This is a genomic window from Streptomyces endophyticus, assembly GCF_035798155.1.
Taxonomy (GTDB): Bacteria; Actinomycetota; Actinomycetes; order Streptomycetales; family Streptomycetaceae; genus Streptomyces; species Streptomyces endophyticus.
This window is the reverse complement of the sequence record NZ_JAOZYC010000154.1, coordinates 1-57671: the sequence shown is the minus strand read 5'-3', so window position 1 is coordinate 57671 and position 57671 is coordinate 1. Positions and strand designations below refer to the sequence as shown.

The following is a 57671-nucleotide window of genomic DNA, read 5'->3' as shown; positions in this document are numbered from 1 at the left end:
CGGATCGCGGCGGACGGCCCGACCGGTACGTACGTCTCCGCGGAGGGGCCGCTGCCCTGGTGAACCCCTACGGCCGCAGCGCGATCTTCCCGTGGGTGTGCCGCCGCTCCAACTCACGGAAGGCGTCCCGCACTTGCTCCAGCGGGTACGTGCGGGCGATCGGCACCTCCAGCTCTCCGCGCGCGGCCAGCCGGGCCAGTTCGCCGAGGACGACCGCGCTGGCCGCCGCGCCCTCCCCGTAGGTCCGGGCGCCGACCCTGCCCGCGACCGCCCAGTCGCGGATGGTGTTGATCCGCTCGGGCCGCACTCCCAACTCCACGGCCAGCTCGACATATCCCGTGCCGTACGTGTCGATGAACGCGTCGACGCCGCGGCCGCCCGCGGCTTCCCGGATCCGCTCCCGCACCCCGTCCCCGTACGCGACCGGGACCACGCCCTGCTCCTTCAGCCAGCCGTGGTTCGGCTCGCTCGCGAGCCCGATGACGGTGCCGCCCTGGCGCCGAGCGAGCTGAACCGCGAACGACCCGACGCCGCCCGCCGCGCCGGATACCACGACCGTGTCGCCGGGGCGGAGGTCCACGGTCCATACGCACGCGTACGCGGTGGACCCGGCGACGTACAGGGATCCGGCCACGTCCCAGGAGAGCCCGGCGGGACGGTGCACGAGGTGCACGTCGTCGACGACGACGTACTCGGCGTGGCTGGCCCGCCGGTGCGTGAACCCGACGACCTCGTCGCCGACCCCGAAGTCCCTTACGTGCGAGCCGACTTCGACGACGACCCCGGCCAGATCGCTGCCCTGCCCCGACGGGAACGTGGCAGGCCACCGCTCGTGCAGGAACCCCGTCCGAATGCTCACCTCACCGGGCTGGATCCCGGCCGCCCGCACCTCGACCAGCACCTGGTCAGCGGCCGGTACGGGTCGCGGCACCTCCTCGACCCGCAGCACATCGATCCCGCCGTACTCGTGAAACCGCACCGCTCGCATCCCACGCCCACCCGTCCGTCTCGGCTCAACTGTGACGTGGGGCGCAACACTTGGGGCGCCAGGTCTCTTCCCGGGGTTCGCTCACCCCGCCGATTCCGCGGCATGCGGACTGAGTACGCCGATGCTCACGAGGATGAACAGGGCGATGCCGAGGATGATCCGGTAGTACACGAACGGCATGAAGCTGCGGGTCGAAATGAACCGCATGAGCCAGGCGATCACCGCGTAGCCGACGCCGAAGGCGATCAGTGTGGCGAAGACCGTCGGCCCCCAGGAGACATGGCCGCCCTCGCTCGCGTCCTTCAGCTCGAAGACGCCGGAGGCCAGGACCGCGGGGATCGCCAGGAGGAAGGAGTAGCGGGCCGCGGACTCGCGGGTGTAGCCGAGGAAGAGGCCGCCGCTGATCGTGGCGCCGGAGCGGGAGACGCCGGGGACGAGGGCCAGTGCCTGGCACAGACCGTAGATCAGGCCGTCCTTGACCGAGAGGTCCTTGAGCTCCTTGCGGGCGTGGGCCGCCCGATGCCGGCCGCCTGCCTCGGCGCGGGCCGCGAGCCGGTCGGCGATGCCGAGGACCACGCCCATCACGATCAGCGTCGTCGCGGTGAGCCGCAGATCGCGGAACGGGCCCTCGATCTGGTCCTTGAACGTCACGCCGAGGACCCCGATCGGGATCGAGCCGACGATCACGAGCCAGCCCATCTGCGCGTCGTGGTCGCCCCGCATCGTCTTGTCGGTGAGGGACCTGAACCACGCCGAGATGATCCGCGCGATGTCCTTGCGGAAGTAGATGACGACCGCGGTCTCGGTGCCGAGCTGGGTGATCGCCGTGAAGGCGGCTCCGGGATCGTGCCAGCCCGCGAACGCGGCCGTGAGGCGGAGATGGGCGCTCGACGAGATCGGCAGGAACTCCGTGAGCCCCTGGACGAGCCCGAGGATGAATGATTCGAACCAGGACATGAGGTGGGTACGCGATCCAGGTGCTCGGCGGAACCGGCCGCGAACGCGGGCCAGACAGGGCGGTGCGAACTCCCGGCACACCGGGCCCGGGGGTCGCGTGGGGCAGAGTAGCGTTCGAAAGTGACGGGAGCACCACAGGGGAGTGTGCGGTGCCTTTACACGCCTGGCCGCTACACGCCCGCCCGCTACAGGACCGGCCGCTACACGCCCGGCCGTTGTGCCCGAAGGAGCGTGTCCCCCGTCGGCGTACGGAAGTAGAGCACCGAGCGGCCCGCCCTGCGCCGCTGTACGAGGCCGGCCCCGTCCAGCACCTTCAGGTGGCGGCCCACCGAGCCGAGGCCCTGGCCGGTGAGGGCCACCAACTGGCTGGTCGTCAGCGGCTGTTCGAGGAGGACGAGGACCTGGGCGCGGGCCGTGCCGAGCAGCGCCGCGAGGCCGCCGGGCGGCGCCGCCCGGTCCGTGTCCGCGAGGGCGCCCGCGCACGGGTAGACCACGGCGTACCGGTCGACCGGGTCCCGTTCCGGCCATGACACCCAGCCCTGCTTCGGTGTGACCGGGACGAACAGCAGTTGAGCGCCGGCGATGTTCCGGGGCGGGTAGTCGTGGGCGTTGATCCGCAGTCGTCCTTCGCCGAGCCAGCCCATCGTGGGACGCATCCCGCCGAAGGCCGCCGCCCAGCCGCCCCGCGTCAACTCCCTTGTCCTGGCGAGGACATCGGCCTCGATGACCCGACGGCGGCGCGGCCACTGAGGCAGCACCGTCTCCCGCCACACCCACGCGAGCAGCGCCGCCGCGCGTTCCGCCAGGTCGTCGGCGTGGGCGAGCGTGTCGGGCAGCGGGCCCGGCGAGGAGACCGTGAGGTCGGCGCGGACGGCCGACGGGGGCGTGGCGCGGATCCGCGCGAGGCCGTCCGCCAGATCGTCCTCGTGGGCGCCGTCCGGCGTGGGCGTCATGAAGTCGGCGATCCACCGTGCCCCGAACGCGGCGTCCAGCAGCAGCGCCGTCGTCGGCTCGGCGGCGAGCCGCGCGCGGTAGGCGGGCAGATGGGTGTCCAGCCAGCGCCGTTCGCCGGGGTGCGCGGCGACGGGGTTCGCCAGCTTCTTCAGGCTCGCGGTCGCCTCGGCGAGCCGCGACACGATGAACCGGCTGCCCGCGAGCGTGTCCGCGTCGACCTGCCAGACACCCACCCGCACACCCCCTCCGTGCCCGCATGGTTCGCGACGTTTCGCGAGTGCGCGAAACATTAACGCCCCTCGTCCCGCACCCCGCAGCCTCCCCTCATGGACACCTACCGGGACCTGTTCCGCACGCCCGAATACTCCTCGCTCTTCGCCACCGTCTCGCTCCAGGTCGCCGGGCGGACGGTCAGCGGGATCGCTCTCGGCTCGCTCGTCTACGCCTCGACCGGATCGGCGCTGCTGTCCGCGCTCGCCATGTTCGGGCCCTCGCTCGCCCAGGTCGTGGGCGCGCTCACACTGCTCTCTGCGGCGGACCGGGTGCCGCCGCGCGCGGCCCTCGTCGCTCTCGCGCTCTTCCTCGGTCTCGCCACGGCGGCGCAGGCGACGCCCGGCCTTCCGACGGCGGCGGCCCTCGCGCTCGTCCTCGTCCAGGGCGTGCCGTCGGCGCTCGGCGGCGGGGTCCGCTACGGCATGCTCACCGACATCCTCGCCCGCGACGGCTATCTGCTCGGCCGCTCCGTCCTCAACATGAGCACGGGCGTCTGCCAGATCCTCGGGTACACGATGGGCGGGCTGCTGGTCGCCGTCCTGTCGGCGCGCGGCACGCTCCTCGTCGCCGCGGGTCTCTACGGGCTCGCCGCGGTGGTCGCGCGGTGCGGACTGTCCCGGCACCCGGCGCGCGCCGCCGGGCGCCCGTCCCCGCGCGAGACGATGCGCGGCAACGCGGCCCTGTGGTCCTCGGTGCCGCGCCGGTACGTCTATCTCGCGCTGTGGGTGCCCAACGGGCTGATCGTCGGCTGCGAGGCACTGTTCGTCCCGTACGACACCCGGCACGCGGGAGTGCTGCTCGCGAGCGCCGCCCTGGGCATGCTCGCCGGGGACATCCTCACCGGACGCTTCCTGCCGCCCCGGTGGCGGGCCCGGCTCGCCGCGCCGCTGCGGCTGCTGCTCGCCGTCCCGTACCTGGTGTTCGCCCTGCGCCCCGCCCTGCCGTTCGCCGTGGCGGCGGTCGCCCTCGCCTCGGTCGGCTTCTCCGCGAGCCTGCTGCTGCAGGAGCGGCTGATGGCGCTGACCCCGGAGCGGCTGAGCGGGCACGCCCTCGGCCTGCACACCGCGGGCATGCTGACCATGCAGGGAGTGGGCGCGGTGCTCGCGGGCGCGCTGGCCCAGGCGACCTCGCCCGCCACCGCGATGACGGCGCTCGCCGTGGTCTCCGTCGCGGTGACGCTGTGCCTCGGGCGGGGACTCAAGGGGGAGCCGGTCAGCCCGACTGCTCCGGTCAGCCCGCCTGCTCCGGTCAGTCCGACTGCTCCGGTCGGTCCGACGGCTGCGTCCCCAGCTGATGACGCTTGCACCACGCCACGACCGCGCCCGCGCACCCCGTGACGACGATGAAGCCCATCGCGATCAGGAAGATGGGAGACGTCGGCGTCGAGGCGCGGGCGCCCGCCACCACGTACGCCGCCGTGTTCGGGATCGAGCCGAGCGCCGTGGCGAGGAGAAACGGGACGATGCTCATCTTCGAGATCGACGCGCAGTAGTTCGCCGCCCAGAACGGGACGCCGGGGAAGAGCCGCGCCGCGAGCATCGACCGGAAGGCGTGCTCGCTGAGCTGCCCGTCCGCCGCCTTCAGCCAGCGCCCGCGGACCAGCGGCCGCAGCGCGTCCTGGCCGAGCAGCCGGCCGAGCAGGAAGGCGAGCCCGGCGCCGAGCACCGTCCCGCCGAGCGCGCCGAGCAGCCCCAGCTGGGAGCCGAACAGGGCGCCCGCCGCCAGGTTGAGCAGCGGTCTCGGGACGAACGCGACCGTGCACACCCCGTACGCCACCGCGAACAGGACGACCGCCGCCGCCCCGTTCACCTGCGGCGGCCAGCCCTGCGTGATCAGCTGCTGCGGCTCGAAGAGCAGCACGCACGTCGCGCCCGCGGCCAGCAGCAGCACCAGCAGCGAAAGCCGCGACCAGGGCGACAGCAGCGCCTGGCCGCAGCGGGCGGCGAGCCCGGCGGGACGGGCGGGGACGGTCTCGAACATCCGGGGAGACTAACCGACCCCCACATAAGATCGCCGTAGGTTGTGTCTCACTTTCCTGGTTCTTGCCCTACTTGCGAGGAGCGTCACATGACCGTCGCCGCGCCCCCGCCGAGCGCCCTCGCCGACACCCTGCTCGCCCGGCTCCCCGAGGTGTACGGCGCCGCGGCCGACCCCGGGCGGGCCGCGCAGATGCGCGCGTACATGAAGGACGTGGCCCCCTTTCTCGGCCTCACGTCCCCCGTGCGCCGGGAGCTGACCAAGGCCGTGCTCGACGGGACGCCGCGACCCGACGAGGGCGATCTCACCGCCGTCGCGCTGCGCTGCTGGGCGCTGCCCGAGCGCGAGTACGCCTACTTCGCGATCGACTACCTGCGCCGCCATGTGCGACACCTCACGTCCGGCTTCCTGCCCGTCGCGCGCGAGCTGATCACGACCGTGCCGTGGTGGGACACGGTGGACCACCTGGCGGCGCACATCGTCGGTGGCCTCGTCGCCGCCGACCCGAAGCTGCGCGCCGACATGGACGCGTGGATCGGGGACGAGGACCTCTGGATCGCCAGGACCGCGCTCCTCCACCAGCTCCGTCACAAGGACGCCACCGACCAGTACCGGCTCTTCGCGTACTGCCTGCGGCAGTCCGGACACCCCGACTTCTTCATCCGCAAGGCGATCGGCTGGGCCCTGCGCGAATACGCCAAGACCGATCCCGACGCCGTACGGTCCTTCGTCGCCGCGCACCGGGACACCCTCGCACCGCTCTCCGCGCGCGAGGCCCTGAAGAAGGTAGGCGGGTAACTCCCGCTCGGGGCGCGGAAAATCGGTCGACGCGGGGGCCTGCGTCGGAGAAGATCTGCCACATGTTCCGGCACGCCTTTCCCGCAGCTCCGTCCGCAGTCGCGGACGCAGCTCTGGCTGCCGTTTCCCTGACTGCCGCCGCAGCTGACGGCGCGCGAAGCTGACCCTCTCCGGACATTCCGGCGGACCCCGCAGGGGGAGGGTCGGTCCGGTTCAGGGGTCCCCGCCTCCCGCTCGGAGGCCAGTGCTTTTCTGAAGTTCCCGAAGGGACCTCATCGCCATGCCCAAGACGGCATACGTGCGCACCAAGCCGCACCTCAACATCGGCACGATGGGTCACGTCGACCACGGCAAGACCACGCTCACCGCCGCCATCACCAAGGTCCTCGCCGAGCGCGGCGCCGGCACGTTCGTACCGTTCGACCGGATCGACAAGGCGCCCGAGGAGGCGCAGCGCGGCATCACCATCAACATCGCGCACGTCGAGTACGAGACCGACACCCGGCACTACGCGCACGTGGACATGCCGGGCCACGCCGACTACGTCAAGAACATGGTCACGGGCGCCGCCCAGCTCGACGGGGCGATCCTTGTCGTCTCGGCGCTCGACGGGATCATGCCGCAGACCGCCGAGCACGTACTCCTCGCCCGGCAGGTGGGCGTCGACCACATCGTCGTGGCGATCAACAAGGCGGACGCGGGTGACGAGGAGCTCACCGACCTGGTCGAGCTCGAAGTGCGCGAGCTGCTGTCCGCGCACGGCTACGGCGGCGACTCCGTGCCCGTCGTACGGGTCTCCGGACTCAAGGCCCTTGAGGGGGAGCCGCGGTGGACGGCGTCGATCGAGGCGCTGCTCGACGCGGTGGACACGTACGTTCCGATGCCGGAGCGGTACGTGGACGCGCCGTTCCTGCTGTCCGTCGAGAACGTGATGACCATCAGCGGGCGCGGCACGGTGGTGACCGGCGCGGTCGAGCGCGGCCGTGTGCGGGTCGGCGACCGGGTGCGGGTCTACGGGGCCGAGTCCCTCAAGGAAGGGGAGACCGTCGTCACCGGCGTCGAGACCTTCGGCAAGCCGATGGAGGAGGCGCAGGCGGGGGACAACGTGGCGCTGCTGCTCCGCGGTGTGCCGCGCGACGCGGTGCGGCGCGGGCACATCGTCGCCGAGCCCGGCACGGTCAGGCCCGCGCGGCGCTTCACCGCGCAGGTGTACGTGCTGTCGGCGGCGGAGGGCGGGCGTTCCACGCCGGTCGCCACCGGGTACCGGCCGCAGTTCTACCTGCGTACGGCGGATGTCGTCGGGGACGTCGACCTCGGTGAGGTGGCTGTCGCGCGGCCCGGCGACACCGTCGCGATGACGGTCGAGCTGGGGCGGGACGTTCCCCTCGAAGCGGGTCTCGGGTTCGCGATCCGTGAGGGTGGGCGGACCGTGGGGGCGGGGACGGTGACGGTGGTGTTGTGAGGGTGCGGGGTCCGGGGCGGGGCCAGAGATCGGGGCTCTGCCCCGGACCCCGCTGGCTCTCGTCCCAGAGCGGGGCTTGATTCGCCCGGACCCCGCTGCTCAATCGCCGCAGGGGCTCGATGTGTTCACCGGCACAATGGAGAGCGTGAACGCAACCTCGCCCGAACCCGAACCCGAGAACGAGCCGATACCCGTCACCCGCGACGTCGACCACGGCACCGCCAAGCTGCTGCCCGACGTGGACCGGCGGCGGGCCTGGCTGCTCACGGTGGACGGGGCGCCCCAGTCGTACGTCGACCTGGACGAGCCCGCCCACCTGGAGTTCGAGTACGCGCGCCGGCTCGGCCACGTCCTCGACTGCCTCGGCGACGAGGGCGCGCCGCTCGACGTGCTGCACCTGGGCGGCGGCGCGCTCACTATGCCCCGGTACGTCGCCGCCACCCGGCCCGGCTCGCGGCAGGACGTCGTCGAGGCGGACCGGGGGCTGCTCGCGCTGGTCGCCGAACATCTGCCGGTGCCGGAGGACGCGGGCGTCGTGGTGCACGGCGGCGACGCGCGGGCCTGGCTGGAGGCGGCGCCCGACGCCTGCGTGGACGTGCTCGTGGGGGACGTGTTCGGCGGCTCCCGGGTGCCCGCGCACCTGACGACCCTGGCGTACGCGCGTCAGGCGGCGCGGGTGCTGCGGCCCGGCGGGACGTACGCGGCGAATCTGGCGGACGGCGCGCCCTTCGCGTTCCTGCGGTCCCAACTGGCCACGTTCGCCGCCGTGTTCCCGAACGTCGCGCTGGTCGCCGAACCGGCGGTGCTGCGGGGGCGGCGGTTCGGCAACGCCGTGCTGCTCGCCTCGCGCGAGGAGCTGGAGGTGTCGGAGCTGGCGCGGCGCACCGCCCGCGACGCGTTCCCCGCGCGAGTGGAGCACGGCGCCGCGCTGCGCCGTTTCGTCGGCGACGCGAAGCCGGTGGCGGACGCGGACGCGGTGCCCTCGCCGGAGCCGCCGGGCGGCGCGTTCAGCGTGGGGTGACTTCACGGGCGGTGACCTCGGCCTGGGGTGTCGTACCGCCCTCGGCGACCTTGGCCCCGCCCGGCTCGCGCCGCCGCAGGTGTCGTACGTCCGGCACGAACAGCACCGCGGATGTCGCCACGACGACGAGCGCCGCGCACCCCCACAGCGAGGCCGTCCGCCCGAAGGCCGTCTCCGCGGGACCCGCGAGCGCCGTGGCCAGCGGCACCATCGCCACCGAGCCGAACCAGTCGTAGGCCGAGACGCGGGAGAGCTTCTCCTCCGGGATCTCCTGGTGCAGCGCGGTGATCCAGGAGACGCCGAAGATCTCGATGGTGACGCCGCTGACGAACATCACGGCGATCAGCACCCCGAGCGGTACCGGGACCGCGAGCGCGGCCGACGGCAGGGCGAGGGAGAACACGGAGAGCGTCGCCGCGAACAGCAGTCGCCGCGGTTTCCAGCGCATCATCAGCAGTCCGCCGAGGATCGTGCCCACGCCGAACGCGCCGAGCGCGATGCCCCACGGCCCCGCCCCGCCCAGTTCGTCGCGCGCCACCAGCGGCCCGAACACCGACTCGGCCGCGCCCACCACCGCGACGACGACCGCGAACTGGGCGACGATCGTCCACAGCCACGGCCGGCCGATGACCTCGCGCCACCCGTCCCGCATGTCGGCGAGCAGTCCGCCGCCCGGCTCCCGCGGCGCGATGTGCCGCACGTCGAGGAACATCCGCAGCGCGCCCGCGACCAGGAACGCCACCGCGTCCACGGCGAGCACCCAGCCGGGTCCGAACGCCGCGACCATCGCCCCGCCGAGCGCGGCGCCGCCCACCCCCGCCCCGGACATCCCCATCCGGAACAGGGCGAAGGCGCGGCTGGCCTGCTCCCCGGAGACGGAGGCCATCAGCATGCCCTCGGCCGCCGGGTTGAAGAACGCCTGGCCGGTGCCGCCGAGCGCGCTGAGCGCCATCATCTGCCACAGCTTCGGATCGCCCTGGAGGACGAGCAGCGCGAAGGCGCCCTGGGAGAGGAAGTTGAGGGCGTTCGCCGCGACCATCACGTGGTGCCGCGGCAGTCGGTCGGCGACCGCGCCGCCGACGAGCAGGAAGACCACCAGGAACAGCGTGCGGGCCGCGGCCACCAGGCCCACGTCGCCGCCGTCGCCGCCCGCGTCGAGCACGGCGAACGCCGAGGCGATCAGTGCGCCGTGCGCCCCCAGTGTCGTGACGATCGCCGAGACGGAGAGCAGCGTGTAGTTCCGTCCGGCCCACGTGGGGCGCAGGCGTGGACGCTTCGGGTCGGGGGCGGCGGCAGAGGTCACGGAGGGACTATCGCCGCCATGCCGCCGAATCGACAAACCGTTTCCCCGGACACCGGGTGATTGATCGGTCGATGCCTGATAAGTCCCGGTTGTTCGTGCGTGCGTGAGGGGATGGTCAAGCTTGCTACCGACGGGTAACATTCGGGCATGAGCGCAGATCAGATGTCCATCGGCGAGATGCTCGCCGCCACGGTGCCGATGGCCCGCACCCTGAACCTCGAGTTCCACGAGACCACGCCCGAGAAGGCGGTCGTCGCACTGCCCGACCAGGCCGACTACCACAATCACGTCGGCGGACCGCACGCCGGAGCGATGTTCACGCTCGGCGAGTCCGCGAGCGGCGCCATCGTGCTCGCCGCCTTCGGCGACCAGCTCTCGCGCGCCGTGCCGCTCGCCGTGAGCGCCGACATCGCGTACAAGAAGCTGGCGATGGGACCGGTCACCGCCACCGCGACGCTCGGCCGCCCGGCCGCCGACGTGGTCGCCGAGCTGGACGCGGGCGGGCGCCCCGAGTTCCCGGTGAGCATCGCGATCACGCGCGAGGACGGCGCCGTGACCGGCGAGATGACGGTCGTCTGGACGCTGCGCCCCAACGGCTGAGCGGGGTCTGTACGGCGAGGAAGGCACTGCCCGGCGGGGTGGTGTCTTCCTCGTTTTTTGTTCACCTCGTTGACACGAGTCACCACCGGTCGTAGTTTCCGCTTCGGTTTTGCGGTGTCTAACGATGCGTCAAGTCTGATTTGTCGCACAGTGCGTTTAGTGCTCGAACGCAACGAGGAGTGACAGCCCATGCCCCACAGCGGAATCAGTACGGACGGAGTCTCCAGACGGGCGGCCCTGCGCCGGATGGGTGGGGCGATCATGGTCGCCGCAGCCGTCACCACGGGCCTGCCGGGCCTCGCGCAGGCGGCGCCGCGACGGCCCGAGAGCGGCGCCGGACGCAGGGTCGAGGCACTGCTCGGCAGGCTCACGCTCGACGAGAAACTCACCTTCCTGCACGGCGCCGAGGACCCGCACGACCTCGGCCAGGCCGGCTACATCCCCGGCGTCCCCCGCCTCGGCATCCCGCCGCTGCGCCTCGCCGACGGCCCCGCGGGCGTCCGGGTCACGAAGCACGCCACCGCGCTGCCCGCCCCCGTCCTCCTCGCCTCCTCCTTCGACCCGGCGCTCGCCCGCCGCTACGGCGAGGTCATCGGCCGCGAGGGCCGGGCGCTCGGCCAGGACGTGCTGCTCTCGCCGATGGTCAACCTGATCCGCACGCCGTACGCGGGCCGCAACTTCGAGACGTTCTCCGAGGACCCGCTGCTCTCCGGCGACATGGTCACCGAGGAGATCGGCGGCATCCAGGACAAGGGGCTGATCGCCACCGTCAAGCACTTCGCGCTCAACAACCAGGAAAAGGACCGCACTTCGGTCGACGTACGGGCCGACGAGCAGACCATGCGGGAGCTGGAGCTGCGCGGGTTCGAGGCGGCCGTCGGGGCCGGCGCGGGCTCCGTCATGGGCTCGTACAACAAGGTCAACGGCGTCTATGCCTGCGACAACAAGGAACTGCTCGACGACATCCTGCGCGGGCAGTGGCACTTCGCGGGCTGGGTGATGACCGACTGGTACGCCACGCACACCACCGTCGCCGGGATGGCCGCGGGCCTCGACATGGAGATGCCGGGCGAGCTCGCGTTCGGCGCCGCGCTGAAGAAGGCCGTCCAGGACGGCACGGTGCCCGAGGCGCAGGTGGACGGGGCGGTCCGCCGGATCCTGTCGGTGATGGACCGCTTCGGCCTGTTGGGCGGGAAGGTGCCGCCACGGCCCGGCCGGGACGCGGCGGCGGGCGCGGCCGTCGCCCTCGACGTCGCCAAGGCGGGCGCGACCCTGCTGCACAACAGGGGCCGCACCCTGCCACTGCCCGAGGGCGGCTCCGTCGCCGTCCTCGGGCCCACCGGCTACGTCCCGTTCGTCAGCGGCGGCGGCAGCGCGCACGTCGTCCCCGACCATGCCGACAGCCCCTACGAGGCCATCAAGTCCCGTGCGGGCAAGGGTGGTTCGGCCTCCTACGCGCTCGGCAGCGACATCTACGGCAAGGCCCTTCCCGGCGGCGCGCTCTCTCCCGCGGCCGACCTGGAGGAGCAGGCGGTCGCGGCCGGGAAGACCTGGTCGTACGAGGGCACACTCACCACCGACGAGGCCGACGACTGGACCTTCGTCATCCACTACTCGGGCGAGCGGCCCAAGGTGACGCTCGACGGCACCGAACTGTTCCCCAAACTGCCCGGCAGCGCCGAGTACTTCAGCGGCGGCCTCGTCTCCCTCGCGCCCGACGGCCTCTCGGTGCGCCGCAAGTCCCTTGACCTGACCGCCGGTTCGCACCGGCTGAAGATCTCCGCGAAGGGCGGCGACAAGGGGCAGACCTTCCGGCTGCGCCGGGTGACCGGGTCGACGCGGGCGGACGATGTCGCCGAGGCCGTGCGGGCCGCGCGCGGAGCGGACAGCGTGGTGCTCTTCGCGTACGAGGACGCGACCGAGGGCTCGGACCGCACCTCGCTGGCGCTGCCCGACTTCCAGGAGGCGCTGATCGCGGCGGTGGCACGGGCCAACCCCCGTACGACGGTCGTGCTCAACAGCTCCTCAGCGATCACCATGCCGTGGCTCGACCAGGTGGGCGCCGTGCTGCAGATGTACTACCCGGGCCAGGAGGGCGCGGCCGCCACCGCCGCCGTCCTGTACGGGGACTGCGACGCCGGCGGCCGGCTCACCCAGTCCTTCCCGACCTCCGAGGCCACCCACCCGATGTCGGGGGACCCGCGCCGCTACCCCGGCGTGAACGGCGTCGAGGAGTACTCGGAGGGCATCCACCTCGGCTACCGCTGGTACGACGCGCAGCAGGTGGAGCCGCTCTTCCCGTTCGGACACGGCCTGTCGTACACCTCGTTCGCGTACGAGGACCTGACCGCGCGCTGGACGTCCGGGCGCGGCCTCGAAGTGGGCTTCACCGTGCGCAACACGGGGTGGCGGGCGGGCGTCGCCGTGCCCCAGGTGTATGTCGGCCCGTCGCCGGATCTCGAAGTCGACCAGGCCGTACGGGTGTTGGGCGGGTACCGCCGGGCCGTGCTGGAGGCGGGGGAGCGGCGGCGGGTCACCGTGCGCGTCGCGCCCCGCACGCTCTCCTCGTGGGACAGCGGGCGCCACGGCTGGGTGCTCGGCACCGGCAGGCGCACCGTGTGGCTCGGCGCCTCGGCCGGTGACCTGCTGCTGCGTACGGACACGTTGATCGAGCGGAAGAAGGGGAAGTGACATGAGGAACGGTCGAATACGCGTGGTGCTCGCGGCCGTGGTGGCGCTGGCCGCCACGGCCCTTGTACCGGCGCACGCCACCGAACGGTCCGACGGCCCCCTGGCGCACACCGCGTCGGGCTGGGTACGCGGCCAGCACACCGACGAGGGGCGGCAGTTCCTCGGCATCCCGTACGCCGAACAGCCCGTCGGCAAGCTGCGCTGGCGGGAGCCGCGCCCGGCGCAGTCCTGGCGCGGCGTGCGCGACGCCACCGGCTTCTCCAACAGATGTGTCCAGACGTCGAGTTGGGACCCCGGATACGAGGATCCGACCTACACGGAGGACTGCCTCGACCTGAACGTGTACGCGCCGGACGGTTCGGCGGGGCGGCCCGTCATGGTGTGGCTGCACGGCGGCGGGCTCACCGCGGGCGCGGGCGCCGACATCGTCCCCGACACCTTCGCCCGCCGCACGGGCACGGTCGTCGTCACCGTCAACTACCGCCTGGGAGCGATGGGTTTCCTCGCCGCGACGGGCCTCGACAAGCAGGCCTCCGACGGTGTCTCCGGCAACTTCGGCCTCCAGGACCAGCAGCAGGCGCTGCGCTGGGTGCGCGCCAACATCGACCGCTTCGGCGGTGACCGGGACCGCGTGACGATCGCCGGCGAGTCGGCGGGCGGCCGCTCGGTGTGCACCCAGCTCGCGTCGCCGGGCGGGCGCGGCCTCTTCCGGGCCGGGATCATCGAGTCAGGGGCGTACGGGGACTGCGCGGCCCGCGAACACAGTGCGGCCGTCGCCGAGGGCGCGCGGTTCGCGGAGAAGGCCGGGTGCGGCGCCGCGACGGACACGGTGGCGTGCCTGCGCGGCAGGTCAGCCAAGGAGATCCTGGACGCGCAGGCCGGTTTCGACTGGGCGCCCGTGACCGGCGGCGACTTCCTGCCCGAGCAGCCGGCCGCCGCGATCACCGCGGGCCGCTCGGCACATGTGCCCGTCCTCAACGGTGCCAACAAGGACGAGGGACGCCTCTTCGCGTACGGCGCGTACGACGGCCAGGGCAAGCCGCTGACGGCCGAGGCCTACCCGAAGGCGCTCACGGACACGTACGGGAAGGCGACGGGGGAGAAGGCCCTGGCCGCGTACCCCCTGTCCGACTACGCGTCGCCCACCTACGCGTACGCCGCGGCCCAGGGAGACATGCTCATGGCGTGCCCGGCGCTCCGGCTCGACAAGCGGCTCGCGGCGAGCGGGCCTCCCGCCTACGCGTACGAGTTCGCGGACCGCACCTCGCCGCCGTTCGCGTCGATCAGGGAGGCGGGCAAGAAGTTCGACTTCGGGGCCACCCACGTCAACGAGGTCCAGTACCTGTTCAAGCACTTCGGGCTCGACTCCCCGCTCAACACCGAGCAGCGGGCGCTCGCCGACCGGATGGTGCAGTACTGGGGCTCCTTCATCACAGGCGGCGCCCCGCGGGCCGACGGCGCGCCTGCCATGCCCGACCAGCGGCGGGCACCCGGACAGGTGTTGTCCCTGAAGACGTCCGGTGTGGGCGGGATCACCCTCTCCACGGACGTTCATCGCGAGCATCACTGCACCTTGTGGGACGCGGCGGCGTCATAGGGAGCAGGTAGGCTGCCCGGCGTGCGCGTACCGGAGGGGAGCGCGCGCCGGGCACAGGAAATTTTTGGTGGGTACGGGAGGCGACGTCGATGCACGTCCAGGCATGGCTCGACACGATTCCGGCGGTCGCCGTGTACGCCCTGGTGGCCGGGGTGATCGGCGTCGAAAGCCTTGGTATCCCGCTGCCCGGCGAGATCGTGCTCATCTCCGCGGCCCTGCTCTCCTCGCAGCACGGCGATGTCAACCCGGTGATCCTCGGGGCCTGCGCCAGCGCGGGCGCCGTCGTCGGTGACTCCATCGGGTACGCCATCGGCCGCAAGGGCGGGCGCCCACTGCTCGCCAAGATGGGACGCAAGTTCCCCAAGCACTTCGGTCCAGGACATGTCGCCACCGCCGAGCGGTCCTTCGAGAAGTGGGGCATGTGGGCCGTCTTCTTCGGCCGATTCATCGCCCTGCTCCGCATCTTCGCCGGACCGCTCGCGGGCGTCCTGCACATGCCGTACTGGAAGTTCCTCATCGCGAACGTCCTGGGCGGCGTGGTCTGGGCCGGCGGCACGACCGCCGTCATCTACTACGTGGGCGTGGTCGCGGAGGACTGGCTCAAGAGGTTCTCGTACCTGGGCCTCGGCGTGGCCGTCCTGATCGGCCTGGGATCCATGCTGCTGGTGAAGCGGCGGGCGGCGAAGATGGTGGCGGAACATGAGGCGGAGGCGGAGCCCCAATCAAGCCCCTCCGGCGTTTGAGGAGCGGGGTCCGGGGCAGAGCCCCGCGACCGCACCCCCGTCGCAGGTGAGCGCCTACTCGTGCGCCCCCCGATGCACCTTCGCCAGCTCCACATAATGCGTTCCGTTGAGCGTCACCATCTCCCGCTCCTCCGCGGAAAGCTCCCTCCGCACCTTCGCCGGGACGCCCGCGACCAGTGACCCGGGTGGAACCACCATCCCCTGCGGCACCAGCGCCTGCGCCGCGACCAGCGAACCCGCCCCGATCACCGCGCCGTTGAGCACGGTCGCCCCCATCCCGATCAGGCAGTCGTCCTCCACGGTGCAGCCGTGCAGCACCGCGTTGTGGCCGACGGAGACGCGCTCGCCGATCGTCGCGGGGAACCCGAGGTCGACGTGCACCGTGCAGTTGTCCTGGATGTTGCTGTCGGCGCCAAGCGTGATCGGCTCGACCTCGGACCGCAGCACCGCGCCGTACCAGACGCTCGCGCCCGCGTGCAGCGTGACGTCGCCGATCACCACGGACGTCGGGGCGACGAACGCCTCCGGGTCCACCTTCGGTTCCTTGTCGCCGATGCCGGTGACGAGTGCCTCGTGGGACATGAGGTCTGTGCTCCCTACGTGTCGTACGTGTCATGCATGCGTCGCGCCAAGGGAAAGGTACCTGTGGGGCGAAGATCACAGGTCGGCGAGGTGGGGGTGGAAGTTACGCGTGGGTACCGTGACGCCGTGCCGAAGAAGCGGAACGACAAGGGTGGGCCGGGACACCGGCTCGTACAGGCCGGATGGCGCTGGGTGCAGCGCAAGGGCGCGGTCACCGCGAGGCAGCCCGGCGGGCACCGGTTCGGCGCGATCGGGCACGGCACGAAGCTCGCGTTCCCCCAGGGCACGGTGTTCGGTGAGCCGTGGATCCGGCTCGGCGCGCACTGCATCATCGGGGAGCAAGTGACCCTGACCGCGGGCCTGATGCCGGATCTGGACCTCGGCCAGGACCCGATCCTGACCCTCGGCGACGGCGTGGTGATCGGCCGCGGCAGCCATGTCATCGCCGATACGACGGTGCGCATCGGTAGCGACGTCTACATGGGCCCGTACGTCTACATCACGTCCACGAACCACTCGTACGACGACCCGCACGAGCCCATCGGCAAGCAGTGGCCCCGGATGGAGCCGGTCGAGATCGGCCCCGGCTGCTGGATCGGCACCGGCGCCGTGATCCTGCCGGGCGCCCACATCGGCCGGAACGTGGTGGTCGCGGCGGGGGCCGTGGTGCGCGGCGACGTACCCGACCACGCCGTGGTCGCGGGCGCGCCCGCACGCGTCGTCCGGAGCTGGGACGCGGAGTCCGGCTGGCAGCCGCCGCTCAGGACGCCGGCGCCGCGGGCGATACCCGAGGGGGTCACTCCGGACCAGCTGCTCGCTCTGTCCGAACTCGACGACGACGCCTGGGACACTGAACCCCGGACCAGATAGATGTAGCGAGCAACCAGGGAAGCCGTGGACACGAGCGAGACGAGCAAGACCGGGAGCGACGAAGCCCCGGACGCATCGGAAGCGTCGGACATCAAGCCGCGCGGCTGGCGCCGCTGGGCGATGGACACCCGGCCCCTGCGCATCCCCGCCTACCGCCGCCTGTGGTCCTCGACCATCGTCACGGCCGTCGGCAGTCAGCTCACCGCGGTCGCCGTGCCCAAGCAGATCTTCGACATCACCGGGTCCTCGGCCTGGGTCGGCGCCGCGAGCATGGCGGGGCTGGTGCCGCTCGTGGTGTTCGCGCTGTGGGGCGGCGCGATCGCCGACCACATGGACCGGCGCAAGCTGCTTCTGGTCACCAACAGCGGCATCGCCGTGACCTCGGTCCTGTTCTGGGTGCAGGCGATATCCGGGCTCGACTCGGTGGCCGTGCTGATGGTGCTGCTCGCGGTGCAGCAGGCGTTCTGGGGCCTCAACGCGCCGGCCCGCAACGCGTCCATCGCGCGGCTCGTGCCCGAGAGCCAACTGGCCGCGGCCAACGCGCTCGGCTCGACGGTGATGCAGACCGGTCAGGTCGTCGGCCCGCTCCTCGCGGGTGTGCTCATCCCGGTGATCGGGCTGCCGGAGCTGTACCTGATCGACGCCGTCGCCCTGTGCGTCACCGTGTGGGCGGTGTACCGGCTGCCGTCGCTGCCGCCGCTCGTCGCGGCGGCGAAGAAGCGGGCGGGTGTGCGGGAGATCGTCGACGGCTTCCGTTACATGTCCACGCACAAGGTGCTGTTGCTGTCCTTCCTCGCGGACATCATCGCGATGGTGTTCGGCATGCCGCGCGCGCTGTTCCCGCAGCTCGCCGCGGAGACGTACGCGCCGTACGGGGAAGGGCTCGCGCTCGGGCTGCTGTTCGCGGCGATTCCGATCGGGGCGGTGCTCGGGGGGCTGTTCTCCGGGACGTTCTCGCGGGCGAAGCGGCACGGGTGGATGGTGATCGGGGCGATCGTGGCGTGGGGCCTCGCCATCACCGGGTTCGGGCTGAGCGGCAGTCTCTGGCTCGCGGTCGTCTTCCTCGCGGTGGCCGGAATCGCCGACATGGTGTCCATGGTGTTCCGCGGGGCGATCCTGCTGTCGGCCGCGACGGACGAGATGCGGGGCCGTATGCAGGGCGTGTTCACGGTGGTCGTCGCGGGCGGCCCCCGCCTGGCGGATGTGCTGCACGGTTCGGCGGGCTCCGCCTTCGGCGCGCGTCCGGCGGTCGCCGGGGGTGGCCTGCTGGTGGTCCTGGCGATGCTGACCCTGACCCTGGCGGCCCCAGCGCTCCGCCGCTACCGCATCTGACCCGAGCCCCGTTCCCTGTTACGCGGCACCGTGGCGCCGCCTTGCCCACCCTGCCGCCCAAGGCGGCAGATTGCCCAAGGCGGCGACGGCACCGGGCACTTCAAGCCTCGGCGGCGGCTGGGCATTTCAAGCCTCTGCGGCGATTGAGCAGCGGGGTCCGGGGCGGAGCCCCGAGGCCGCAACCACGGTCGACCGAAATCAACCCGTGGCCAGCAGCACCGTCCCCACCAACGCAAGCCCCGCGCCAGCGGCTTGCACCCCACGAAGACGCTCACTCAGCACACCCCGCGCCGCCAGCGCCGTCACAACCGGATACAAGGACGCCAGCACCGCCGCCACGGTAACCGGCCCCTCCCGCGCGGCCAGCGCATACGTTCCGTTGGCCGCCACATCCGCAAGCCCCACGAACGCCAGCGCCGGCAGCGACGCGCGGATGAGCCGCCAGCCACCCTCCTCCGGCAGCACCCGCCCACCCCGCTTCGCGGACACGTACAACGCGGCCCCGCCCGCCACGACATTCGTCACCCGCTGCACGAACAGCGCCAGGAAGAGCCCCGTCAACGTCGTCGACGCCTCCGCGATCAACGCCATCACCGCGCCGAAACCGAACGCCGCCAGCAGTGTGAGCAGCACCGCCTGCCGCTGCACCGGCGCGCCCCTGAACTGCGGCCCACCCGCGAGGACCACGCCCACGACGGCGACCAGGATCCCCGCGAACTGCAACATCCCCGGCCGCTCGCCGAGCACGAGCCCGACGCCGACCGGCACGGCGACCCCGATCGAGCCGAGCGGCGAGACGACCCCCATCGGACCGAGGGCGAGCGCCTTGTAGAAGGCGAGCATGGCGACGGGCCCGACAAGACCCGCGGCGACGGCGAACCACAACCGCGGTCCCGCTTCCGAGAAACCGCCCGTGGCGACCACGATCACGCCGAGCACGACCACGGCGATCGTCTGCGAGACGACCACTACGGTGAGCGCCGGGGTCCGTCGCGTCAGCAGCCCGCCGCCGAAGTCGGCCAAGCCCCACATGAGGCTCGTGGCCAGGGCGAAGAGTGCTGTCATGCCGAACCTCGCAGTACAGTTTGCTGGACGCTGTGGTGCACCACACCGTAGTCCACTGAACTGAACGCTGTCCTCTAAAATATTGAACTCTGGCCCCTATCCTGGATGGAACGTGGCGGATCTCGATCTCCTGAACCAGGCGCTCGCGCGCAACGTCAAGCACTGGCGTTCCGAGCGCGGCTTCACCCTCGACGCGCTCGCGGCCCGCGCGGCCGTCAGTCGCGGCATGCTCATCCAGATCGAGCAGGCCCGCACGAACCCCAGCATCGGCACCGTCGTCAAGATCGGCGACGCGCTCGGCGTCAGCATCACCACCCTGCTCGACTACGAACAGGGCCCCAACGTCCGCATCGTGACCGAGGACCAGGCGGTGCGCCTGTGGCACACCGAAGCCGGCAGCTACAACCGGCTGCTCGCCGGAACCGAGTCCGAGGGCCCGCTGGAGATGTGGGACTGGCGGCTCGTGCCCGGCGACGGCAGCGACTCCGACCCGCACCCGCAGGGCACCGTCGAACTGGTCCATGTCACGGCAGGCGAACTGACGCTCGTCGTCGACGGCGCCCCGCACGCGGTGCCCGCGGGGGCGAGCGTCTCGTTCGAGGCGAGCACCGCGCACTCCTACCGCAACGACGGGACCGAGGACGTCGAGATGATCATGGCCGTGTCGGTGCCTTTCGTACGCTGAGACACCCGGTTGCCGCCCGGGCGGCGGCTGTTAGCGTGCCGCCATGCGCGCACCCATCGGCACCTTCGATCACGTACTCGCCGCCCCCGAGGCCCTGGACCTGCTCACCCGGCCCGTGGCCGACGCCGTCCGCGACTGGCGCGGCACCGTGCCCGCGCAGGACCTGATCCACGTCGACACCGACCCCGAGTGGGCCGACACGGCGACGTTCGTCGAGCACTACGGCCCCGACCTGCTCGACACGTCCGCGAACTGTGTCGTCGTCGCGGGCAAGCGCGGCGGCGAGACCACCCTCGCGGCCTGCGTCGTCCTGTCCGCGACGAAGCTCGACGTGAACGGCGCGGTGCGCCGCCAACTCGGCGCCCGCAAGGCCTCGTTCGCCCCGATGGACACCGCGACCGGCGAGTCCGGCATGGAGTACGGCGGCATCACCCCGATCGGCCTGCCCGCCGACTGGCCGGTCCTCGTGGACGCGGCCGTCGTCGACCTCCCGCACGTCCTCATCGGCAGCGGTACGCGCCGCGGCAAGCTGATCGTGCCGGGCAAGGCGCTCTCCGAACTCCCGGGCGCCGTCGTGGTGGAAGGGCTCGGCGTCACGGTCTGATGTCACGGCCTGACGCGCCGCCCCGCGCCGGTCACCCCCGACGCGGGGCCGCCCGCCCCGTGCTCTCCCGCACCACGAGGCGCGTCGGCACCAGCGTCGTCCCGTGCTCCGGCTCGCTCTCCCGTACCTGGCGCAGCGCACTCTGCACGCAGCGGCGGCCGACCTCGGCGAAGTCCTGGTGGACCGTGGTGAGCGGCGGCGGATACGAGCCCGAGTCGGGGATGTCGTCGAAGCCGATGACCGAGACGTCCTCGGGAACCCTGCGGCCGCGCTCGTCCAGGGCCCGCAGCAGGCCGAGCGCCATCTGGTCGTTCGCCGCGAACACCGCGGTGCAGTCGGCCTGTTCGGCGAGGCGCAGGCCCGCGCGGTAGCCCGACTCGGCCGACCAGTCGCCCCGCACCAGCGGCGGGACGGCGCGGCCCGCGGCCTCAAGTGCCGTACGCCAGGCGTCCGTTCGGCGCTGGGCCGCGTACGACTCGGAGGGTCCTGCCAGGTGCCAGACCGTGCGGTGGCCCAGTTCGAGGAGGTGGCGCACCGCGTCGCGGGTGCCGCCCGCCTGGTCCGTGTCCACCACCGCGTAACGGTCGCCGGCGTCGGAGTCGGCGACCACGACCTTCACGTGCGGCGGCAGCGACAGGCGCGCCGAGTCGAGCAGATGGACCTCCATGATGACGATGACCGCGTCCACCGCCAGTTCGCCGAGGCGGGAGAACGCGCCGCGCACCTCGTCCTGCGTGGGCACCGCGACCGGCAGCAGCGTGACCGCGTAGCCCTCCTGTGCGGCGGAGGTGGCGATGGCTTCGAGCGTGCGCATGTTGCCCGTCGTGGACAGCGTGAACGTGATCACGCCGATCGTGCGGAAGTCGCCCCGCTTCAGGGCCCGCGCCGCGCTGTTGGGGCGGTAGCCGAGCTCCTTCATCGCGGCGAGGACCCGCTCGCGCGTCTCGTCGTTGACGCCGGGGAAGCCGTTCGAGACGCGGGAGACGGTCTGGGACGAGACGCCCGCGACCCGCGCGACGTCCGCCATCGAGGCGTTCTGTGTGCGGCGCCCGCCGTGCTGCGGGGCGCCCTCCTTGGTTGTCACCGTGTCCCTCACCGACTCTTGACCGTCGTCCTCGGGGCAGTGTAGACATGCCGCCACCGAATGTTTACGCAAACATAACAGTTGTCGGGACCCTCATACCCAGGGATGTTTACGCAAACATCAGGCCTGTGACGCATCGACCCATGACGCATGGACGAGTGAGGGGCGCGAGATGACCACGCTGCAACCGCCGGTCGCCTTGAGGCGGCGCCGCTCGTGGACGGGATGGGGGTTCATCGGCCCCTTCGTGCTCGTCTTCGCCCTGGTCTTCCTGGCGCCGCTCGCCTACTCGGTCTACCTGAGCCTGTTCCGTACACAACTCATCGGCGGCACCACCTTCGTCGGCCTCGACAACTACCAACAGGCCCTCCAGGACGGCCAGTTCTGGGAGGGAGTCGCCCGCGTCGGCCTGTTCCTGCTGATCCAGGTGCCGATCATGCTGGGCATCGCCCTGCTCGTCGCCCTCGCGATCGACAGCGGCCGCCTCTACGGCAAGGACTTCTTCCGGATCACCGTCTTCCTGCCCTACGCGGTCCCCGCCGTCGTCGCGACCCTCATGTGGGGCTTCATGTACGGCACCCGCTACGGCCTGGTCGGTGACCTGGGCGACGCGTTCGGCACGAAGCTGCCCGACCCGCTCTCCGCCGACCTCGTCCTCGCGTCCCTCGGCAACATCGTGACCTGGGAGTTCGTCGGCTACAACATGCTGATCTTCTTCGCCGCGCTGCGCGTCGTACCGCACTCCCTGTACGAGGCCGCCGAGATCGACGGCGCCGGACAGTGGCGCGTCATCACGGCCATCAAGCTCCCCGCGATCCGCGGCGCCCTCGTCATCGCCACGATCTTCTCGATCATCGGCAGTTTCCAGCTCTTCAACGAGCCCGCCATCCTCCAGAAGCTCACGCCGAACGCGATCACCACCGACTACACCCCGAACTACTACACGTACTCGCTGTCCTTCGCGGGCCAGCAGCAGAACTACTCCGCGACGGTCGCCATCGTCATGGGCGTGCTCACGATGATCGTCGCCTACGTCGTCCAGCTGCGCGGCATGCGCAAGGGAGCGTGAGCGCGATGACCACCACCACCTCTGTGCGCACCACGGCGCCGCTCAAGTCCACCGCCCCGCGCCTGCGCACCGTACGGCGGCGCACCGCCGGGCGGCCCCGGCGCAGTGTCCTGCTGACCGTGCTCACCGGCGTCGTCCTCGTCTACAGCCTGCTGCCGCTGGTGTGGCTCCTGATCAGCGCCACCAAGTCCCAGCAGGGCCTGGCCCGTTCGTTCGGCCTCTGGTTCGACTCGGACTTCGACCTCTGGCACAACATCGGCGCGACCTTCACGTACCAGGACGGCGTCTTCGGCCGCTGGCTCCTCAACACCCTCCTGTACGTGGTGGTGGGCGCGGGCGGGGCCACCTTCCTGGCGGTGCTCGGCGGGTACGCGCTCGCCAAGTTCGCCTTCCCCGGCAAGCGCGCCGTGTTCGCCGTCGTCATCGGTGCGGTCGCGGTGCCGGGCACGGCGCTCGCCGTCCCCACGTTCCTGATGTTCAGCAAGATGGGGCTCACCGACACCCCGTGGGCCGTCATCATCCCGTCGCTGATCTCGCCGTTCGGCCTGTATCTGATGTGGGTGTTCGCCACCGAGGCGATCCCCGCCGAACTGATGGAGGCCGCCCGCATCGACGGCGCGAGCGAGCTGCGCACCTTCTTCCAGGTCGCCCTGCCGCTGCTCGCGCCCGGCACCGTCACCGTCCTGCTCTTCACCACGGTCGCGACCTGGAACAACTACTTCCTGCCGCTGATCATGCTGAAGGACCCCGACTGGTACCCGCTCACGCTCGGCCTCGACTCCTGGAACAAGCAGTCGCAGACGGCCGGCGGCGAGGCCATCCCCCATCTCGTGCTCACCGGCTCGCTGCTCACCATCGTGCCGCTGATCGCCGCCTTCCTGCTGCTCCAGAAGTACTGGCAGTCGGGTCTCTCCGCCGGAAGCGTCAAGGAGTAGGCGCGGCGCCGCTGTTCACCCCTCGCACGCCCTCTGTAGGACCACGACGAAGTGGAAGCCATCGCCATGCCCCAGCACTCCCGCCGCGTCCTGCGCGGCACCGTTCTCCTCTGCGCCCTCGCCCTCGGCGCCACCGCCTGCGGCGGCTCCGACGACGGCGGTTCCAGTGACAAGAAGGTCGGTTCGGCCGACCTCCAGTCGGCCCTGAAGAAGGGCGGCACCGTCACGGTGTGGGCGTGGGAGCCGACCCTGAAGCAGGTCGCCGCCGACTTCGAGAAGAAGTACCCGAAGGTCAACATCAAGCTGGTCAACGCGGGCACCAACAACGACCAGTACAAGGCCCTGTCGAACGCGATCTCTGCGAAGAAGGGCGTCCCGGACGTCGCGCAGATCGAGTACTACGCGCTCGGCCAGTACGCCCTGACGAAGCAGATCACCGACCTCAAGGCCTACGGCGCCGAGAAGCTGGCGGACTCGTACTCGCCGGGGCCGTGGAACTCGGTGAAGTCCGGCGACGGCGTCTACGGACTGCCCATGGACTCAGGACCGATGGCGCTCTTCTACAACAAGAAGGTCTTCGACAAGTACAAGATCGCCGTCCCGACGACGTGGGACGAGTACGTGGAGGCCGCCCGCAAGCTGCACAAGGCCGACCCGAAGGCGTACATCACCAGCGACGTCGGCGACGCGGGCCTGACCACCAGCCTGCTGTGGCAGGCCGGTTCGCACCCGTACAAGGTCGACGGCACCAAGGTCGGCATCGACTTCACCGACGCGGGCGCGAAGAAGTACACCGACACCTGGCAGAAGCTGATCGACGACAAGCTCGTCTCGCCCGTCACCGGCTGGACCGACGACTGGTACAAGGGCCTCGGCGACGGCACCATCGCCACCCTGCCCACCGGCGCCTGGATGCCCGCCAACTTCGCCTCCGGCGTGAAGGGCGCGTCCGGCGACTGGCGCGTCGCCCCCATGCCGCAGTGGGAGAAGGGCGCGAACGCGAGCTCGGAGAACGGCGGCAGCTCGCTCGCGCTGCCCGAGCTCGGCAAGAACAAGGAGCTCGCCTACGCCTTCGTCGAATACGCCAACTCCGGTGCGGGCGTGCAGACCCGCATCAAGAACGGCGCGTTCCCCGCGACGACGAAGGACCTGAACTCGTCCTCGTTCCAGAACACCGAGTTCCCCTACTTCGGCGGCCAGAAGGCCAACAAGATCTTCGCCGAGTCCGCGAAGAGCGTGCCCACCGACTGGAAGTACCTGCCGTTCCAGGTGTACGCCAACTCGATCTTCAACGACACCGTCGGCAAGGCGTACGTCTCCCCGACCAGGCTCACCGCCGGCCTGAAGTCCTGGCAGGACGCCTCCGCCAAGTACGGCACCCAGCAGGGCTTCACCGTCGACAAGTAGCGCGCACGGCTTCAACTCCGCATTCCTGAAAGGACGTTCATGGTCGCCCCCCTCACCTCCCGATTCCCGTACGCGAAGGGCTCGGACGGCACCCGGCGCCTCGGCTACGGAGCCGACTACAACCCCGAGCAGTGGTCGCGGGAGGTGTGGGCGGACGACATCCGACTGATGCGCGAGGCCGGAGTGAACGTCGTCTCCCTCGCCATCTTCTCCTGGGCGAGGCTCCAACCCACCGCCGACACCTGGGACTTCGGCTGGCTCGACGAGATCATGGACCTGCTGCACGCGGGCGGCATCGGCGTCGACCTGGCCACCGCCACCGCGTCGCCGCCGCCGTGGCTGACCGCCGCGCACCCGGAGATCCTGCCGGTGACCGCGAGCGGCGAGACGCTGTGGCCGGGCGCCCGCCAGCACTGGCGGCCCACCTCGCCCGTCTTCCGCGAGCACGCTCTGGCACTGGTCCGCCGGCTCGCGTCCCGCTACGCCGACCATCCGGCGCTGGTCGCCTGGCACGTCAACAACGAGCTGGGCTGCCACAACGTCCACGACTACTCCGACGACGCGGCCCGCGCCTTCCGGGCCTGGCTGCGCCGCCGCTACACCACGCTCGACGCCCTCAACGACGCGTGGGGGACGGCATTTTGGTCCCAGCGCTACAGCGACTGGGAGCAGCTCCTGCCGCCCCGCCTCGCCGCCTCGCACCCCAACCCCACGCAGCAGCTCGACTTCAAGCGGTTCTCCTCCGACGCGCTCAAGGACCATCTGCTGGCCGAGCGGGAGATCCTGCGCGAGCTCACCCCGGACATACCTGTCACCACCAACTTCATGGTGATGCCCGGCACCAAGGGCATGGACTACGCGGGCTGGGCCGGCGAGGTGGACTTCGTCGCCAACGACCACTACGTCATCCCAGGACCGCAGGACCGCGACGAACTCTCCTTCTCCGCCAACCTCACCAGCGGCATCGCGGGCCACCGGCCCTGGTTCCTGATGGAGCACTCCACCAGCGCCGTGAACTGGCAGCCCGTCAACCTCGCCAAGAAGCCCGGTGAGTTGGCCCACGACTCGCTGCTGCACGTCGCGCACGGCGCCGACGCCGTCTGCTTCTTCCAGTGGCGGCAGTCGGCGGCGGGCGCCGAGAAGTACCACTCGGCGATGCTCCCGCACGCCGGCGCCGACAGTGAACTCTTCCGCTCCGTCGTCGAGTTGGGCGGCACCCTCGACGCCCTCGCCCCGATCGCCGGCAGCGGGCGCGAACCCGCCCGCGTCGCGATCCTCTTCGACTGGGACTCGTGGTGGACCAGTGAGCAGGACTCCCACCCGAGCTCCCGCCTCGACTACCACCGCGAGGCACTCGACTGGTACTCGGCGCTGCTGCGCCTCGGCATCCGCGCCGACGTGGTGCCCGCGCACCACACCGACCTGTCCGCGTACGACGTCGTCATCGCGTCCGTCCTGCACGTGGTGCCGCAGCCACTCGCCAAGGAGCTCACCCGGTACGTCGAGGGCGGCGGCCACCTCGTCACCACGTACTTCTCCGCGATCGTCGACGAGAACGACCACGTGTGGCTGGGCGGCTACCCGGGTGCGCTGCGCGACGTCCTCGGCATCCGTATCGAGGAGTTCGGGCCGCTGCTCGACGGCGACACCGTCGACCTGGACAACGGCACCACCGGGAGCCTGTGGACCGACCGGATCTCCGTCACCGGCACGGACGTCGAGGTCCTCGCCGGCTACCGGACCGGTACGTACGCGTCCCGCCCGGCCGTCACCCGGCGCGGCACCGGCCGCGGCTCCGCCTCGTACGTCTCCACCCGCCTCGGAGTCGAAGGGCTCACCGCGCTGCTGCCGGAGCTGCTGGCGCCCGCCGGGGTGCGTAGCGAACTCCCGGAGGCCGTACGGGGGTTGGTCGAAGAGGTCGTGCGGCGTGACGCCGAGCACCGCTATGTCTTCCTGGTGAACCGGAGCGACGAGCAGGTGGCGCTGCCGGGCCTCACCGGGGAGGTCCTCGTCGGGCCGGCGGGCGACGTTCTCGTCCTGGCGCCCCGCCAGGTCGCCGTGCTGCGGCAGCCGCTTTCCTGCTGAGCCCTCCACGTACAACACCCCACTCACACCACGATGTAGGGAGCACACGTTGGCGCGCTTGACCCGTAGACGGTTCATCGGCATCGCCGCGGCCACGGCCGCGGCCGCGGGAACCCAGATCTCGGCCGCACGGCTCGTCGCCGCGGCCACCGGGGCGACGGTCACGGTCATCCCCGACCCCTCGTACCGGCAGGACCGGTTCGAGGGGTGGGGCACCAGCCTCGTCTGGTTCGCGAACGCCACCGGGCACTATCCGGACGCGATCCGCGAGAGGGTCGCCGACCTCGTCTTCGGACGGGACGGCCTCGCCCTGAACATCGCCCGGTACAACATCGGCGGCGGCAACGCCCCCGACGTGCCCGACTACCTGCGGGCGGGCGGCGCCGTCGAGGGCTGGTGGAAGGCCCCCGAGGGCACCACCCGCACCGACACCGACTGGTGGGACCCCGGCAACGCGGACCACTGGAACGAGGACGCCGACGCGACCCAGCGCTGGTGGGTGGACCGGATCAAGAAGGACATCACCCACTGGGAGACGTTCTCCAACTCCCCGCCCTACTTCATGACGGTCAGCGGCTATGTCTCCGGCGGCTTCGACGCGTCGAAGGACCAGCTGAAGGAGGCGTCCGTCGACGACTTCGCCGCCTATCTGGCCGGTGCGACGCGACGCCTGGAGAAGGCGCACGGCATCAAGGTGAAGACCGTCGACCCGTGCAACGAGCCCAACACCAGTTATTGGGGTACCCAGTTGGGAGCCGATGGCGATCCGACCGGAGGCCGCCAGGAGGGCTGCCATATCGGCCCCGGCCTCCAGCAGAAGATCGTGCCCGCGCTCGACGCCGCCCTGCGCAAGGCGCGGACCACCGCGGCCGTCGCGGCGATGGACGAGACCAACCCGACGACCTTCGTCACGAACTGGACGAGCTATCCGGCCGACGTGAAGAGCCACGTCGCCCAGATGAACGTCCACACCTACGGCACCGGTGGCCGCACCTCCGTCCGCGACCTCGCCAAGGCCGACGGCAAACCGCTGTGGATGAGCGAGGTCGAGGGCGACTGGGGCGACGGACAGTCCTTCACCGACATGCGGCCCGGCCTCGGGCTCGCCCAGCACATCGTCGACGACCTGCGCGAACTGGAGCCCAGCGCCTGGGTGTTCTGGCAGCCCGTCGAGGACTGGGACAACATGAAGCCCGGCGGGGAGTCCGCCAAGGGCGGCAACTGGGGCGAGGTCCAGGTCTCCTTCAGCGCGGGCCCCGACGACACTCTGGAGACCTGTCCGGTCTACACGAACACCAAGTTCGACACCGCCCGCAACTTCACCCACCACATCCGTCCGGGCGACCATCTCGTCAAGGTCGACGACACGAACAGCGCCGCCGCCGTCACGCGCGGCGGCGACGGCGCCACCGTCGTGCACGTCAACAGCACCACGAGCACCCGCACGGTGAAGCTCGACCTGTCGCGGTTCGCGACCGTGCGCCGGGGCGCGACCGTCACCCCGGTCGTGACCAGCACGGACGGCAAGCTGGCCGAGCAGGCGCCGGTCCCGGTCACCGGGCGTACGGCCACCTTCACGGTGCCCGCGCAGTCCGTGACCACGTTCCTGGTCAAGGGGGTCTCCGGGGTGGCGAAGGACGCCGCCGAGCTGCGCCGGGGACGCACCTACGAGCTGACGGGTGTGCAGAGCGGCAAGGACCTCACCGTCGCCGACGGCGGCGCCACGCTCGTCATCAGGTCCGGCACGGGTGCGGCGGGTCAGCGGTGGCGGCTCGCGCAGATCAGCGGGGACGGCCCCGCGAACCGCAGGCGGCATGTGTTCACCAGCGCCGCCGACGGCAAGCGGCTCGCCGTCCGTGACGGTGCGGTGGTCGTCGAACCCGACACGGGGGAGCGGGACGCGGCCGCCCAGTGGATCCCGTCGACGACGGGCGACGGCACGTACACCCTGGTCAACGCGGGCACGGGGCGCCTCCTGGAGGTCGGCGGCCAGGCCACGAACGAGGGTGCGCCCGTCGGGACCTGGCAGCCCAACTCCGGCTCCAACCAGCGGTGGAAGGTCACCGACGTGACGTCCTGACCGGGCGGCCCGCGCGCCCCACGGCCCGGTGCCGTGGGGCGCGTTCGGCTGTCAGGCCACAGGCGCGAGCGTGTCGGCGAGACCGTCGATCAGGGCGTGCAGCCGGAGCAGGTCGTCGACCATGGCGCCCTCGTTGGAGCCGACGTCCATGCGGATACAGACGTCGCCGACCGGTGCCGCGGCGGCCTGCTCGTACAGCCAGGTCTCCGCCCCTTCGTCGGGTGGCCCCGGAAGCGCCGTCATGCCGGGGCGCCACCAGGTGGAGGCCGAGTGGGCGAGGACCGTGCCGAAGGCGGCGGGCCGGCTGGGCAGATCCTCCGTCACGGCCGGCAGCAGCTCGTCGGCCACCATGTCGATGAAGTCCGGGTCGGCGCCGAGCTGCCGCATGCGCGCCGCCGGTCATCTTGTGCCACGTACTCAGATGTGGTGTGCCCTGCGTTCCCGCAGCAGCAGCCACGCCAGGAAGAGGCCGCCCGCCACGCCCGTCACCACGCCGACCGGCATCAGCGCCGAACCGGTCACCCGTTGCGTCAGGAGGTCGGCCGCCGTCACCAGGAGGGCGCCCATCCACGCGGCGGGCAGCACGTTCGGTCCCGCGGCGCGGGTGACGCGGCGGGCCAGTTGGGGGGAGGCCATGGCGAGGAACGGGATCGGCCCCGCCGCGGCGACCGCCATCGCGGTCAGGCCCGTGCCCGCGCACAGCAGGATCAGCCGGCTGCGCTCCGGCGGCACACCGAGGGCGCCCGCGGTGTCGTCGCCCATCTCCAGCATCGTCAGCCGGCGCCCGAACACCATGACCACGGGGACGCAGACGATCAGGCCGAGCGCGGCCGTCCTTGCCTCGGTCCAGCCGCGGTCGTTGAGGGAACCGATCGTCCAGCTCGCCGCCTGGGCCGCCTTGCCGATGTCGGCGCGGACGTAGAGGAAGCTGGTCGCCGCTCCGAGCACCGCGGAGACCCCGATGCCGACGAGTACGAGCCGGTAGCCGTGCACACCCCGGCGCCAGGCCAGCAGGTAGACGGCGATGGCCGTGGCGAAGCCGCCGACGAGCGCGCCGAGCGCGGTCTGTGCGGCGCCCGCGTCGAGGAAGATGATGGCGACGAGCGCGCCCGCCGACGCGCCGTTGCCGAACCCGATGATGTCCGGGCTGCCCAGCGGATTGCGGGTGAGCGACTGGAAGACGGTGCCCGCCATGCCCGTCCCGAAGCCGACGAGAACCGCGACGACGGCGCGCGGCAGCCGCAGGTCGAGCACGATGAACTCGGCGCCGGGCGGCCCGTTCCCCGCGAACGTCCGCAGCACCTCCATGGGCGACAGCTCGTACGTGCCCGTGCCGACGGAGAGCACCACCAGGCAGGCCGTGACCACGATCAGCGCCAGGCAGACGAGCACCGTGCGCGGGTCGAAGCGGACCGAGAACCGGCCCGCCCGCAGCCTCCCGCGACGCAACTCGGCCTTGAACGCCCGGGGTTCCTCCTTCTCCAGGGGCTCCAAGGGCTCCAGGGATTCCAGGGACTCCATGGTCACAGCTGGGCCACCTTCCGCTGACGTACGAGGTGGACGAAGATCAGCCCGCCGATGAACGACGTGACGATGTCCGCCTGGATCTCCGACGGCGCCACCACGACCCGGCCGATGACATCGGCGACGAGCAGCAGGGTGGGCGCGAACAGCGCGCAGAAAGGCAGCATCCAGCGCGGGTCGGGTCCCGTGAACGCGCGGACCGCGTGCGGGATCATCAGGCCGACGAAGCCGATCGGCCCGCACACGGCGGTGGCACTGCCGCACAGCAACGTGATGGCCACGATCGACAGGACCCGGGTGCGCCGCACCGAGGTGCCGAGCGCGCGGGCGTGGTCCTCGCCCAGCGAGAGGGCGCCGAGCGGCCGGGCGAGCGCGAACGCGAGGAGCGCGCCCGCGATCAGCAACGGCAGCGCCGTGAGCAGGAGTTCGGGGTCGCGCTTCTCCAGCGTGCCGACCGACCAGAAGCGCATCGAGTCGAGCGTGCTCAGGTCCCACTGCTGCAGCCCGTTGACGTAGCCGAACAGGGCCGCGTTGACGGCCGTGCCGGCGAGCGCGAGCCGTACCGGCGTCGCCGACCGGGTGCCGCCCAGGGCGTTGACGACGATGGCGGCGACGGCGGCGCCGAGCAGCGCGAACCACAGATATCCGGTGAACGATGTGATGCCGAACACGCTGATCGCGGTGACGACAGCGGCCGAGGAGCCCGCGTTCACCCCGAGCAGTCCGGGGTCGGCGAGGGGGTTGCGGGTCAGTACCTGCATCACGCCGCCGGCGAGCCCGAGCGCCGCGCCCACGGCGATGCCGATGAACGTTCGTGGCAACCGCAGTTCACGAACGATGTTGTCGTTCGCCGATCCGGACGGCGAGAAGAGCCCGCTCCAGACCTGGCCGGGCGCGAGGTGTTCGGTGCCCACCGCGAGCGAGAGGGCGGCCGCCGCGACGAGCAGCGCGAGGCCGATCAGGAGCCCCGCGGTGCGGGGTGGGCGGCTGCGTGGCTCGGTGGCCGGGAGTTGCTGTGTTCCGCCGGGGCGGAGTCGTGTTCCTGCGGGCATGTGGTTAGCTTAGGCTAACCTAAGTACGTCTGCTAACAATTACGTCGACAGAAAAGCTTCCGGGGACAGACATGCTTCCCGGAGGAAGAGGAGACATGAGCGTCCAGTCCGTTGCCGCCCTGCCGGACCACCGGCCGGACCGCGTCACCGGTGCCCGCGTCGCGCGCCTCAAGGAGTGCATCGCCGCGGCCGACGACGCTCAGCGTGCGCACATCGCCGAGGAGTTCTGGCAGGAGGCCGCCGCCCGCGGCACACCACTCGTCGAGGAACTCGACGGCGAACCCGACCACCGGGCGGTCACCTTCCTGTGGCGCGGCCACCGCGCCACCCGGCAGGTGCTGCTCATGGTCAGTCACCTCGGCGACCGCGCCCACCTCGCGGGCTCCCTCATGGAACGGATCCCCGGCACCGACATCTGGCACTTCGGTCTGCGGCTGCGCGCGGACCACCGCGCCTCGTACCGGATCGCCGCCGACATCTCGGCCAAGGAGCCGCCCGAGGACCCCGAGGTGCTGCAGGCGCGGCTGCGCTCCCTCGCGGTGCACGCGGCGCACGACCCGCTCAACCCCCGCCGCCTCCCGACCCGGTGGGGCGCGGGCGACAACTCCGTCTTCGCCCTGCCCGAGGCCCCCGCCCCGGCGTGGACCGAGCGGCGCGGCACCGTGCCCGCCGGGCGCGTCGAACGTCACCGGGTCGGCGCCGCGGTGCTGGACGGCGACCGCGACGCAGGCAGCGAACGCGATGTATGGGTATATATGCCGCCGGGTTCCCGCGGTGACGCGGAGCGGCTGCCCGTCCTCGTGCTCTGCGACGGCGACATGTGGTTCGGCCGCCTGGGCCTGCAACACACCCTGGACACGCTGATCGCCGACGAACTGCTGCCGCCGCTGGCCGTGCTCGCGCCGGACGCCGTCGACCGGCACACCCGCAACCGTGAACTCGGCGCGCGGGACGCCTTCGTGGAGTTCCTCGCGGACGAGCTGCTGCCGTGGGCCGCGGGCCGCTGGCCCCTCGCCACGGACCCGGCACGCACCGTCGTCGCCGGACAGAGCCTCGGCGGCCTGGCCGCCCTGCACGCGGGACGGCTGCGACCGGACCGTTTCGGTCATGTCGTCGCCCAGTCGCCCTCGCTGTGGTGGCGGCCGAGCCTGCCGCCGGGCGTCGTACAGAAACACGTCTTCGGCGTGCCGTGGCTCGTCGCCCGGTACGCGGAGACCGACCCCGCGCCGATCACCGTCCACCTCGACGCGGGTCTGCACGAGGGCACGATGGTCGACCACTGCCGCACGCTCTACGACACGCTGCACTCGGCCCGCTACCAGGTCACCCGCAACGAGTTCAACGGCGGCCACGACTACGCCTGTTGGCGCGTCGCCCTCGCCGACACCCTGATCCGTCTGCTCGGTGCCGCCCCCGCCTAGCGCGGCCCCTCGGACCTCCCCCCCCACGCACCACCTCTCTCATCCCCTTGCCCTAAGGAGCCCTACGCACATGTCCTCCCTGAGATTCCGCCGCGCCGCCCTCATACCGGCCGCCGCCGTCACGGGCGCCCTGCTCCTGAGCGCCTGCGGCAGCGACAGCGGAGACGACGCCGGCGGCGCCGAGAAGGCCGGCTCCGCGTCGAAGACGCGGCAGCTCACCGACGCCCAGGGCCGCAAGGTCAAGGTGCCCAGCGACCCCAAGAAGGTCGTCGCGCTCAGCGAGCCGACCCTCGACGCGGCGCTCGCCCTCGGCGTCGAGCCGGTCGGCACCACGGCGGGCCGCGGGCAGCAGGGTGTGTCCTCGTACCTCGCCGACAAGGCCGCGAAGTCGCAGGTCGTCGCCTCCGTCGCCGAGGCCGACATGGAGAAGCTCGCCGCGCTCCAGCCCGACCTGATCCTCCTCGACGAGACGACCGGCGCGAAGAAGACCGTCGACAAGCTCCAGGAGATCGCGCCGACCGTCGTCACCGCGAAGCTCAACGAGAACTGGAAGACGGCCTTCACCGACACCGCGGACGCCCTCAACAAGAAGTCCGACGCCAAGAAGTGGCTCGCCGACTTCGACACGCAGGTCGCCGACACGAAGAAGAAGCTCGGCGGCAACGCCGGAAAGTCCGTCTCCGTCATCCGCTGGCAGGACGGCGCGCCCTCCGTCGTCGGCAAGGGCGAGGGCCACGTCGGCTCGACGCTCAAGGCGCTCGGCATGGACAGGCCCAAGGACCAGCAGGGCGCCAGCACCGGACACAGCGAGCCGGTCTCCCTGGAGAAGCTCGCCACCATCGACGGCGACTGGCTGTTCCTCGGCGCCCTCGGCAGCAAGGACGACAGCCAGAAGGCCTACGAAGCGGCCAAGAAGGTCACCAACTTCGGCAAGTTGACGGCCGAGAAGGCCGGTCACGTCGTCGTCATCGACGGCTCGGCGTGGAACAGCTCGGGCGGCCCGCTCGCCGCGCGGACCGTCCTCGACGACATCAAGGGGGCGCTCGCCAAGTGACGACCCCGATCACTGGTCAGGACCTGGCCGGCCGGCTCGCCCTCGTCACGGGGGCGGGCCGGGGGATCGGCGAGGCGGTCGTCGCCGCGCTCGCCGGACGCGGCGCCCGCGTGCTCGCCACCGACCTGGACGCCGAAGCCGTCGCCAAGGCCGCGGCCCCCTACGCCGAAGGGCAGGTCGTCGCCCGCTCCCTCGACGTCACCGACGCGGCCGCAGTCGAGGCGCTCGTCGCCGACACCGAGGACACCCTCGGCCCCCTCGACATCGCCGTCAACGTCGCCGGAATCCTGCGCGGTTCATCCGTCGTGGACCTCGCCGACGCGGACTGGGCCGCCTGCTTCGCCGTCAACACCAACGGCGTCATGCACGTCTCCCGCGCCGCCGCCCGCCGGATGACACGGCGCGGCGCCGGCAGCATCGTCACCGTCGCCTCCAACGCGGCCGGGATCCCCCGCCACGGCATGGCCGCATACGCCGCGTCGAAGGCGGCCACCGCGATGTTCACCAAATGCCTCGGCCTGGAGGTCGCCGCACACGGGGTGCGCTGCAACAACGTCTGCCCCGGCTCCACCCTCACCGACATGCAGCGCGGCATGTGGGAAGCGGGCCCCGGCGGTGACGTGGAGGCCGGTGCCCGTTCGGTCATCGAGGGCGACCTCGCCGCGCACCGCACCGGCATCCCCCTCGGCCGGATCGCCGACCCCGAGGACATCGCGGAGGCGGTCGCGTTCCTCGCGGGTGACAGGGCCCGGCACATCACGATGCAGGACCTGTACGTGGATGGCGGCGCCACCCTCCGGGGGTGACCGGTCGGCCGTTCCTACGCCACGGGGCTCTGCCCCGGACCCCGCTGCTCAATCGCCGCAGGGGCTTGAGTTGCCCACCTTTGGAGACGCCCATGACCACCGTCGTCGGTACCCGTGTGCCCGAGCTCGTCTCGCCCGGGTCCGCCACCGCGCTCCTGGAGGAGTACGCGCCCGTCACCGATCGTTTTCTCGCCACCCCGCACCGGACCCTCCTCGGGCATGGTGTCGTCGCCGAACTCCCGCACAGAGACGGCCCGTTGAGTCCGCGTGTGCGGGCGCTGCTGGATGCCCGGCGCAGTGCCGGGGATCCGAATCCCGTCGTGATGGGCGCCCTGCCCTTCGACCCCGACGCGGCTCCCGCGCTCGCCGTCCCGCGCTCCGTGCGCTCGGCGCCGCCGCTGCGCGAGGATCCGCTCATCGCGTTGCCCGTGCCGCACGCCGGCACCCAGTGGTCCGTGCGCGAGGTTCCGGAGCCCGGGGTGTACGGAGCCGCCGTCGCCGCGGCCGTCGACCGGATGAAGGCCGGTGAGTTCGACAAGGTCGTCCTCGCCCGCACCCTCGAACTGACCGCCCCGCAGGCCCCGGACCTCCCCGCGATGCTGCGCCGCCTCGCCCGCCGCGACCCGGCCGGCTACACCTTCGCCGTGCCCAGCGCCCCCGGCCGTACGCTCATCGGAGCGAGCCCCGAACTCCTCGTCTCCCGCGCCGGATCCACCCTCACCGCCAACCCCCTCGCGGGCTCCGCGCCGCGCTCCGCCGACCTCGCCGAGGACGTGCGCCGCGCCGCCGCCCTCCTCGAATCGGCGAAGGACCTGCACGAGCACGCCGTCGTGGTGGACGCGGTGCGCGCGGCCCTCGCCCCGTTCTGCCGGACCATCGACGTCCCGGCCCGCCCCACCCTCGTACGGACGGCCGCCATGTGGCACCTGTCCACCACCGTGACCGGCGAACTCGCGGACCCCGAGCGCACCACCGCCCTCGACCTTGCCTCCGCCCTGCACCCCACCCCCGCCGTGTGCGGCACACCGACCGGTCTCGCCCGCCAAGTCATCGCGGAGTCCGAGCCGTTCGACCGCGGCGCCTACACCGGCATGGTCGGCTGGCAGAACGCGGACGGCGACGGCGAGTGGGTCGTCACCATCCGCTGCGCCGAGGCCGAGGGCAGGCTGCTGCGCCTGTTCGCGGGCGCGGGCGTCGTCGCCGAGTCCTCGCCCGAGGCCGAGACCGCCGAGACCGGCGCGAAGTTCCGTACCTTCCTGAACGCCGTAGGAGCTGCCCTGTGACCAGCCCCCTCACCCCCGGCGTCGACGCCCCCACCTGGCCCGCCGAGTACGCCGAGCGCTACCGCGCCGCCGGGTACTGGCGCGGCGAGACCTTCGGCGGGGTGCTGCGCGAGCGTGCCGCCTCCCACCCCGACCGGATCGCCCTCGTGGACCCGGCCCCGCCCAGACGCACCTGGACCTACCGCCAACTCGACGACCAGGTCGACCGGTTGGCCGCCGGGTTCGTGGCGCGCGGCATACGCAAGGGCGACCGCGTCGTCGTCCAGCTGCCGAACGTCGGCGAGTTCGTCGAGGTCGTCTTCGCCCTGTTCCGCATCGGTGCGCTCCCCGTGTACGCGCTGCCCGCGCACCGCGAGAGCGAGATCGCGTACTTCTGCTCCTTCACCGACGCCGTCGCCTACGTGATCCCCGAGCGGCACGCGGGCTTCGACCACCGGGCACTGGCGAGCAAGGTCCGGGCCGAGGCCCCGAGCCTGAAGCACGTGTTCGTGGTCGGGGACGACCCCGGCGAACACACCGCGCTGTCCGAAGTGCCGTCCGAACCAGCGGAGTTGGACGGGCCCGAGCCGCACCAACTCGCCTTCCTCCAGCTGTCCGGCGGCACCACCGGCCGGCCCAAGCTCATCCCGCGCACCCACGACGACTACCTGTACTCGCTGTGGGGCTCCAACGAGATCTGCGGCGTCGACGCCGACACCCGTTTCCTCGTCGTGCTGCCCGCCGCCCACAACTACCCGATGAGCAGCCCGGGTTGGCTCGGCGTGCTGTACGCGGGTGGCACCGTCGTGCTCGCGCCCGCACCCGACCCGGACACCGCGTTCCCGCTCGTCGCGAGCGAGCGGATCACCATGACCGGCCTCGTACCGCCGCTCGCCCTCGTCTGGACCGACTCCGCGGCCGGCACCGCACACGACCTGTCGACCCTGGAACTCGTCCTGGTCGGCGGCGCCAAATACAGCGAACAGGCCGCCCGCCGCCTCGAACCCGCCCTCGGCTGCCGCCTGATGCAGGTCTTCGGCATGGCGGAAGGACTCGTCAACTACACACGCCTGGACGACGACCCGGAGACGGTCGTCGCCACCCAGGGGCTGCCCATCTCCCCGGACGACGAGGTGCGCGTCGTCGACGACGCCGACCAGGACGTCCCCGACGGCGGCTTCGGGCATCTGCTCACCCGCGGCCCGTACACCATCCGCGGCTACTGGCGCGCCCCCGAGCACAACGCCCGCTCCTTCACGGCTGGGGGCTTCTACCGCACCGGCGACATCGTGCGGCGCACCCCGACCGGCCACCTCGTCGTCGAGGGCCGGGCCAAGGACCAGATCAACCGGGGCGGCGAGAAGATCGCCCCCGAGGAGATCGAGAACATCCTCCTCGCCCACCCGGCCGTGCACGACGTCTCCGTCGTCGGCGTCCCCGACGAGTACCTCGGCGAACGCTCCCTCGCCTACGTCATCCTGCGCGCGGACGCCGAACCCCTGAGGCCCGTCGCCGTGAAGCGGTTCGTACGGGAACGGGGCGTGGCCGCGTACAAGGTGCCCGACCTCGTCGAATTCGTCGACGCCTTCCCGCAGACCGGCATCGGCAAGATCAGCAAGAAGCACCAGCGGTCCGCCGCCGAGCAGCACTGAGAGGTACCCCCACCATGGCCCTGCCCGCCATCGCCGCCTACCCGCTCCCGACCCCCGAAGAGCTCCCCGCGAACCGCGTCCCCTGGACCGTCGACCCGGCCCGCGCCGTGCTGCTCGTGCACGACCTCCAGCACCACTTCCTCGCCAAGTACCCCCAAGCCGAACAGCCGTTGACCGGCATGCTCGACAACACCGCCCGGCTGCTCAAGGAGAGCCGCGGCCTCGGCATCCCCGTCCACTACTCCGCGCAGCGCGGCGGCCAGACCCCCGAGGAGCGCGGGCTGCAGCTCGACTTCTGGGGCCCCGGCGTCGCCGACGACCCCGCCGTCCTCGCCATGCCCGAGGCCGTGGCACCCGAGGCCGGCGACACGGTCCTCACCAAGTGGAAGTACAGCGCGTTCGTCCGCACCGAACTGGAAGAGCTGATGCGGGAGTCGGGCCGCGACCAGCTGGTGATCGTCGGCGTGTACGCGCACATCGGCGTGCTGATCAGCGCCGCCGACGCGTGGATGCGGGACATCCAGGCGTTCGTCGTCGCCGACGCCGTCGCCGACTTCACCCGCGAGGACCACGACATGGCGCTGCGCTGGGCCGCCGGCCGCTGCGCCGTCGTCACCACCACCGAGACGTTCATCAAGGAGGTACGGGCCGCATGACCACCCTCACCGTTCAGAGGATCCGCGAGGACGTCGCCGACTGCCTGGGCGAGGACGACCCCGCCGAGATACCCCTCGACGAGAACCTCGTCGACTACGGGCTCGACTCCGTACGCGTCATGACCCTCCTTGAACGCTGGCGCAGGGACCACGGCGCGGAGGCCTCGTTCGTCGACCTCGCCGAACAGCCGGCCATCGAGGCCTGGGCGAAGATCCTGGGGGTGGCCGCCTCATGACCGCAACTGTCAGCGAGCACGCCGGGGCCCGTGACCTCGTGCTGCCGCTCACCGCCGCCCAGTCCGGCATGTGGTTCGCGCAGGCCCTCGACCCGCTCAGCCCCGCGCAGAACACCGCCGAGTACCTGGCGATCGACGGCGACCTCGACCCGGAACTCTTCGCCGAAGCGCTGCGCCGGGTCGTCACCGAGGCCGACGCGCTGCGCGTCCGCGTCGAGGACACCCCCGACGGACCGCGCCAACGCGTGTGCGGAAGCGTCGAGTTGCCGCTGACCGTGCGCGAGGACCTGAGCGAGGACGAGGCCCTCGCCTGGATGCGCGCCGACCTCGCCGAACCCTGCGACCTGGCGGAGGGGCCGCTGTTCGGGCACGCCCTGTTCCGCGTGGGGGAGCGGCGCTGGCTGTGGTACCAGCGCATCCACCACCTCGTCATCGACGGCTTCGGCTACTCCCTCCTCGTCGGCAGGACCGCCGCGATCTACACGGCACTCGTGCGCGGCGACAACCCGGGCCCCCGCGCCTTCGAGACACTCGCCGACCTGCTGGCCGTCGACGCCGAGTACCGCGCATCCGACGCCTTCACCGCCGACCGCGCGCACTGGGGCGAGGCGTTCGCCGACCGCCCGGAGGCACCACGGCTCGCGGGCCGCGGCGCGCTCCCGTCCCGGTCCTTCCACCGCCGTACGGCACGGGTCGCGCCGGACACGACCGAGCGGCTGAAGGAACTCGCCGCGAGCACCCGCGCCACCTGGCCCGACGTCCTCATCGCCGCGCAGGCCCTCTACACCTCGCGCGCCACCGGCCGGTCGGACGTCGTCCTCGGCCTTCCGATGATGGGCCGCATGGGCTCGGTCGCGCTGCGCGTCCCCGGCATGGTGATGAACGTGCTGCCACTGCGCCTGACCGTCACCCCGGACGCCACTTTCGCGGAGCTCGTACGCCAAGTGGTCCTCGGCGTACGGCAGGTGCGCCGCCACCAGCGCTACCGCTACGAGGACATCCGCCGCGACCTCGGCCTGCTCGGCGAGAGCCGCGGTCTCGTCGGACCGCTCGTCAACGTCATGCCGTTCGACTACGGCGCCGAGTTCGCGGGCGCCCCGGCCCGCGCCCACAACCTGTCGGCAGGCCCCGTCGACGACCTCACGGTCAACATCTACGACCGCGCCGACGGCCGCGGCCTGCGCATCGACCACGACGGCAACCCGGCGCTCTACGAGGACGAGGACCTCGCCGCACACCAGGCCCGGTTCCTCGACCTCCTCGGCCGCCTCACCGAGACCGACCCGCAGGCGCCGCTCGCCACGCACACCATCGCCACCCCGGCCGAACTCTCCCTCGTCCTCGACGAGTTCAACCGCACCGAACGGGCCCTGCCACCCACCACCCTCATCGGCCCCATCGAGGCACAGGCCGCCCGCACCCCCGACGCGACCGCGCTCGTGTACGACGGCACGGTGCTCACCTACGCACAACTCAACGCGCGAGCCAACCAGTTGGCGCGCCACCTGCAAGCGCTGGGCGCCGCCCCCGGCCGCCTCGTCGCGGTCTCCGTCCCGCGCTCGGCCGAGCTGATCGTGACGCTCCTCGCCGTCCTCAAGTCCGGCGCCGCGTACCTGCCGCTCGACCCCGACTATCCCGAGCAGCGCCTCACCTACATGCTCCAGGACGCCGAACCCGTCTGCGCCGTCACCGACGTCGCGGACCGCCTCCCCAGCGGCGCGGGCACACCGCTGGTCGTCCTCCAAGGGCTCGACCTCTCCGCGTACGCCACCGTCGACCCGGGCCGCGCGCTCACCCCCGCCCACCCCGCCTACGTCATCTACACCTCAGGATCGACCGGCCGGCCCAAGGGCGTCGTCGTCCCGCACTCCGCCATCGACAACCGGCTGCGCTGGATGCAACACGAGTACGGCATCGGGGCCGCCGACGTCGTCCTCCAGAAGACCCCGTCCTCGTTCGACGTGTCGGTGTGGGAGTTCTTCTGGCCGCTACGCGAGGGCGCGACGCTCGTCGTCGCCGAACCGGGCGGCCACAAGGACCCGGCGTACCTGGCCCGGATCATCCGCCAACAAGCCGTCACCACCTGCCACTTCGTGCCGTCGATGCTCCAGGTGTTCCTCGCGGAACCGGGCGCCGCCTCGTGCGCGGGCGCGCTGCGCCGCGTCTTCTGCAGCGGCGAGGCCCTGCCCCGCGAGACGGCGAACGCCTTCGCGCGGGCGCTCCCCGGCGTGGCACTGCACAACCTGTACGGCCCGACGGAGGCCGCCGTCGACGTCACGTACCACGCGTGCGAGCCCTCCGGTGCGGGACCCGTGCCCATCGGCCGCCCGGTGTGGAACACCCGCCTGTACGTCCTCGACCCGGCCGGACAGCCGTGCCCGCCGGGCGTGCTCGGCGAACTGTACCTGGCGGGACGGCAGTTGGCGGACGGCTATCTGAACCGCCCCGAGCTGACCGACGAGCGCTTCGTTCCGGACCCCTTCACGTCGTACAACGGCCTGCGCATGTACCGCACCGGCGACCTCGCGCGCTGGACCGAACGCGGCGAGGTCGAGTACCTCGGCCGCACCGACCACCAGGTCAAGCTGCGCGGCCAGCGCATCGAACTCGGCGAGATCGAGGCGGAGTTGACGGCACTGAAGGGGGTCGACGGTTCGTGTGCGCTGGTCCTCGACGACCGCCTCGTCGGATACGTGACAGGGGCCTCGCCCCACCCGGCCGAGATCCGCGCCGCGCTGTCCCGCACCCTGCCCGAGCACATGGTGCCCTCCGCGATCGTGCCGCTCGACGCGTTCCCGCTCAGCCCCAACGGCAAGCTGGACCGCCGCCGACTCCCGGCACCCGTCTTCGCCCGAGGCGGCGGCTCCCGGACCCCGTCGAGCCCGCGCGAGGAGACGCTCACCCGCCTCTTCGCCGAGGTCCTCGACGCCGAAGGGGCGGGCCCCGACGACGCCTTCTTCGACCTGGGCGGCACCTCGCTCCTCGCGGTGCGCCTCGTCAACCGCGTCCGCGAGGAACTCGGCGCGGAACTGACCATCGGCTCGCTCTTCGAATCGCCCACACCGGCGGCGCTCGCGGCCCGCATCGACGACACGTCACCGGTGTCCACGGACGCCCTCGGTGTCGTCCTGCCGCTGCGTCGCGAGGGCGCCCACCCGCCGCTCTTCGCGATCCACCCGGCAGGCGGCATCTCCTGGTGCTACGCGGGCCTGACCGCGCGCCTCGACCGGGAGCAGCCGGTGCACGGACTCCAGGCGCGCAGCCTGACCTCGGACGATGCGCTGCCCGCCACCCTGTGGGAGCAGGCGGCGGACTACGTGGACGAGATCCGCCGGATCCGGCCGCACGGCCCCTACCGGCTCATCGGCTGGTCGGTCGGCGGCATCCTCGCGCACACGGTCGCCGTGCTGCTCCAGGAGGCGGGAGAACAGGTCGAACTCCTCGCCCTGCTCGACGCGTTCCCCGCCGAGCAGTGGCGCGAGCGCCCCGCTCCGGAGGAGGGCGACGCCCTCACGGCCGTCCTGCGCATGGCCGGCTTCGAGCGCACCGACGAGGCCACCCGCGAGGACGTCCTCGCCACCCTGCGCAAGGCGGGCAGTCCCCTCGCCGGCCTCAAGGACAGCACGCTCTCGCGGATCGTCGACATCGTCCCCAATCACGCCCGCATGATGCGCGCCCACGAACACCGCCGCTACGAGGGCGACGTCCTGTTCTTCACGGCCGCCGCCCCGCGCCCCGAGAACTGGCTGACCCGTGAGGCCTGGCGCCCGCACATCACGGGCCGGATCACCAACCACGATCTGCCGTGCACCCACCCGGAGCTGCTCAAGGAGGAGTACGTGGAGCGGATCGCGGCGGCGCTCGCGCCGCGCTTGAAGGAGCTGGAGGACTGACTGCGGAGGAGAGGTGTGCGCTCGGAATAGTGTCGCAGTTTTACGTATGACTGCGACACTATTCCGAGCGCACACCTCGGCCCGGCGAGTAGCGTGCCCGGGTGACCGACACTGATCGCGAACGCCTGCGCGCCACCTTCACCCAGGACGCCGAACGCTACGACCGCGCCCGCCCCGGCTACCCGCCCCGTATGTTCGACGACCTCGCCGAACTCGCCGGGGCGGGGCCGGGGTGTCGAGTCCTGGAGATCGGAGCCGGTACGGGCAAGGCGACCGTGCCGCTGGCGGAGCGCGGTTGCCGGATCACCGCCGTCGAACTCGGCGCGGAGCTTGCGGCTGTGGCCCGTGCCGACCTGGCGCCGTATCCCGACGTGACGGTCGACGTGGCGGCCTTCGAGGACTGGCCGCTGCCGCCCGAGCCCTTCGACCTCGTTCTCGCCGCTACCTCCTTCCACTGGATCGACCCCGCCGTACGCGTCGCCAAGAGCGCGGACGCGCTACGCCCCGGCGGGACGCTCGCGACCGTCTCGACCCACCATGTCGCGGGCGGCACCGAGGACTTCTTCGCGGAGGCCCAGGGCTGCTACCTGCGCTTCGACCCGACGACCCCGCCGGGCCTGCGCCTCGCCCAGGCCGCCGACATCCCGCAGGACAGCCAGGAGTCGCCGAACCGGAACGTCGAACAGGGCAACGCGGCGCTCCCCGGCGCCGACCGCTTCGAACCGCCCGTCTTCCGCCGCTACGAACGGGAACTGACCTACCGCACCGCGGACTACCTCGACCTGCTCGGCACGTTCTCGGGCACCCTCGCCCTCGCCCCGGCCGCCCGCGCCGGCCTGCTCGACTGCATCGGCACGCTCATCGACACGCACTACGGGGGCCGGGTCACCAAGCGGTACATGACGGAACTCCGCCTCGCCGTCCGCCGGTAGCGCGGTCACGCGGCGTGGACGCTCGGTGCCGCCGCCGGTACCGGGTCGGGAGCCGCCGCCAAGAGGGCCTGGGTGTACGGGTCCTGGGGGCGCTCGCACACCTCGTCCGCGGGCCCCGTCTCGACGATCCGGCCCCGGTGCATGACCGCGACCCTGTGGCTGACCTGACGGACGACCGCCAGGTCATGGGCGATGAACAGCAGGGCCAGACCGAGGTCCCCCTGGAGGTCGGAGAGCAGGTTGACGATCTGCGCCTGGACCGACACGTCGAGCGCGGAGACGGGTTCGTCGCAGATCAGGACGGACGGTTCGGGTGCCAGGGCGCGGGCGATACCGATGCGCTGGCGCTGGCCGCCGGAGAAGGCGCGCGGCAGCCGGTCGGCGGCTGCCGCGTCCAGGCCGACAAGCTCCAGGAGTTCGGCGACGCGGGCCCGGCGGGCCGTGCGCTCCGGCTGGAGACCGTGCACGAGCAACGGCTCGCCGATGATGTCGCCGACCGTCATGCGGGGGTTGAGGGAGGCATACGGATCCTGGAAGACCAGCTGCACCTCGCGGGAGGGCCGGGTGACGTCCTCGCCGCGCAGGGCGATCGTGCCGGCGTCGGCCGGGTGGGCGTGGGCGAGCAGGCGGGCGAGGGTGGACTTCCCGGACCCGGACTCACCGACGAGCCCGAGGGTTTCGCCCTCGTGCAGCCTCAGCGACACGCCGTCGACCGCGACAAACGGGCGCCGCCCCCGGAACTCCTTACGCAGACCGCTGGCCGCGAGAACCGGAGCCCCGTCCGGGCCCTCGTCGAGCCCATTCAAGTCCCCAGCGGCGGGTGGGCCATTCAAGCCCCTGCAGGGGGTCCCCCCGGACGGAGTCTGGGGGAGATTGAGCAGCGGGGTCCGGGGCGGAGCCCCGTGGCGTTGGGACCCATCGGCCGCCACCTCGTCCGGATGCCGGCACGCCACGAGATGCCCACCCTCCGAATCACCCAGCACCGGCCGCCCGGTCCCGCACTCCGCATCCGCGAACCCGCACCGCGCCGCGAACGCGCACCCGGCGAGAGGGAGCGAGAGGTCGGGCGGGGCGCCCGGTATCCCGGTGAGCCGAGTACCGGACGGCGAGGACAACCGCGGCACGGCGGCGAGCAGCCCGCCGGTGTACGGGTGCCGGGGCCGGGTGAGGACCCGGGCCGTGGGCCCGTCCTCGACGACGGAGCCGCCGTACATCACCAGGACCCGCTCGCAGGTGCGGGCGACGACGCCCATGTTGTGGGTGATGAGGACCAGCGCGGTGCCCGTCTCCTCGTTGAGCCTGGTCACCAGGGACAGGATCTGCTCCTGCACGGTCGCGTCGAGCGCGGTGGTCGGCTCGTCGGCGAGGAGTACGTCCGGCTCGTTGGCCAGCGCCATCGCGATGAGGACGCGCTGGCGCTGGCCGCCGGAGAACTGGTGCGGGTGGTCGTCGAGGCGGCGCCGCGGGTTCGGGACGCCGACCAGGCCGAGGAGTTCCTCGGCGCGGGCCCGGCGGGCGGCGCGGTTCCCGCCGCCGTGCGCCCGCAGCACGTCGTCGAGCTGGGCGCGGACGGACAGCACAGGGTTGAGCGAGGTCATCGGGTCCTGGAAGACCATCCCGATCCGGGCGCCGCGCACCGCACGCAGCTCCTGCTCGCCCGCGGTGGTCAGTTCGGTGCCGTCGAGGCGTACGGAACCGGCGGTGATCCGCCCCGCGCCGGGCAGCATCCGGGTCAGGGCGAGCGCGGTCGTCGACTTTCCGGAGCCGGACTCGCCGACCACGGCGAGGGTCTCGCCGCGCCGCAGGGTGAAGGACACGTCCCGTACGGCGTGCACGGTCCTGCCGTCCGGGACGGGGAAGTCGACGCTGAGGCCGCGCACGTCGAGCAGTGGCGGGGTCGGCGGGGGTGTCATCGGCGGATCTCCCGGTTCAGGGCTTCGGCCAGCAGGGAGAGGCCGAGGACGAGGAAGGTGACGGCGAGCAGCGGCCCGGCGGCGAAGGACGGGGACTGGGCCAGATACGGAAGCGCCTGGTTGAGGATGCCGCCGAGCGTGGGCTCGGGCGGACGGACGCCGACCCCGAGGAAGCTCATCGCGCCTTCGAGGAAGACGGCGACGGTGAGCGAGACGGCGATCTGCACCACGAGCGGATCGGCGCAGTTGGGCAGGATGTGCCGCAGCACCAGGCGGGCCCGGCCGGTGCCTCCCACGCGGGCGGCGACGGCGTACTCGCGGGTCCGCTGGACGAGGATCCCGGCCCGCAACTGCCGTCCGAACACCGGGACTTCGGCCAGCGCGATCACGATGATCACGGGCAGCCGGCCGGGCCCGAGCACGGCCGTGATGGTGAGCGCGAGGATCAGACCCGGGAAGGCGAGGACCAGGTCGAAGGCCCGCTGCACCACCGTGTCGAGCGCAGGGTGCGCCGTGGCGAGCAGTGCGAAGGCGCAGCCGAGGATTGCGCCCAGCGGCACCGCGAGCGCGATCACCGCGAGGTCGGTGCGGATGCCGTACAGCACCCGGCTCAGCAGGTCGCGGCCCAGGTCGTCGGTGCCGAGGAGATGACCGGGGGAGCCGGGGCCCGCGAGCGCCTGGCCGCTCTGCGCGGTCGGGCTGTGCGAGGCGAGCAGCGGCGCGAGCAGCCCGGCGAGGACGACCAGGCCGATCAGGGTCAGGCCGATCCGGGCGCGGGTGGAGGTGAGAGCGGCGACGTACGGATGCGAGGAGCCCCGTTTGCGTACGCGCGGCTTCCTCGGCAGCACGGGGGACGGTGTGGTCATGGCAGCGGTCACTCCCACCGGATGCGCGGGTCGAGCAGGGCGTAGAGCAGGTCCGTCAGGAGTTGCACGAGGACGAAGACCGCCACGAGGAGCAGCAACAGGTCTTGGACGACGGGGTAGTCGCGGCGGGTCAGCGCCTGCTCGGCGAGCTGGCCGAGCCCCGGCCAGGCGAAGATCGCCTCCACCAGGACGGCGCCGCCGAGGAGATGGCCGACCTGCATGCCGAGCAGGGTGACGACGGGCGGCAGGGCGTTGGGCAGCGCATGCCGCCACAGCAGCCTGCGCGGCGCGACACCGGCTGCCGTGGCGGTGCGGACGTAGTCCTCGGCCAGCGCCCGCTCCAGGCCGTCGCCGAGGTAGCGGCCGAGCACGGCGGCGCTGGGCAGGGCGAGGCACAGGGCGGGCAGCAGCAGGTACTGGAGCTCCAGATCGGGTGCGTCGAAGAGGCCGATCCGGCCGCCGGCGGGCAGCACACGGAGTCCCACCGCGAAGACCAGCACCAGCAGTACGCCCGTGACGAAGGGCGGCACGGCGAGGGCCGCGGTGGTCAGGGCGCGTACGGCCGCCCGCACGGGGCCCCGCCGCGAGGTCGCGCCGAGCACGCCGAACAGCAGGGCGAGCGCGACGGTGAAGAAGAGGGCGCCCAGGGTGAGTTCGACGGTGGCGCCGAGCCCGTCGCCGATCAGGTCGGAGACCTCGCCGCCGATGGCGTACGAGGGGCCGGGGTCGCCGCGCAGCAGGTCTCCGATCCAGGTCGCGTACTGCGTCAACAGGGGTTCGTCCATCCCGAGTTGGTCCCGGATCGCGGCGACGGACGCCTGGCTCGCGTCGGGTCCGGCGAGCAGATCGGCGGGGTCGCCGGGGACGAGGCGCAGGATGGCGAAGATGAGGAAGGAGGCGAGGAACAGCACCAGGAGTGCCGAGGGCAGCTTCTTGAGCAGATGGCGAGTCATGGTCACACCAGGTACGCGTCGTCGAGGTCGAGATACGAGAACTTCGTGAGCCGCGGCCCGTGCAGCTCCTTGGCGGCGACCTGCACCGCGCTCTGGACGGCGAGGTCGACGATGAACGCCTCGTCGAGCAGCAGGTCCGAGATCTTCTGGTACCGAGCGAGGGCCTTGGCCCCGGTGGGGTCCTTGTGCCGCCACGCGTCCTGAACGGCTTCCGTGTACGCGTCGGAGCCGTAACCCGAGGTGTTCTTGGCCTCGTTGAAGGGGTACGCGCTGACGGCCAGGGTCGCGGGCTGCACCTGCGCGAAGCCGTGGCCGTTGATCCAGAGGGTCGGCATGGTGCCCGAGATCAGCTTCTTCTGGAACGAGGCGGGGTCGGACGGCTGCAACTCCGTGCGGATGCCGATCTGTTGGAGGTCGTACTGGACGATCTCGGCGATGGAGGTGTGCAGCGGCGTGGTCGGGTGGCCGAGCGGCAGGGTGTGCTTCGTTGGCACGCCGGAGGCCTTCAGTAGTTGTCTGGCTTTGCCGGGATCGTGTGTGTAGTGGGTGCGGTTGGCCTCGCTGTAGGCGGGCGAGGAACGGGGCCAGGGCGCGGCGGATGCCAGGCCGTAGCCGCCGAGTGCCTGCTTCACGACGCGGTCGCGGTCGACGGCCCAGGCGACGGCCTGCCGGAACTCGCGGGAATCGGCCGGCGCTTCGTGCACGGAGGCGCCGACGTACACGGCGCCGTTCCCGGTGTTGTACTTCTTGATCGTGAAGTTCGCGTTGCTCTGCAGGGTCGCGAGATGCTTCCCCGACACCTGGTACGAGAGGTGGACCTGGCCCGAACGCAGCGCGGAGAGCAGGGCGTCGGGCTGTGTGTAGAGGCGGAGCTCGACGGAGTCCAGGTAGGGGCGATCCGGTATCCAGTACGTGTCGTTGCGGGTCAGGGTCAGGGCGGTCCCCGGCCGCCACTCCTTGAAGCGGAACGGTCCTGTGCCGTTGAGCTTCGTGCCCTTCACGGCCTCGTCGACGGTGTGCCGATCCGTGATGATCATGAATTCGAAGAGGTCGAAGAGATTGCTCACGGGGTGCGCCAGCTTCAGGACCAGCTCGTGCTCGCCGCGCTTCTCGAACCCGGTCACCGTCCTCGCGGTCGCCGCCAACTGGGCCGAGCGCTCCGGCTTCTTGAGGTTCTCCACGGCGAAGACGACATCGTCCGCGGTGAACTTCCGGCCGTCGTGGTACGTCACGTCGTCCCGCAGCGTCAGCGTGATGCTCTTGCCGTCGGCGGCGTACTCCCATGAAGTGGCCAGCTCCGGATGGGGCTTGAGCTGGTCGTCATAGCGGATCAGGGTGTTGTAGATCAGCCGGTTCTGGAACGACTCGCCGCTCTGCGTGTACAGCAGCGCGGGGGTGAAGTCCTGGTTGATGCCGATGGTCAGCTTTCCGCCGCGCTTCGGTCCGGCCGCCGCCGCGCCCTCCTGCGCGGACACGGCCGACCGGCAGCCGGCCAGCCCGCCGCCCGCGCCGAGGAGAAGGGCGCCTGCGCCCGCGGCGCGCAGGGCGGTGCGCCGCGACAGCGGATCCGGGGGCGGGAAAGGGCGTGTGCGCATGGCGGAGTACCTGTTCGTTTCGCTGCGGCAGGAAGGGGCGGCGCGTGCCGGGGCGCGGCGCACCGCGAGCGCGATCACGCGCTCAGCGGTACGGCGGGTGGCACGGGAAGGGGCGGGCCGTGGGCGGGCCCGGTGTGATCAGAGGCGCGTGCGGTCAGTGGCGGACGGCACAGATCGCGCTGGCCTGTCGACAGAGGTCGACGTGCCGGCGGCAGCTGAGGTGCGGCAGGTCCGGGATCACGCGCAGCAGAATGGCAGGGGGCGCGCGAGGGGGTCAACAGCCGGTGTGGCGCGTGGAGTTGTGGGTGTGGCGGCGGCGTTGCGGCCGCATTGCCGCAAGCTTGCGGCGCACTCCTGACCAGCGGATTCGGTGCCGGGGGCGCGGCCGCGACGAGAAGCGCGGACGGTCCAGTATGTGGGAACGCATGTCGCACGCATTGCAGGGTCGTGAAGCGATCCGGCGGAGCCTTGACCGGCTCTCGGGCCGCTGGCCAAGCTCCTGTTCATGACCGCGACGACGATGCAGCTCGTGACGCGGCTCCACGTCGACCTGGAGCGCACGGCACCGTTCGCGTGTCCGTGCCGCTGACGCTCTCGACCCGCAGCTCCCGCTCCCACCGCGGTCCTCCGCCCCTGTGCCCGCCCCCGCGCCGCAGCCTGCCGCCCCGGCGGAGGCGGAAACCGCCCACCCACCCAGTGAAGGGGTCCCGCCATGACGTCCACCGCACCCGCAGCGGCCACCACGCCCACCGCGCCCGAAGTCACCGTCCAGAAGGTCGGCGGCCGGATCGGCGCCGTGCTCTCCGGGGTCCGCCTCGGGGGAGACCTGGACGAGGCCACCGTGGCCGCGGTCAGGGCCGCCATCGTGGAACACAAGGTCGTCTTCTTCCGCGACCAGGACCACCTCGACGCCGGGAGCCACGAGGCGTTCGCCCGCCTCCTCGGCACCCCGGTCGCCCACCCCACCGTCCCGTCCGTCGATGGCCGCTACGCGCTCGGCATCGACAACGAGCACGGCGGGCGCGCCAACCAGTGGCACACCGACGTCACGTTCGTGCCCGCGTACCCCGCCTTCTCCATCCTGCGCGCCGAGGTCGTCCCGCCGTACGGCGGCAACACCCTGTGGTCCAACACCGCGGCCGCGTACGCCGAACTCCCGGAATCCCTGCGGGCGTTGGCCGACACCCTGCGCGGCGTGCACACCAACGACTACGACTACGCCGCCGCCCGCCCGGAGGCACCTTCCGCGGCGATCGAACAGCACCGCAAGGTGTTCACGGCGACCAAGTTCCAGACCGAGCACCCGGTCGTGCGCGTGCACCCGGAGAGCGGCGAACGCACCCTGATCCTCGGCAACTTCCTGCAGAAGCTCACCGGTTTCAACGCCCGCGACTCGCGCGCGCTGATCGGCATCCTGCAGTCGCACGTCGAGCGCCCGGAGAACACGGTCCGCTGGCAGTGGCGCGCCGGCGACGTCGCCATCTGGGACAACCGGGCCACCCAGCACTACGGCGTGGACGACTCCGACGCCCACACGCGCACCCTGCGCCGCGTCACCATCGACGGCGACGTACCGGTCGGCGTGGACGGCCGCCGCTCGACACTGCTGGCCCCCACGTCGGTCCCGGAGCCCGAGTACGGCATCGCCTCCGGCGCCTCCACGGACGGGGCGTTCGCGGAGGCGTAGGGGATCCCGCGGCGGGTCGGGTCAGCCGAGCCGGGGGATCTCGATGGCGGGGCATTTGTCCATGACCATGTCGAGCCCGGCCCCCCGGGTCCGCTCGTACGCCGCCTCGTCGACGACGCCGAGCTGGAACCAGACCGCCTTCGCGCCGATCGCGGCGGCCTCGTCGGCGACCGGGCCCGCGAGGTCGCTGTTGACGAAGACGTCGACCACGTCGACGGGGAAGGGGATGTCCGCGAGCGACGCGTAGCCCTGCTCGCCGTGCACGGTCTCCGCCTTCGGGTGCACCGGGACGATCCGCTTGCCGAAACGCTGGAGGACGTCGGCGACCCCGTAGGCGGCGCGGGCCTGGTTCGAGGAGAGGCCGACCACCGCCCAGGTGTCCCCGGTCCCGGTGAGGATCTTGCGGACCGTGTCGTGATCGCCGTACATGGGACCTCCTGAGGGGTGGGAAGCGGTATCCCTACGGGTAACTCCCCGCGTGGCGCGGGGATTCCGGAGGGCTCAGCCCACGTGCACGCGCGGGCGGCGCTCCGGGTCGGGCTCCGCGCGGCGCAGCACCTCGCGGGTGACCGGGGCGACCTCGCCGTCGCCGAACACCAGGAAGCGCAGCAGGTGGCCGAGGGGGTGGCCCTCGGTCCAGTTGAAGTAGGCGTGCGGGACGCTGCCGGTGCGGTCGCGCAGGTCCATGAGGACGGCGGCGGCCGTGTTCGGGACGCCGGGGCCGCGCACCCGCAGCCGGCGCACCCCGTGCTTCTCGTCGCCGTGGACGAGCAGGTCCTCGGTGAAGTCGGAGGAGTCCTGGATGAAGACCTCCAGGAACAGCACCCCGCCGGTGTCCGGCATCGGCGTGTCCTCGCGCTGGCAGTGCTCCTTGTCGCGGTACTCCGCGGTGGTGTGCTCCTGCGGCTCGTTCGCGATGATCCGCAGCGGGCCCTGCGCCGCCGCCTCGTCGATCAGGCGCAGGGCCGTCTCGTCGTACGTGACCGCGCCCGCGCGCAGTTCGAAGGCGCGGTGGACGCGGGAGGCGAAGGAGGTGATGAGGATCGCCGCGATGAAGATCAGGGCGATCTTGATGCCGTCCGGGCGCTCCACGACATTGGTGACCAGGGTGTAAGCGAAGACCGCCGTGATCGCGCCGAAGCCGATCGTCGACTTGCGGTGGCCGCGCCGGTGCACCGCGACCGTCGAGGCGAACGACGCGGAGAGCATGAGGACCAGCACACCGGTCGCGTACGCGCCGGACTGGTCGTCGACGTTGGCGTTGAACCAGAGGGTGATGAGGACCGCGGCCGCCATGAAGACGAGGACCAGCGGGCGCACGGCCCGCGTCCACTCGGGCGCCATGCCGTAGCGGGGCAGATAGCGGGGGACCAGATTGAGCAGGCCCGCCATCGCGGAGGCACCCGCGAACCACAGGATGGCGATCGTGGAGACGTCGTAGACCGTGCCGAAGCCCTCGCCGAGATAGGCGTGCGAGAGATACGCGAGCGCGCGCCCGTTCGCCGAACCACCGGCCTCGAACTCGTGCTGCGGGATCAGGATCGTCGTGGCGAGGCTCGACAGAAGCAGGAAACAGCTCATGATCAGCGCGGCCGTCGTGAGCAGCTTGCGGGTGTCGCGGATGCGGCCCTTCGGCTGCGCGTACGTGTCCGTGGAGTCGCCCTGGACCTGTGGCATCACGGCGACGCCCGTCTCGAACCCGGACATGCCGAGCGCCAGCTTCGGGAACACGAGCAGCGCGACGCCGATCATCATGAACGGCGAGGAGTGCTCGGCCGTCATCGCGTCCCACCAGTTGCCGATCTTGACCGGCTCGGTGAACACATGGGCGGCCGCCGTGACCAGCACCACGATGTTCAGGGCCAGATAGGCGCCCACGAGCACCACCGCGACCCGGATCGCCTCCCGGAACCCCTTGAGGAAGACCGCGCCGAGCGCCACGAGGAGCGCCAGCGTGATCCAGGTGTTCTCGCCGTGCAGCCCGGACGGCGCGAACGGGTTCTCCACGACGTGCGCCGCCGCGTCCGCAGCCGAAAGCGTCATCGTGATCATGAAGTCGGTGGCGGCGAAACCGAGCAGCACGAGCACGAACAGCTTCCCCGCCCACCAGGGCAGAAGCCGTTCCAGCATCGCGATCGAACCCTCGCCGTGCGGCGACTCCTTCGCGACCCTGCGGTACACCGGCAGAGCGCCGAGCAGGGTGAGCGCGATCAGGACGAGCGTCGCGAGGGGAGAGAGCAGGCCCGCGGCGAGCGCCGCGATGCCCGGCTGATAGCCGAGCGTGGAGAAGTAGTCCACACCCGTCAGGCACATCACGCGCCACCACTTGTGGCCCTTGTGCTCCTCGGGGACGTGCCCGTGCGGACCCTGATGGCGGGCCGTCTGCTCGCTCAGCCCCTCCAGCAGCCAGGAGCGGAAACGGCTCGTGGAGGCGGCCGGGGCGGCAGGGCTCTCGGCCTGGATGCCGGTCATGTGCGGTGCTTCCTGTCGGGCGACTCGGGCGACTGTCTGGGACGACGAGCGAGTATCCACCACATCGTCACCTGTGCATCGGGCGGGGGCGAGTCCTGTGACACCTGCGCATACGCTGGTCCGATGCAGGACGAGTACCGCACGGTGGCCCGCGAGGGTGTGCACGAGACAGAGATCAACCGCTCCCGGTTCCTGTGCGCGCTCGCGCCCGCCGCGACCGAGGAGGAGGCCCAGGCCTTCGTCGCGCGCGTCCGCAAGGAACACCCGACGGCCAACCACAACTGCTACGCGTACGTCATCGGGGCCGACGCCTCCGTACAGAAGGCGAGCGACGACGGCGAGCCCGGCGGCACGGCGGGCGTGCCGATGCTGCAGATGCTCACGCGGCGCGACATGCGCTACGTCGTCGCCGTGGTCACCCGCTACTTCGGCGGCGTGAAGCTCGGCGCCGGCGGCCTCATCCGCGCCTACGGAGGCGCGGTGGGCGAGGCCCTCGACACGCTCGGCACGGTGACGCGCCGCCGCTTCCGCCTCGCCACCGTGACGGTCGACCACACGCGCGCGGGCAAGATGCAGAACGACCTGCGGTCCACGGGCTGCGAGGTGCGGGACGTCCAGTACGGCGAGGCCGTCACCATCGAGATCGGCCTCCCGGAATCGGACCTCGACCGCTTCCGCGGCTGGCTGGCGGACGCGAGCGCGGGCACGGCGGGCTTCGAACTGGGCGGGGAGGCGTACGGTTGATTGGAGCCCCTGCGGCGATTGAGCAGCGGGGTCCGGGGCGGAGCCCCGAGTCGTGAGAAACGCCTCCCGTAACGCGAGGCGCCACCGATGTCAGACCCACCCGTTAGCCTCGTGCAACATGAGGCTGCTCCACACGTCCGACTGGCACCTGGGCCGCTCGTTCCACCGCGTGAACATGCTCGACGCCCAGGCCACGTTCATCGCCCACCTCGTCGCCACCGCCCGCGAGCGCAGCGTCGACGCGGTGGTCGTGTCGGGTGACGTGTACGACCGCGCGGTGCCACCCCTGGCCGCCGTGGAGCTGTACGACGACGCGCTGCACCGCCTCGCCGAGCTCGGCGTGCCCACCGTGATGATCTCCGGGAACCACGACTCGGCGCGCCGCCTCGGCGTCGGCGCGGGCCTCATCGGCCGGGCCGGCATCCACCTCCGTACGGAACCGGCCCGCTCCGGCGAGCCGATCGTGCTGCCGGACGCGCACGGCGACGTGGCGTTCTACGGACTTCCCTACCTCGAACCGGCCCTGGTCAAGGACGAGTTCGGGGTGGCGAAGGCCGGGCACGAGCAGGTGCTCGCCGCCGCCATGGACCGGGTGCGGGCCGACCTCGCCGGGCGCCCGGCCGGCACCAGGTCCGTCGTCCTCGCGCACGCCTTCGTGACCGGGGGCGCGCCCAGTGACAGCGAGCGGGACATCACGGTGGGCGGCGTCTCGGCCGTGCCGTCCGGTGTCTTCGACGGCGCGGACTACGTGGCGCTCGGACACCTGCACGGCAGCCAGGTCATCAGCGACCGGGTCCGCTACTCGGGCTCCCCGCTGCCGTACTCGTTCTCGGAGGCCGACCACCGCAAGAGCATGTGGCTGATCGACCTCGACGCCGGGGGCGCGGTCACCGCCGAGCGCCTCGACTGCCCGGTGCCGCGCCCGCTGGTCCGCCTCCGCGGCGACCTCGAAGACCTCCTCGACGACCCGGACCTCGCCCGGCACGAGGAGTCGTGGGTGGAGGTGACGCTCACGGACGCGATCCGGCCGGACGACCCGATGGCCCGCCTCGCCGACCGTTTCCCGCACACCCTCAGCCTGCTCTTCGACCCGCGCCGCACGGACGACGAGGAGCCGGACGCCAGCTACGCCGAGCGCCTCAAGGGGCGCGACGACCACGAGATCGCGGAGGACTTCGTGACCCACGTCCGGGGCGCAGGGCCCGACGAGAGCGAGCGGGCGCTGCTGCGGGCGGCGTTCGACGCGGTGCGCGCGGACGATGTGGTGCGCGAGGTGGCCCGGTGAGGCTGCACACACTCACGATCACGGCGTTCGGCCCCTTCGGCGCCACGCAGAAGGTCGACTTCGATGACTTGTCGGCGGCGGGGCTCTTCCTCCTCCACGGCCCGACCGGCGCGGGCAAGACCTCCGTCCTCGACGCGGTCTGCTACGCGCTGTACGGGTCCGTGCCCGGCGCCAGGCAGGGCGGCAGCGGCCAGGGACAGAACCTGCGCAGCGACCACGCCGAGGCGGGTGTGCGCACCGAGGTCACCCTCGACCTGACCGTCGCGGGCCGCCGCCTGGAGATCACCCGGCAGCCGCCGTTCGCCCGGCCCAAGAAGCGCGGCACCGGCTTCACGACGGAGAAGGCGCAGAGCTGGCTGCGCGAGTACGACGCCGTGGCGGGCAAGTGGAAGGACCTCAGCCGCTCCCACCAGGAGATCGGCGAGGAGATCACGCAGCTGCTCGGCATGAGCAAGGACCAGTTCTGCCAGGTGGTCCTCCTCCCGCAGGGCGACTTCGCGCGCTTCCTGCGGGCCGACGCGGAGGCCCGCGGCAAGCTGCTCGGCCGTCTCTTCGACACGCACCGGTTCGCCGCCGTCGAGCAGCGGCTCGCCGAGGACCGCAAGGCGGCGCAGAAGCAAGTGGCCGCCGGGGACGCGGAGTTGCTGGCCGACGCCCACCGCATGCAGCAGGCGGGCGGGGACGTCGTGGAACTGGCCCCCGTCGACGCGACGCCGGGCGACCCCGGCATCGCCGACGCCGTCCTGACCTGGGCGGCCACGGCCCGCTCGACCGCGCGCGAACACTTCACGCACGCCCATCTCGCCCTGGACGCGGCCGAGTCGGCGCGGATCGCGGCGCAGCACGACTTGTCCGACGCGACGGAGACCCACCGCCTGCAACTCCGCTTCGCGCAGGCGCGCGAGCGGGCGGCGTCCCTGGAGGAGCGGGCCGGGGAGCACCACGCCCTCCAGGACCGCATGGACCGCGCCCGCAAGGCGGGGACGGTGGAGCCGGCGCTGGACCTCCGGGACGAGTCGGACGCGGCGCACCGGGAGGCATTGGAGGAGGACCGGCGGACCCGGGGGGAGCTGCGGGGCGTATGGCCGGGGGCGAACGGCCTGGTGGCCGGGCAGGGGGACGCAGGTGCCCACGGGCCGGCGGGTGGCGCCGCGGACGGACTCCTCCCGGCACCGACCGAACCGGGGGCGCGTGACGCGTCCGGCGTCGGAACGTCGGGGTTCGGGGACGCGACGGCCGACCCCGCCATCCCGGTCTCGCCCGACGCGCTCACCGAAGCCGCCCGGCGCGTCGCCCAGGAGCTCGGCGGGCTCGACGCGGCGCGGCGGGCCGAGCGGCGGCTCGCCGAGCTCACGCGGGAGCGCGCCGACCTCGACCGCGAGGAGCGCGCCGACACCGACCTGCTCGCCGACACCGAAGGCTGGCTCGACGGCTGGGAGGAGCGCCGGGCCGACCTCCAGGCCCGGGTCGACGAGGCGCAGGAGGCCGCGACCCGCGCCGAACACCTCGCGGGACAACTCGACCCGGCCCGTAAGCAGGCCCGCGCCGCCGTCGAGCGCGACCGGCTCACCGAGCGCGCGGACGCCGCCGAGACCGACGCGCTGCGCGCCCGCGAGCAGGCGGCGAGCGCGCACGAGCACTGGCTCGGCCTGAAGGAGCAGCGACTGCGCGACGTCGCCGCCGAACTCGCCGAGGCCCTCGTCGGCGGCGAACCCTGCACCGTGTGCGGCGCCACCGAACACCCCGCGCCCATGCGGAAGTCCGAGGGGCACGTCGACCGGGCCGCCGAAGAGGCCGCGCTCGCCGCCTACCGCACCGCCGACGAGCGCCGCACCCGCGCCGAGCGCGCCCTGGGCAGCGTAAGGGAGGAGCTGGCGGCCGCGAAGGCCGCGGCAGGGGAGGCCCCGGCCGCGCAACTCGCCGAGGCCGCCCGTGAATTGACGGCGCGACACGCCGAGACACACGCCCTCGCGTCCACCGCGCACCCCGCCCGCGAGACCCTCGCCCGCGCCGACAGTGAGCGCGAGCGCCGCCTCGCCGCCCGCCAGGAGGCCGCGCAGCGCACCGCCGCCCGTACGTCGCTGCGTGACGCCATGGACCGCGAACGGGCAGGTCTGGAACGGGAGTTGACGACGGCGCGGGGCGATGCCGAGAGCGTCGAGGCGCGCGCGGCGCAACTGGAGCGGCGGGGCGCGCTGCTCACCGACGCGGCCGACGCGGCCCGCGCCGTCGAGGACACGGCGCGGCGCCTCAAGGAAGCGGACGCGCGACTCGCCGACGCGGCGTTCAGAGCCGGGTTCGACACGCCGGAGGCCGCGGCCGCCGCACTGCTCGACGACGACCAGCACCGCGCGCTCCAACACCGCCTGGACGCCCGGCAGTCGGAGGAGGCGGCCGTACGCGCGGTGCTCGCCGAGGAGGACACCGCCGAGGCCGCCCGCAGACCCGCCGCCGACGTCGCCGCGGCCCGGGCCGCCGCGCAGGCGGCCGACGTGCGTGTGCAGAC

The 57671-nt window shown here is 72.0% G+C and carries 49 protein-coding genes (1 of these 49 running past the window's edge); 31 read left to right on the top strand and 18 right to left on the bottom strand.

Going from position 1 to position 57671, the window contains the following annotated elements; genetic code table 11:
- Positions 1-63 carry the end of an SDR family NAD(P)-dependent oxidoreductase gene (locus tag OKJ99_RS31370; protein WP_326021335.1) on the top strand. Its footprint begins 645 nt before the window's first position, so the window shows 63 of its 708 coding nt (coding positions 646-708); its start codon lies beyond the left edge, outside the window; its stop codon occupies positions 61-63.
- 4 nt (positions 64-67) lie between these two features.
- On the opposite strand, the gene OKJ99_RS31365 is transcribed toward OKJ99_RS31370, so the two are convergent.
- The 3 genes from OKJ99_RS31365 to OKJ99_RS31355 all read right to left on the bottom strand — a co-directional run bounded on the left by OKJ99_RS31365 (position 68) and on the right by OKJ99_RS31355 (position 3132).
- Positions 68-988 carry an NADP-dependent oxidoreductase gene (locus tag OKJ99_RS31365; RefSeq protein ID WP_326021334.1) on the bottom strand — a complete coding sequence of 307 codons (921 nt, stop codon included), beginning with the start codon at positions 986-988 and terminating at the stop codon, positions 68-70.
- A gap of 81 nt (positions 989-1069) precedes the next feature.
- On the bottom strand, positions 1070-1945 hold the full coding sequence (locus OKJ99_RS31360; RefSeq protein ID WP_326021333.1) for an undecaprenyl-diphosphate phosphatase: 876 nt from the start codon (positions 1943-1945) through the stop codon (positions 1070-1072).
- Positions 1946-2145: 200 nt separating this feature from the next.
- A complete protein-coding gene (locus OKJ99_RS31355) occupies positions 2146-3132 on the bottom strand; it encodes an ArsR/SmtB family transcription factor (RefSeq protein WP_326021332.1) in 987 nt (328 codons plus the stop codon).
- Between the two features lie 93 nt (positions 3133-3225).
- On the opposite strand from OKJ99_RS31355, the gene OKJ99_RS31350 reads away from it, so the two are divergent.
- Positions 3226-4509 carry an MFS transporter gene (locus OKJ99_RS31350; protein WP_326021331.1) on the top strand — a complete coding sequence of 428 codons (1284 nt, stop codon included), beginning with the start codon at positions 3226-3228 and terminating at the stop codon, positions 4507-4509.
- On the opposite strand, the gene OKJ99_RS31345 is transcribed toward OKJ99_RS31350, so the two are convergent.
- Positions 4421-5152: a TVP38/TMEM64 family protein gene (locus tag OKJ99_RS31345; RefSeq protein ID WP_326021330.1), complete on the bottom strand. Its 732-nt coding sequence runs from the start codon at positions 5150-5152 to the stop codon at positions 4421-4423. The genes OKJ99_RS31350 and OKJ99_RS31345 overlap by 89 nt on opposite strands.
- A gap of 87 nt (positions 5153-5239) precedes the next feature.
- On the opposite strand from OKJ99_RS31345, the gene OKJ99_RS31340 reads away from it, so the two are divergent.
- The 3 genes from OKJ99_RS31340 to OKJ99_RS31330 all read left to right on the top strand — a co-directional run bounded on the left by OKJ99_RS31340 (position 5240) and on the right by OKJ99_RS31330 (position 8430).
- On the top strand, positions 5240-5947 hold the full coding sequence (locus tag OKJ99_RS31340) for a DNA alkylation repair protein (protein WP_326021329.1): 708 nt from the start codon (positions 5240-5242) through the stop codon (positions 5945-5947).
- A 280-nt stretch (positions 5948-6227) separates the two neighbouring features.
- On the top strand, positions 6228-7409 hold the full coding sequence (tuf, locus tag OKJ99_RS31335) for an elongation factor Tu (RefSeq protein ID WP_326021328.1): 1182 nt from the start codon (positions 6228-6230) through the stop codon (positions 7407-7409).
- 136 nt (positions 7410-7545) lie between these two features.
- Positions 7546-8430: a spermidine synthase gene (locus tag OKJ99_RS31330; protein ID WP_326021345.1), complete on the top strand. Its 885-nt coding sequence runs from the start codon at positions 7546-7548 to the stop codon at positions 8428-8430.
- On the opposite strand, the gene OKJ99_RS31325 is transcribed toward OKJ99_RS31330, so the two are convergent.
- A complete protein-coding gene (locus OKJ99_RS31325) occupies positions 8417-9733 on the bottom strand; it encodes an MFS transporter (protein WP_326021327.1) in 1317 nt (438 codons plus the stop codon). The two genes, OKJ99_RS31330 and OKJ99_RS31325, sit on opposite strands and share 14 nt — an antisense overlap.
- Before the next feature lie 147 nt (positions 9734-9880).
- Between OKJ99_RS31325 and OKJ99_RS31320 the strand changes: the two genes are divergently transcribed.
- From OKJ99_RS31320 to OKJ99_RS31305, 4 genes are all read left to right on the top strand, one after another.
- Positions 9881-10333, top strand: coding sequence for a DUF4442 domain-containing protein (locus tag OKJ99_RS31320; RefSeq protein ID WP_326021326.1), 453 nt, complete (start codon positions 9881-9883; stop codon positions 10331-10333).
- A gap of 189 nt (positions 10334-10522) precedes the next feature.
- The gene (locus OKJ99_RS31315; RefSeq protein ID WP_326021325.1) at positions 10523-13024 is read left to right on the top strand and encodes a beta-glucosidase family protein; all 2502 of its coding nucleotides are present in this window, start codon (positions 10523-10525) and stop codon (positions 13022-13024) included.
- Position 13025: 1 nt separating this feature from the next.
- A complete protein-coding gene (locus OKJ99_RS31310) occupies positions 13026-14621 on the top strand; it encodes a carboxylesterase/lipase family protein (protein ID WP_326021324.1) in 1596 nt (531 codons plus the stop codon).
- A gap of 89 nt (positions 14622-14710) precedes the next feature.
- A complete protein-coding gene (locus OKJ99_RS31305) occupies positions 14711-15364 on the top strand; it encodes a DedA family protein (protein ID WP_326021323.1) in 654 nt (217 codons plus the stop codon).
- A gap of 54 nt (positions 15365-15418) precedes the next feature.
- On the opposite strand, the gene OKJ99_RS31300 is transcribed toward OKJ99_RS31305, so the two are convergent.
- On the bottom strand, positions 15419-15946 hold the full coding sequence (locus OKJ99_RS31300; RefSeq protein ID WP_326021322.1) for a gamma carbonic anhydrase family protein: 528 nt from the start codon (positions 15944-15946) through the stop codon (positions 15419-15421).
- A 126-nt stretch (positions 15947-16072) separates the two neighbouring features.
- Here OKJ99_RS31300 and OKJ99_RS31295 point away from each other — a divergent pair, with 126 nt between their 5' ends.
- Together OKJ99_RS31295 and OKJ99_RS31290 are read left to right on the top strand one after the other, a co-directional pair.
- On the top strand, positions 16073-16816 hold the full coding sequence (locus OKJ99_RS31295; RefSeq protein WP_407700803.1) for an acyltransferase: 744 nt from the start codon (positions 16073-16075) through the stop codon (positions 16814-16816).
- A gap of 24 nt (positions 16817-16840) precedes the next feature.
- On the top strand, positions 16841-18148 hold the full coding sequence (locus OKJ99_RS31290; RefSeq protein ID WP_326021320.1) for an MFS transporter: 1308 nt from the start codon (positions 16841-16843) through the stop codon (positions 18146-18148).
- Positions 18149-18346: 198 nt separating this feature from the next.
- Here OKJ99_RS31290 and OKJ99_RS31285 read toward each other — a convergent pair whose 3' ends face one another.
- Entirely contained in the window at positions 18347-19213 is an 867-nt protein-coding gene (locus OKJ99_RS31285) for a DMT family transporter (RefSeq protein WP_326021319.1), read from the bottom strand.
- Positions 19214-19325: 112 nt separating this feature from the next.
- Between OKJ99_RS31285 and OKJ99_RS31280 the strand changes: the two genes are divergently transcribed.
- Together OKJ99_RS31280 and OKJ99_RS31275 are read left to right on the top strand one after the other, a co-directional pair.
- A complete protein-coding gene (locus tag OKJ99_RS31280) occupies positions 19326-19898 on the top strand; it encodes a helix-turn-helix domain-containing protein (RefSeq protein WP_326021318.1) in 573 nt (190 codons plus the stop codon).
- Positions 19899-19941: 43 nt separating this feature from the next.
- The gene (locus OKJ99_RS31275) at positions 19942-20502 is read left to right on the top strand and encodes a YbaK/EbsC family protein (RefSeq protein WP_326021317.1); all 561 of its coding nucleotides are present in this window, start codon (positions 19942-19944) and stop codon (positions 20500-20502) included.
- Positions 20503-20533: 31 nt separating this feature from the next.
- Here the strand turns inward: OKJ99_RS31275 and OKJ99_RS31270 are convergent, their stop codons facing one another.
- Entirely contained in the window at positions 20534-21529 is a 996-nt protein-coding gene (locus OKJ99_RS31270; protein WP_326021344.1) for a LacI family DNA-binding transcriptional regulator, read from the bottom strand.
- A gap of 229 nt (positions 21530-21758) precedes the next feature.
- Between OKJ99_RS31270 and OKJ99_RS31265 the strand changes: the two genes are divergently transcribed.
- From OKJ99_RS31265 to OKJ99_RS31245, 5 genes are all read left to right on the top strand, one after another.
- On the top strand, positions 21759-22655 hold the full coding sequence (locus OKJ99_RS31265) for a carbohydrate ABC transporter permease (protein WP_326021316.1): 897 nt from the start codon (positions 21759-21761) through the stop codon (positions 22653-22655).
- Positions 22656-22660: 5 nt separating this feature from the next.
- Complete coding sequence (locus tag OKJ99_RS31260; RefSeq protein ID WP_326021315.1) at positions 22661-23590, top strand: carbohydrate ABC transporter permease; 930 nt, start codon at positions 22661-22663, stop codon at positions 23588-23590.
- A 66-nt stretch (positions 23591-23656) separates the two neighbouring features.
- Positions 23657-24997: an ABC transporter substrate-binding protein gene (locus tag OKJ99_RS31255; RefSeq protein ID WP_326021314.1), complete on the top strand. Its 1341-nt coding sequence runs from the start codon at positions 23657-23659 to the stop codon at positions 24995-24997.
- A 39-nt stretch (positions 24998-25036) separates the two neighbouring features.
- The gene (locus OKJ99_RS31250; RefSeq protein ID WP_326021313.1) at positions 25037-27082 is read left to right on the top strand and encodes a beta-galactosidase; all 2046 of its coding nucleotides are present in this window, start codon (positions 25037-25039) and stop codon (positions 27080-27082) included.
- 49 nt (positions 27083-27131) lie between these two features.
- The gene (locus OKJ99_RS31245; RefSeq protein ID WP_326021312.1) at positions 27132-29162 is read left to right on the top strand and encodes an RICIN domain-containing protein; all 2031 of its coding nucleotides are present in this window, start codon (positions 27132-27134) and stop codon (positions 29160-29162) included.
- Between the two features lie 51 nt (positions 29163-29213).
- Here the strand turns inward: OKJ99_RS31245 and OKJ99_RS31240 are convergent, their stop codons facing one another.
- From OKJ99_RS31240 to OKJ99_RS31230, 3 genes are read right to left on the bottom strand one after another with little or no spacing between them, the layout of a single operon-like run.
- Complete coding sequence (locus tag OKJ99_RS31240; RefSeq protein ID WP_326021311.1) at positions 29214-29549, bottom strand: hypothetical protein; 336 nt, start codon at positions 29547-29549, stop codon at positions 29214-29216.
- A 30-nt stretch (positions 29550-29579) separates the two neighbouring features.
- Entirely contained in the window at positions 29580-30683 is a 1104-nt protein-coding gene (locus tag OKJ99_RS31235) for a FecCD family ABC transporter permease (RefSeq protein WP_326021343.1), read from the bottom strand.
- Positions 30684-30685: 2 nt separating this feature from the next.
- A complete protein-coding gene (locus tag OKJ99_RS31230; protein WP_326021310.1) occupies positions 30686-31738 on the bottom strand; it encodes a FecCD family ABC transporter permease in 1053 nt (350 codons plus the stop codon).
- Positions 31739-31833: 95 nt separating this feature from the next.
- Here OKJ99_RS31230 and fes point away from each other — a divergent pair, with 95 nt between their 5' ends.
- The 9 genes from fes (at position 31834) to OKJ99_RS31185 (ending at position 43650) form a co-directional block, all read left to right on the top strand.
- Positions 31834-33159, top strand: a complete 1326-nt coding sequence (fes, locus tag OKJ99_RS31225; RefSeq protein WP_326021309.1) for an enterochelin esterase — start codon at positions 31834-31836, stop codon at positions 33157-33159.
- Between the two features lie 70 nt (positions 33160-33229).
- Positions 33230-34213: an ABC transporter substrate-binding protein gene (locus OKJ99_RS31220; protein ID WP_326021308.1), complete on the top strand. Its 984-nt coding sequence runs from the start codon at positions 33230-33232 to the stop codon at positions 34211-34213.
- Positions 34210-35019, top strand: a complete 810-nt coding sequence (locus OKJ99_RS31215) for a 2,3-dihydro-2,3-dihydroxybenzoate dehydrogenase (protein ID WP_326021307.1) — start codon at positions 34210-34212, stop codon at positions 35017-35019. Before OKJ99_RS31220 ends, OKJ99_RS31215 begins: the two co-directional genes overlap by 4 nt.
- 92 nt (positions 35020-35111) lie before the next feature.
- Complete coding sequence (locus OKJ99_RS31210) at positions 35112-36302, top strand: isochorismate synthase (protein ID WP_326021306.1); 1191 nt, start codon at positions 35112-35114, stop codon at positions 36300-36302.
- Positions 36299-37933, top strand: a complete 1635-nt coding sequence (locus OKJ99_RS31205) for a (2,3-dihydroxybenzoyl)adenylate synthase (protein WP_326021305.1) — start codon at positions 36299-36301, stop codon at positions 37931-37933. The genes OKJ99_RS31210 and OKJ99_RS31205 overlap by 4 nt, the downstream gene beginning before the upstream one ends.
- A 14-nt stretch (positions 37934-37947) precedes the next feature.
- Positions 37948-38589, top strand: a complete 642-nt coding sequence (locus OKJ99_RS31200) for an isochorismatase family protein (protein ID WP_326021304.1) — start codon at positions 37948-37950, stop codon at positions 38587-38589.
- A complete protein-coding gene (locus OKJ99_RS31195; RefSeq protein WP_326021303.1) occupies positions 38586-38825 on the top strand; it encodes a phosphopantetheine-binding protein in 240 nt (79 codons plus the stop codon). Before OKJ99_RS31200 ends, OKJ99_RS31195 begins: the two co-directional genes overlap by 4 nt.
- The gene (locus tag OKJ99_RS31190) at positions 38822-42718 is read left to right on the top strand and encodes an amino acid adenylation domain-containing protein (protein ID WP_326021302.1); all 3897 of its coding nucleotides are present in this window, start codon (positions 38822-38824) and stop codon (positions 42716-42718) included. The genes OKJ99_RS31195 and OKJ99_RS31190 overlap by 4 nt, the downstream gene beginning before the upstream one ends.
- A 101-nt stretch (positions 42719-42819) precedes the next feature.
- Positions 42820-43650, top strand: a complete 831-nt coding sequence (locus OKJ99_RS31185; RefSeq protein ID WP_326021301.1) for a class I SAM-dependent methyltransferase — start codon at positions 42820-42822, stop codon at positions 43648-43650.
- Positions 43651-43655: 5 nt separating this feature from the next.
- Here the strand turns inward: OKJ99_RS31185 and OKJ99_RS31180 are convergent, their stop codons facing one another.
- The 5 genes from OKJ99_RS31180 to OKJ99_RS43805 all read right to left on the bottom strand — a co-directional run bounded on the left by OKJ99_RS31180 (position 43656) and on the right by OKJ99_RS43805 (position 49218).
- Positions 43656-45563: an ABC transporter ATP-binding protein gene (locus tag OKJ99_RS31180; RefSeq protein ID WP_326021300.1), complete on the bottom strand. Its 1908-nt coding sequence runs from the start codon at positions 45561-45563 to the stop codon at positions 43656-43658.
- Positions 45560-46429 carry an ABC transporter permease gene (locus tag OKJ99_RS31175; RefSeq protein ID WP_326021299.1) on the bottom strand — a complete coding sequence of 290 codons (870 nt, stop codon included), beginning with the start codon at positions 46427-46429 and terminating at the stop codon, positions 45560-45562. Before OKJ99_RS31175 ends, OKJ99_RS31180 begins: the two co-directional genes overlap by 4 nt.
- 8 nt (positions 46430-46437) lie before the next feature.
- Positions 46438-47382, bottom strand: coding sequence for an ABC transporter permease (locus OKJ99_RS31170; RefSeq protein ID WP_326021298.1), 945 nt, complete (start codon positions 47380-47382; stop codon positions 46438-46440).
- Between the two features lie 2 nt (positions 47383-47384).
- Complete coding sequence (locus OKJ99_RS31165; protein WP_326021297.1) at positions 47385-48977, bottom strand: ABC transporter substrate-binding protein; 1593 nt, start codon at positions 48975-48977, stop codon at positions 47385-47387.
- Positions 48978-49131: 154 nt separating this feature from the next.
- The gene (locus tag OKJ99_RS43805; RefSeq protein ID WP_407700804.1) at positions 49132-49218 is read right to left on the bottom strand and encodes a putative leader peptide; all 87 of its coding nucleotides are present in this window, start codon (positions 49216-49218) and stop codon (positions 49132-49134) included.
- 471 nt (positions 49219-49689) lie between these two features.
- Between OKJ99_RS43805 and OKJ99_RS31160 the strand changes: the two genes are divergently transcribed.
- Complete coding sequence (locus OKJ99_RS31160) at positions 49690-50664, top strand: TauD/TfdA dioxygenase family protein (RefSeq protein WP_326021296.1); 975 nt, start codon at positions 49690-49692, stop codon at positions 50662-50664.
- A 21-nt stretch (positions 50665-50685) separates the two neighbouring features.
- On the opposite strand, the gene OKJ99_RS31155 is transcribed toward OKJ99_RS31160, so the two are convergent.
- Both OKJ99_RS31155 and OKJ99_RS31150 read right to left on the bottom strand, forming a co-directional pair.
- The gene (locus tag OKJ99_RS31155) at positions 50686-51093 is read right to left on the bottom strand and encodes a CoA-binding protein (RefSeq protein WP_326021295.1); all 408 of its coding nucleotides are present in this window, start codon (positions 51091-51093) and stop codon (positions 50686-50688) included.
- A 72-nt stretch (positions 51094-51165) separates the two neighbouring features.
- Positions 51166-53136: an APC family permease gene (locus OKJ99_RS31150; RefSeq protein ID WP_326021294.1), complete on the bottom strand. Its 1971-nt coding sequence runs from the start codon at positions 53134-53136 to the stop codon at positions 51166-51168.
- 123 nt (positions 53137-53259) lie between these two features.
- On the opposite strand from OKJ99_RS31150, the gene OKJ99_RS31145 reads away from it, so the two are divergent.
- The 3 genes from OKJ99_RS31145 to OKJ99_RS31135 all read left to right on the top strand — a co-directional run.
- On the top strand, positions 53260-53880 hold the full coding sequence (locus tag OKJ99_RS31145; protein WP_326021293.1) for a YigZ family protein: 621 nt from the start codon (positions 53260-53262) through the stop codon (positions 53878-53880).
- Positions 53881-53998: 118 nt separating this feature from the next.
- On the top strand, positions 53999-55165 hold the full coding sequence (locus OKJ99_RS31140; protein ID WP_326021292.1) for an exonuclease SbcCD subunit D: 1167 nt from the start codon (positions 53999-54001) through the stop codon (positions 55163-55165).
- Positions 55162-57671 (top strand): AAA family ATPase (locus tag OKJ99_RS31135; RefSeq protein ID WP_326021291.1); only part of this gene is annotated, 2510 nt, incomplete at its 3' end. The genes OKJ99_RS31140 and OKJ99_RS31135, both read left to right, overlap by 4 nt.

Coding starts and splice junctions, on each gene's coding strand:
- OKJ99_RS31345 (WP_326021330.1), bottom strand. CDS start 5,152: ATGTTCGAGACCGTCCCCGCCCGTCCCGCCGGGCTCGCCGCCCGCTGC.
- OKJ99_RS31175 (WP_326021299.1), bottom strand. CDS start 46,429: ATGACCACACCGTCCCCCGTGCTGCCGAGGAAGCCGCGCGTACGCAAA.
- OKJ99_RS31195 (WP_326021303.1), top strand. CDS start 38,586: ATGACCACCCTCACCGTTCAGAGGATCCGCGAGGACGTCGCCGACTGC.
- OKJ99_RS31165 (WP_326021297.1), bottom strand. CDS start 48,977: ATGCGCACACGCCCTTTCCCGCCCCCGGATCCGCTGTCGCGGCGCACC.
- OKJ99_RS31360 (WP_326021333.1), bottom strand. CDS start 1,945: ATGTCCTGGTTCGAATCATTCATCCTCGGGCTCGTCCAGGGGCTCACG.
- OKJ99_RS31155 (WP_326021295.1), bottom strand. CDS start 51,093: ATGTACGGCGATCACGACACGGTCCGCAAGATCCTCACCGGGACCGGG.
- OKJ99_RS31220 (WP_326021308.1), top strand. CDS start 33,230: ATGTCCTCCCTGAGATTCCGCCGCGCCGCCCTCATACCGGCCGCCGCC.
- OKJ99_RS31160 (WP_326021296.1), top strand. CDS start 49,690: ATGACGTCCACCGCACCCGCAGCGGCCACCACGCCCACCGCGCCCGAA.
- tuf (WP_326021328.1), top strand. CDS start 6,228: ATGCCCAAGACGGCATACGTGCGCACCAAGCCGCACCTCAACATCGGC.
- OKJ99_RS31265 (WP_326021316.1), top strand. CDS start 21,759: ATGACCACGCTGCAACCGCCGGTCGCCTTGAGGCGGCGCCGCTCGTGG.
- OKJ99_RS31200 (WP_326021304.1), top strand. CDS start 37,948: ATGGCCCTGCCCGCCATCGCCGCCTACCCGCTCCCGACCCCCGAAGAG.
- OKJ99_RS31260 (WP_326021315.1), top strand. CDS start 22,661: ATGACCACCACCACCTCTGTGCGCACCACGGCGCCGCTCAAGTCCACC.
- OKJ99_RS31330 (WP_326021345.1), top strand. CDS start 7,546: ATGGAGAGCGTGAACGCAACCTCGCCCGAACCCGAACCCGAGAACGAG.
- OKJ99_RS31340 (WP_326021329.1), top strand. CDS start 5,240: ATGACCGTCGCCGCGCCCCCGCCGAGCGCCCTCGCCGACACCCTGCTC.
- OKJ99_RS31140 (WP_326021292.1), top strand. CDS start 53,999: ATGAGGCTGCTCCACACGTCCGACTGGCACCTGGGCCGCTCGTTCCAC.
- OKJ99_RS31270 (WP_326021344.1), bottom strand. CDS start 21,529: ATGGCGGACGTCGCGCGGGTCGCGGGCGTCTCGTCCCAGACCGTCTCC.
- OKJ99_RS31210 (WP_326021306.1), top strand. CDS start 35,112: ATGACCACCGTCGTCGGTACCCGTGTGCCCGAGCTCGTCTCGCCCGGG.
- OKJ99_RS31305 (WP_326021323.1), top strand. CDS start 14,711: ATGCACGTCCAGGCATGGCTCGACACGATTCCGGCGGTCGCCGTGTAC.
- OKJ99_RS31275 (WP_326021317.1), top strand. CDS start 19,942: ATGCGCGCACCCATCGGCACCTTCGATCACGTACTCGCCGCCCCCGAG.
- OKJ99_RS31235 (WP_326021343.1), bottom strand. CDS start 30,683: ATGGAGTCCCTGGAATCCCTGGAGCCCTTGGAGCCCCTGGAGAAGGAG.
- fes (WP_326021309.1), top strand. CDS start 31,834: ATGAGCGTCCAGTCCGTTGCCGCCCTGCCGGACCACCGGCCGGACCGC.
- OKJ99_RS31320 (WP_326021326.1), top strand. CDS start 9,881: ATGAGCGCAGATCAGATGTCCATCGGCGAGATGCTCGCCGCCACGGTG.
- OKJ99_RS31315 (WP_326021325.1), top strand. CDS start 10,523: ATGCCCCACAGCGGAATCAGTACGGACGGAGTCTCCAGACGGGCGGCC.
- OKJ99_RS31255 (WP_326021314.1), top strand. CDS start 23,657: ATGCCCCAGCACTCCCGCCGCGTCCTGCGCGGCACCGTTCTCCTCTGC.
- OKJ99_RS31300 (WP_326021322.1), bottom strand. CDS start 15,946: ATGTCCCACGAGGCACTCGTCACCGGCATCGGCGACAAGGAACCGAAG.
- OKJ99_RS31350 (WP_326021331.1), top strand. CDS start 3,226: ATGGACACCTACCGGGACCTGTTCCGCACGCCCGAATACTCCTCGCTC.
- OKJ99_RS31180 (WP_326021300.1), bottom strand. CDS start 45,563: ATGACACCCCCGCCGACCCCGCCACTGCTCGACGTGCGCGGCCTCAGC.
- OKJ99_RS31310 (WP_326021324.1), top strand. CDS start 13,026: ATGAGGAACGGTCGAATACGCGTGGTGCTCGCGGCCGTGGTGGCGCTG.
- OKJ99_RS31145 (WP_326021293.1), top strand. CDS start 53,260: ATGCAGGACGAGTACCGCACGGTGGCCCGCGAGGGTGTGCACGAGACA.
- OKJ99_RS31190 (WP_326021302.1), top strand. CDS start 38,822: ATGACCGCAACTGTCAGCGAGCACGCCGGGGCCCGTGACCTCGTGCTG.
- OKJ99_RS31365 (WP_326021334.1), bottom strand. CDS start 988: ATGCGAGCGGTGCGGTTTCACGAGTACGGCGGGATCGATGTGCTGCGG.
- OKJ99_RS31285 (WP_326021319.1), bottom strand. CDS start 19,213: ATGACAGCACTCTTCGCCCTGGCCACGAGCCTCATGTGGGGCTTGGCC.
- OKJ99_RS31230 (WP_326021310.1), bottom strand. CDS start 31,738: ATGCCCGCAGGAACACGACTCCGCCCCGGCGGAACACAGCAACTCCCG.
- OKJ99_RS31150 (WP_326021294.1), bottom strand. CDS start 53,136: ATGACCGGCATCCAGGCCGAGAGCCCTGCCGCCCCGGCCGCCTCCACG.
- OKJ99_RS31170 (WP_326021298.1), bottom strand. CDS start 47,382: ATGACTCGCCATCTGCTCAAGAAGCTGCCCTCGGCACTCCTGGTGCTG.
- OKJ99_RS31240 (WP_326021311.1), bottom strand. CDS start 29,549: ATGCGGCAGCTCGGCGCCGACCCGGACTTCATCGACATGGTGGCCGAC.
- OKJ99_RS31250 (WP_326021313.1), top strand. CDS start 25,037: ATGGTCGCCCCCCTCACCTCCCGATTCCCGTACGCGAAGGGCTCGGAC.